Origin of the sequence: Streptomyces sp. NPDC006643 (assembly GCF_042870175.1) — a bacterium.
In the GTDB taxonomy this organism is placed as follows: domain Bacteria; phylum Actinomycetota; class Actinomycetes; order Streptomycetales; family Streptomycetaceae; genus Streptomyces.
Map to the genome: position 1 here is coordinate 1 of NZ_JBIAHA010000017.1, position 57,284 is coordinate 57,284.

Annotated in this window: 48 protein-coding genes, 1 rRNA gene and 1 pseudogene (1 of these 50 running past the window's edge); 38 read left to right on the top strand and 12 right to left on the bottom strand. The window is 72.1% G+C overall.

Features of this window, described 5'->3' with window-relative positions:
* Positions 1–88, top strand: a 5S ribosomal RNA gene (gene rrf / locus ACFYNU_RS22855); the annotation flags it as partial.
* 990 nt (positions 89–1,078) lie between these two features.
* The gene (locus ACFYNU_RS22860; protein WP_356588568.1) at positions 1,079–1,849 is read left to right on the top strand and encodes a tetratricopeptide repeat protein; all 771 of its coding nucleotides are present in this window, start codon (positions 1,079–1,081) and stop codon (positions 1,847–1,849) included.
* 63 nt (positions 1,850–1,912) lie between these two features.
* On the opposite strand, the gene ACFYNU_RS22865 is transcribed toward ACFYNU_RS22860, so the two are convergent.
* Positions 1,913–3,217: a DUF1015 domain-containing protein gene (locus ACFYNU_RS22865; protein WP_356588264.1), complete on the bottom strand. Its 1,305-nt coding sequence runs from the start codon at positions 3,215–3,217 to the stop codon at positions 1,913–1,915.
* An 85-nt stretch (positions 3,218–3,302) separates the two neighbouring features.
* On the opposite strand from ACFYNU_RS22865, the gene ACFYNU_RS22870 reads away from it, so the two are divergent.
* Positions 3,303–4,331: an HAD hydrolase-like protein gene (locus ACFYNU_RS22870; RefSeq protein ID WP_356588266.1), complete on the top strand. Its 1,029-nt coding sequence runs from the start codon at positions 3,303–3,305 to the stop codon at positions 4,329–4,331.
* Between the two features lie 73 nt (positions 4,332–4,404).
* Here the strand turns inward: ACFYNU_RS22870 and ACFYNU_RS22875 are convergent, their stop codons facing one another.
* Positions 4,405–5,241: a siderophore-interacting protein gene (locus ACFYNU_RS22875; RefSeq protein ID WP_356588268.1), complete on the bottom strand. Its 837-nt coding sequence runs from the start codon at positions 5,239–5,241 to the stop codon at positions 4,405–4,407.
* The gene (locus tag ACFYNU_RS22880) at positions 5,238–6,317 is read right to left on the bottom strand and encodes an ABC transporter substrate-binding protein (protein WP_356588270.1); all 1,080 of its coding nucleotides are present in this window, start codon (positions 6,315–6,317) and stop codon (positions 5,238–5,240) included. The genes ACFYNU_RS22875 and ACFYNU_RS22880 overlap by 4 nt, the downstream gene beginning before the upstream one ends.
* 64 nt (positions 6,318–6,381) lie before the next feature.
* Here ACFYNU_RS22880 and ACFYNU_RS22885 point away from each other — a divergent pair, with 64 nt between their 5' ends.
* From ACFYNU_RS22885 to ACFYNU_RS22895, 3 genes are all read left to right on the top strand, one after another.
* Positions 6,382–7,440 carry a FecCD family ABC transporter permease gene (locus ACFYNU_RS22885; protein WP_388767102.1) on the top strand — a complete coding sequence of 353 codons (1,059 nt, stop codon included), beginning with the start codon at positions 6,382–6,384 and terminating at the stop codon, positions 7,438–7,440.
* Positions 7,437–8,525 carry an iron chelate uptake ABC transporter family permease subunit gene (locus tag ACFYNU_RS22890; protein WP_356588272.1) on the top strand — a complete coding sequence of 363 codons (1,089 nt, stop codon included), beginning with the start codon at positions 7,437–7,439 and terminating at the stop codon, positions 8,523–8,525. Before ACFYNU_RS22885 ends, ACFYNU_RS22890 begins: the two co-directional genes overlap by 4 nt.
* A gap of 77 nt (positions 8,526–8,602) precedes the next feature.
* Entirely contained in the window at positions 8,603–9,418 is an 816-nt protein-coding gene (locus ACFYNU_RS22895; protein ID WP_356588274.1) for an ABC transporter ATP-binding protein, read from the top strand.
* An 89-nt stretch (positions 9,419–9,507) separates the two neighbouring features.
* Here ACFYNU_RS22895 and ACFYNU_RS22900 read toward each other — a convergent pair whose 3' ends face one another.
* Positions 9,508–9,855 (bottom strand): SCP2 sterol-binding domain-containing protein, encoded by a 348-nt coding sequence (locus ACFYNU_RS22900; protein WP_356588276.1) that lies wholly within the window; start codon positions 9,853–9,855, stop codon positions 9,508–9,510.
* Positions 9,856–9,897: 42 nt separating this feature from the next.
* Between ACFYNU_RS22900 and ACFYNU_RS22905 the strand changes: the two genes are divergently transcribed.
* The 5 genes from ACFYNU_RS22905 (at position 9,898) to ACFYNU_RS22925 (ending at position 15,230) form a co-directional block, all read left to right on the top strand.
* Complete coding sequence (locus ACFYNU_RS22905) at positions 9,898–10,212, top strand: hypothetical protein (protein ID WP_356588278.1); 315 nt, start codon at positions 9,898–9,900, stop codon at positions 10,210–10,212.
* Between the two features lie 7 nt (positions 10,213–10,219).
* Positions 10,220–11,035, top strand: coding sequence for a TlyA family RNA methyltransferase (locus ACFYNU_RS22910; protein ID WP_356588280.1), 816 nt, complete (start codon positions 10,220–10,222; stop codon positions 11,033–11,035).
* A 14-nt stretch (positions 11,036–11,049) separates the two neighbouring features.
* Entirely contained in the window at positions 11,050–11,985 is a 936-nt protein-coding gene (locus ACFYNU_RS22915) for an NAD kinase (RefSeq protein WP_388767106.1), read from the top strand.
* Between the two features lie 255 nt (positions 11,986–12,240).
* Positions 12,241–13,962: a DNA repair protein RecN gene (gene recN / locus ACFYNU_RS22920; protein WP_356588572.1), complete on the top strand. Its 1,722-nt coding sequence runs from the start codon at positions 12,241–12,243 to the stop codon at positions 13,960–13,962.
* Positions 13,963–14,141: 179 nt separating this feature from the next.
* Entirely contained in the window at positions 14,142–15,230 is a 1,089-nt protein-coding gene (locus tag ACFYNU_RS22925; RefSeq protein WP_356588284.1) for a glycosyltransferase family 4 protein, read from the top strand.
* Positions 15,231–15,345: 115 nt separating this feature from the next.
* On the opposite strand, the gene ACFYNU_RS22930 is transcribed toward ACFYNU_RS22925, so the two are convergent.
* The 3 genes and pseudogenes from ACFYNU_RS22930 to ACFYNU_RS22940 all read right to left on the bottom strand — a co-directional run bounded on the left by ACFYNU_RS22930 (position 15,346) and on the right by ACFYNU_RS22940 (position 19,209).
* A complete protein-coding gene (locus ACFYNU_RS22930; RefSeq protein ID WP_356588286.1) occupies positions 15,346–16,977 on the bottom strand; it encodes a PucR family transcriptional regulator in 1,632 nt (543 codons plus the stop codon).
* An 82-nt stretch (positions 16,978–17,059) separates the two neighbouring features.
* Positions 17,060–17,292 (bottom strand): annotated as a pseudogene (locus tag ACFYNU_RS22935) (peptidoglycan-binding protein); the annotation flags it as partial.
* A 108-nt stretch (positions 17,293–17,400) separates the two neighbouring features.
* Positions 17,401–19,209, bottom strand: a complete 1,809-nt coding sequence (locus ACFYNU_RS22940) for a glycoside hydrolase family 15 protein (protein ID WP_356588574.1) — start codon at positions 19,207–19,209, stop codon at positions 17,401–17,403.
* A 776-nt stretch (positions 19,210–19,985) separates the two neighbouring features.
* Between ACFYNU_RS22940 and ACFYNU_RS22945 the strand changes: the two genes are divergently transcribed.
* The 14 genes from ACFYNU_RS22945 (at position 19,986) to ACFYNU_RS23010 (ending at position 36,745) form a co-directional block, all read left to right on the top strand.
* Positions 19,986–21,644: a CTP synthase gene (locus ACFYNU_RS22945; RefSeq protein WP_356588288.1), complete on the top strand. Its 1,659-nt coding sequence runs from the start codon at positions 19,986–19,988 to the stop codon at positions 21,642–21,644.
* 104 nt (positions 21,645–21,748) lie between these two features.
* Positions 21,749–22,375, top strand: coding sequence for an NUDIX hydrolase (locus ACFYNU_RS22950; RefSeq protein ID WP_356588290.1), 627 nt, complete (start codon positions 21,749–21,751; stop codon positions 22,373–22,375).
* 1,440 nt (positions 22,376–23,815) lie between these two features.
* Positions 23,816–25,816 (top strand): tetratricopeptide repeat protein, encoded by a 2,001-nt coding sequence (locus ACFYNU_RS22955; RefSeq protein ID WP_356588292.1) that lies wholly within the window; start codon positions 23,816–23,818, stop codon positions 25,814–25,816.
* A gap of 142 nt (positions 25,817–25,958) precedes the next feature.
* Positions 25,959–27,074: an alanine dehydrogenase gene (ald, locus tag ACFYNU_RS22960; protein ID WP_356588575.1), complete on the top strand. Its 1,116-nt coding sequence runs from the start codon at positions 25,959–25,961 to the stop codon at positions 27,072–27,074.
* 378 nt (positions 27,075–27,452) lie between these two features.
* Positions 27,453–28,568 (top strand): ParA family protein, encoded by a 1,116-nt coding sequence (locus tag ACFYNU_RS22965; protein ID WP_388767109.1) that lies wholly within the window; start codon positions 27,453–27,455, stop codon positions 28,566–28,568.
* Complete coding sequence (locus tag ACFYNU_RS22970) at positions 28,553–29,149, top strand: hypothetical protein (RefSeq protein WP_356588296.1); 597 nt, start codon at positions 28,553–28,555, stop codon at positions 29,147–29,149. The genes ACFYNU_RS22965 and ACFYNU_RS22970 overlap by 16 nt, the downstream gene beginning before the upstream one ends.
* A 45-nt stretch (positions 29,150–29,194) precedes the next feature.
* Entirely contained in the window at positions 29,195–30,358 is a 1,164-nt protein-coding gene (locus tag ACFYNU_RS22975) for a segregation/condensation protein A (protein ID WP_356588298.1), read from the top strand.
* Positions 30,355–30,990, top strand: a complete 636-nt coding sequence (scpB, locus tag ACFYNU_RS22980; protein ID WP_356588300.1) for an SMC-Scp complex subunit ScpB — start codon at positions 30,355–30,357, stop codon at positions 30,988–30,990. Before ACFYNU_RS22975 ends, scpB begins: the two co-directional genes overlap by 4 nt.
* On the top strand, positions 30,990–32,186 hold the full coding sequence (locus tag ACFYNU_RS22985) for a pseudouridine synthase (protein WP_356588302.1): 1,197 nt from the start codon (positions 30,990–30,992) through the stop codon (positions 32,184–32,186). The genes scpB and ACFYNU_RS22985 overlap by 1 nt, the downstream gene beginning before the upstream one ends.
* 122 nt (positions 32,187–32,308) lie before the next feature.
* Positions 32,309–32,962, top strand: coding sequence for a nicotinamide riboside transporter PnuC (gene pnuC, locus ACFYNU_RS22990; protein WP_356588304.1), 654 nt, complete (start codon positions 32,309–32,311; stop codon positions 32,960–32,962).
* Complete coding sequence (locus ACFYNU_RS22995) at positions 32,959–34,041, top strand: AAA family ATPase (RefSeq protein ID WP_356588306.1); 1,083 nt, start codon at positions 32,959–32,961, stop codon at positions 34,039–34,041. Before pnuC ends, ACFYNU_RS22995 begins: the two co-directional genes overlap by 4 nt.
* Positions 34,038–34,793: an NUDIX domain-containing protein gene (locus tag ACFYNU_RS23000; protein WP_356588308.1), complete on the top strand. Its 756-nt coding sequence runs from the start codon at positions 34,038–34,040 to the stop codon at positions 34,791–34,793. The genes ACFYNU_RS22995 and ACFYNU_RS23000 overlap by 4 nt, the downstream gene beginning before the upstream one ends.
* Positions 34,790–35,821 carry an ADP-ribosylglycohydrolase family protein gene (locus ACFYNU_RS23005; protein WP_356588310.1) on the top strand — a complete coding sequence of 344 codons (1,032 nt, stop codon included), beginning with the start codon at positions 34,790–34,792 and terminating at the stop codon, positions 35,819–35,821. Before ACFYNU_RS23000 ends, ACFYNU_RS23005 begins: the two co-directional genes overlap by 4 nt.
* Before the next feature lie 3 nt (positions 35,822–35,824).
* Complete coding sequence (locus tag ACFYNU_RS23010) at positions 35,825–36,745, top strand: DNA polymerase beta superfamily protein (RefSeq protein WP_356588312.1); 921 nt, start codon at positions 35,825–35,827, stop codon at positions 36,743–36,745.
* Here the strand turns inward: ACFYNU_RS23010 and ACFYNU_RS23015 are convergent.
* Positions 36,677–37,498: a DNA polymerase beta superfamily protein gene (locus ACFYNU_RS23015; RefSeq protein ID WP_356588314.1), complete on the bottom strand. Its 822-nt coding sequence runs from the start codon at positions 37,496–37,498 to the stop codon at positions 36,677–36,679. The genes ACFYNU_RS23010 and ACFYNU_RS23015 overlap by 69 nt on opposite strands.
* Positions 37,499–37,632: 134 nt before the next feature.
* Between ACFYNU_RS23015 and aroH the strand changes: the two genes are divergently transcribed.
* The 5 genes from aroH to der all read left to right on the top strand — a co-directional run bounded on the left by aroH (position 37,633) and on the right by der (position 42,197).
* Positions 37,633–37,995 carry a chorismate mutase gene (aroH, locus tag ACFYNU_RS23020; RefSeq protein ID WP_356588316.1) on the top strand — a complete coding sequence of 121 codons (363 nt, stop codon included), beginning with the start codon at positions 37,633–37,635 and terminating at the stop codon, positions 37,993–37,995.
* Positions 37,992–39,077, top strand: coding sequence for a prephenate dehydrogenase (locus tag ACFYNU_RS23025; protein WP_356588318.1), 1,086 nt, complete (start codon positions 37,992–37,994; stop codon positions 39,075–39,077). The genes aroH and ACFYNU_RS23025 overlap by 4 nt, the downstream gene beginning before the upstream one ends.
* Positions 39,078–39,270: 193 nt before the next feature.
* Positions 39,271–39,996 carry a (d)CMP kinase gene (cmk, locus tag ACFYNU_RS23030; RefSeq protein ID WP_356588320.1) on the top strand — a complete coding sequence of 242 codons (726 nt, stop codon included), beginning with the start codon at positions 39,271–39,273 and terminating at the stop codon, positions 39,994–39,996.
* Complete coding sequence (locus ACFYNU_RS23035) at positions 39,993–40,667, top strand: lysophospholipid acyltransferase family protein (RefSeq protein WP_356588322.1); 675 nt, start codon at positions 39,993–39,995, stop codon at positions 40,665–40,667. The genes cmk and ACFYNU_RS23035 overlap by 4 nt, the downstream gene beginning before the upstream one ends.
* 51 nt (positions 40,668–40,718) lie before the next feature.
* On the top strand, positions 40,719–42,197 hold the full coding sequence (der, locus tag ACFYNU_RS23040) for a ribosome biogenesis GTPase Der (RefSeq protein WP_356588327.1): 1,479 nt from the start codon (positions 40,719–40,721) through the stop codon (positions 42,195–42,197).
* 443 nt (positions 42,198–42,640) lie between these two features.
* Here der and ACFYNU_RS23045 read toward each other — a convergent pair whose 3' ends face one another.
* Positions 42,641–43,417, bottom strand: a complete 777-nt coding sequence (locus ACFYNU_RS23045) for a hypothetical protein (RefSeq protein ID WP_356588329.1) — start codon at positions 43,415–43,417, stop codon at positions 42,641–42,643.
* Positions 43,418–43,919: 502 nt separating this feature from the next.
* On the opposite strand from ACFYNU_RS23045, the gene ACFYNU_RS23050 reads away from it, so the two are divergent.
* From ACFYNU_RS23050 to ACFYNU_RS23060, 3 genes are all read left to right on the top strand, one after another.
* Positions 43,920–45,203, top strand: a complete 1,284-nt coding sequence (locus ACFYNU_RS23050; RefSeq protein WP_356588331.1) for a glycosyltransferase family 4 protein — start codon at positions 43,920–43,922, stop codon at positions 45,201–45,203.
* A gap of 102 nt (positions 45,204–45,305) precedes the next feature.
* The gene (locus ACFYNU_RS23055; protein WP_356588333.1) at positions 45,306–46,274 is read left to right on the top strand and encodes a YafY family protein; all 969 of its coding nucleotides are present in this window, start codon (positions 45,306–45,308) and stop codon (positions 46,272–46,274) included.
* 390 nt (positions 46,275–46,664) lie between these two features.
* On the top strand, positions 46,665–46,880 hold the full coding sequence (locus ACFYNU_RS23060; protein ID WP_356588335.1) for an I78 family peptidase inhibitor: 216 nt from the start codon (positions 46,665–46,667) through the stop codon (positions 46,878–46,880).
* 94 nt (positions 46,881–46,974) lie between these two features.
* Here the strand turns inward: ACFYNU_RS23060 and ACFYNU_RS23065 are convergent, their stop codons facing one another.
* Positions 46,975–47,973, bottom strand: coding sequence for a phosphatase PAP2 family protein (locus tag ACFYNU_RS23065; RefSeq protein WP_356588337.1), 999 nt, complete (start codon positions 47,971–47,973; stop codon positions 46,975–46,977).
* A 468-nt stretch (positions 47,974–48,441) separates the two neighbouring features.
* Here ACFYNU_RS23065 and ACFYNU_RS23070 point away from each other — a divergent pair, with 468 nt between their 5' ends.
* Both ACFYNU_RS23070 and ACFYNU_RS23075 read left to right on the top strand, forming a co-directional pair.
* A complete protein-coding gene (locus ACFYNU_RS23070) occupies positions 48,442–50,136 on the top strand; it encodes an MFS transporter (RefSeq protein WP_356588339.1) in 1,695 nt (564 codons plus the stop codon).
* 44 nt (positions 50,137–50,180) lie between these two features.
* Complete coding sequence (locus ACFYNU_RS23075) at positions 50,181–51,392, top strand: acyl-CoA dehydrogenase family protein (protein ID WP_356588341.1); 1,212 nt, start codon at positions 50,181–50,183, stop codon at positions 51,390–51,392.
* Positions 51,393–51,425: 33 nt separating this feature from the next.
* Here ACFYNU_RS23075 and ACFYNU_RS23080 read toward each other — a convergent pair whose 3' ends face one another.
* Positions 51,426–51,860 (bottom strand): cell division protein SepF, encoded by a 435-nt coding sequence (locus tag ACFYNU_RS23080; RefSeq protein ID WP_356588343.1) that lies wholly within the window; start codon positions 51,858–51,860, stop codon positions 51,426–51,428.
* 276 nt (positions 51,861–52,136) lie between these two features.
* On the opposite strand from ACFYNU_RS23080, the gene ACFYNU_RS23085 reads away from it, so the two are divergent.
* From ACFYNU_RS23085 to ACFYNU_RS23095, 3 genes are all read left to right on the top strand, one after another.
* A complete protein-coding gene (locus ACFYNU_RS23085) occupies positions 52,137–53,378 on the top strand; it encodes a DUF5685 family protein (protein WP_356588345.1) in 1,242 nt (413 codons plus the stop codon).
* 423 nt (positions 53,379–53,801) lie between these two features.
* Entirely contained in the window at positions 53,802–54,701 is a 900-nt protein-coding gene (locus ACFYNU_RS23090; protein ID WP_356588347.1) for a S1 family peptidase, read from the top strand.
* Positions 54,702–55,039: 338 nt separating this feature from the next.
* Complete coding sequence (locus tag ACFYNU_RS23095; RefSeq protein ID WP_356588349.1) at positions 55,040–56,125, top strand: S1 family peptidase; 1,086 nt, start codon at positions 55,040–55,042, stop codon at positions 56,123–56,125.
* Positions 56,126–56,245: 120 nt separating this feature from the next.
* On the opposite strand, the gene ACFYNU_RS23100 is transcribed toward ACFYNU_RS23095, so the two are convergent.
* A protein-coding gene (locus ACFYNU_RS23100; RefSeq protein ID WP_356588351.1) for a DUF3533 domain-containing protein crosses the window boundary here: on the bottom strand, positions 56,246–57,284 show its 3' portion. 104 nt of this gene lie beyond the right edge of the window; only the last 1,039 of its 1,143 coding nucleotides appear in the window; the start codon falls outside the window, past its right edge; it ends in the stop codon at positions 56,246–56,248.

Here is a 57,284-nt window from a genome sequence, read left to right on the forward strand (position 1 = left end):
CGGTTACATTCCGAACCCGGAAGCTAAGCCTTTCAGCGCCGATGGTACTGCAGGGGGGACCCTGTGGGAGAGTAGGACGCCGCCGAACAATCTTTCATGGACCCCTGGTCCAGCGTTCACGCTGGACCAGGGGTCTTTTGTGTTTTCTTGCCTTTTCTGTTGGAAGCGCGGTCGACCGTCGGCTGCGTGAGAATGACTGTGGTACCCGAAGACAGGAGCCGTGCCGATGTCCCCCAACTCTCCCGACGACCGTCCGGAGCGCGAATCACGTCGTAGGGACGGTGGTGGTGACCGGAGCGGTTCCCGTGGCGGTGGTCGTCCCACCGGCAGAAGCGGCGGAGGCGTCGGCGACTACGTGGCCCGGGGCGACAACCGTGGCGGCGACCGGCCCGCGAGCAGTGGTCGGCCTACCGGTGGCGGTCGTCCTGCGGGCGGTGGCCGGCCGACGGGTGGTACCGGTGGTCGTGGGCGTGATGAGCGCCCCTCCTCCCGTCGTGACGACCGGCCGAGCGGCCCGCGTCGTGACCGTGATGACGACCGTGGTGGCAGGCCCACCACCGGTGGCCGTCCTTCGAGCGGTGGCCGTCCGGCCGCCGGTGGCGGCGGGTTCCGTGGGCGGGACGAGCGTCCCAGCGGCCCGCGTCGTAACGACGAGCGTGGCGACCGTGGCGGCCGGCCCTCCAGTGGCGGCAGGCCCACCACCGGTGGCCGCCCCGGTGGTCCGCGTCGTGACCGGGATGACGACCGTGGTGGCAGGCCCACCGGCGGCGGCCGTCCCGTGAGCGGTGGGCGTCCGACCGGCAGCTCAGGCGGCGGCCGTCCCACCAGCGGTGGGCGTCCCAGTGGACCGCGCCGAGACGACCGCCGTGACGACCGCCGCGACGAGCGTCCCTCCTTCCGTCGTGACGACCGGCCGAGCGGCCCGCGTCGTGACAGCGACCGTGGCGGCAGTTACGGCCGGCGGGACGACCGGGAGCGTGGCGGGTTCCGTGGGCGTGACGACCGTGACGACCGCAGCGGCAGTTACGGGCGTCGTGACGACCGTGACCGTGACAGGGACCGGGAGCCCATCAAGCGGCTGCCGATCCCGGAGGATGTCACCGGTGACGAGATCGACAAGGCGGTGCGGCAGGAGTTGATGAGCCTGCCCAAGACGCTCGCCGACGACGTCGCCAAGAACCTCGTTATGGTCGCGAACCTCATCGACGAGGACCCCGACCAGGCCTACGCCTATTCGCGCGTGGCGCTGCGGCTCGCCTCCAGGGTCGCCGCCGTACGGGAGGCCGCCGGCTTCGCCGCGTACGCGACGCAGAAGTACGGCGAGGCGCTCGCCGAGTTCAGGGCGGCGCGGCGGATGACCGGCAATGTCGACCTGTGGCCCGTCATGGCGGACTGCGAGCGTGGTCTGGGCCGTCCCGAACGGGCGTTGACCATGGCCGGTGAGCCCGAGGTGCTGAAGCTGGACAAGGCGGGACAGGTCGAGATGCGGCTGGTCGCCGCAGGCGCGCGCCGGGACATGGGGCAGATCGACGCCGCCATCGTGACCTTGCAGGGTCCCGAGCTGGGCTCCAACTCCGTACAGCCGTGGTCCGCGCGGCTGCGTTACGCGTACGCCGACGCGCTGTTGTCGGCCGGGCGTGAGGACGAGGCGCGCGAGTGGTTCGCCAAGGCCCTGGAGGCCGACAAGGACGGCGCCACGGACGCGTCGGACCGCCTCGCCGCCCTGGACGGCGTCCAGTTCGTGGACGTGGACACGGACACGGACCTGGACGACGACGAGGACCAGGACGAGGACCGGAACGAAGGCCGGGACCAGGACCAGGACGAGGACGACGACGAGAGGTCCTGATCAGTCGGAGAGCGGGCGTGCGGTATCCCCACCGGGGGTGCCGCCCGTCCGCTCTTTCGTTTCTCAGCCGTCCGCGAGACTCCGCAGCACCAGGCCCGTCGCCGGTTTCGGGCCGAACGACGTCGACTTGCGCGGCATCGTGACCGCGTGGCGTGCCAGCTCCCGTACGACCTCCTCGCGTATCGGGTGCAGCAGGACCGCCGTACTGCCGTGCCGTTCCGCCTGTTCCACGACGGCTTCCGTGTCGTGGATGTACGAGATGTGTTCGGGCGCGTCCGGGATCTTCCAGATGTGGTCGAGCAGCGTCGAGTGCAGCACGGTCGCGTCGAGCGCGCGCCACTCCTGCGGGCGGTCGGCCGGCACCGTACGGGCGAGCAGCGCAGGGTCGGGGCGGTCGATCAGATGGAAGCGGCCGTCGCCCGCCAGCAGGAAGGCGTTGGCCGTGCCGTTGTCGGCGGTGGCCGCCTCGGACAGGGCGTCGAGGGCCTGCCGCAGTGTGCCGTCGATCGTGCGGACGCGGAAGGAACCCGGTACGTCCCTCAGCGCCGCCAGCGCGTCCGCGACCGGCAGCCGGTGCAGCAGCCGGTGGATCGCGCGGACCTGGAGAGGATGGCGCGCGGTGTCGACCAGCAGCACCAGGCCGTACGCCCAGGGCCCGGCCTCGCCCGGCGGGTGTTCCTCGCGCAGCCGCAGATAGGTGGCCCACCGGTGGTGGCCGTCGGCGATGAGTGCCTGACGGTCCGCCAGGTCCCGCTCGATCTCGGCCAGTTCGGCGGGATCGGTGACCGACCACAGGCGGTGGGCGAAGCCGTCCTCCGTGGTGGTGGAGAGCAGAGGAGTGCGCCGCACGGTGCGTTCGACGACGGCCGTCGTGCCGGTCGTGTCGCCGTCGCTGCGGTACGTGAGGAGCAGTGGCTCCAGATTGGTGGCGGTCGCCCGCATCAGGGCCGCGCGGTCCTCGACGATGTCCGGCATCACGTCCTCGTGCGGCAGGACGACACCCTCGGCAGGTGTCGACAGGGCGAGGGCCCCGATGACCCCGCGCTGGAGCAGATCGCCCTTGCGCTGCTCGTACACGTACAACGCCGGTTCCGTGTCCGGCGCGAGGACGCCCTCGTCGAGCCAGCGCCTGAGCGTGTTCGCCGCCTGACGGTGCCGGTCGGCGGCGGTCGCGGCCTGGGGCAGGATCAGCCGGACGATGTTGTGCGGGTCGGCCGACTCCAGATGGAGCAGCCCGTCGGGCCGTACGACGACGTCGTACGGCGGTGAGGTGACGGCTGCGAGGCTGCCCACCCGCTCGGGGACGTAGCGCAGTCCGCGGAACGGGATGAGGCGGAGGCCTTTCGCTGCCGGCCCTGTGGTGTTCATCTCCGCATCGTATGCGGGTCCGGGCATGAGCGATGATCGGGGGAGGAGAGCCCGACCATGGGGCGGAAGAGGGAGCGGGAGACTGATGAGTCAGCCGAGCAGGACCAGGCCCGACGGCAGCGCGACGGCGCTGAGCGAGGCGTACGACACGGCTCTGCTGGATCTCGACGGCGTGGTGTACGCGGGCGGCGAGGCCATCGAGTACGCCGTCGACTCGCTGATCACCGCCCGGGACGGCGGGATGCACCTCGCGTACGTGACCAACAACGCCCTGCGGACGCCGGACGCCGTCGCCGCGCATCTGACGGAGCTGGGGGTGCCCGCCGAGCCCGCCGAGGTGATCACCTCCGCGCAGGCGGTGGCCCGGCTGATCGCCGAGCAGGTGCCGGCCGGTGCGCGGGTGCTGGTGATCGGCGGCGAGGGGCTGCGGGTCGCCCTGCGGGAGCGGGGACTTGTGCCGGTCGAGTCGGCCGACGACGACCCGGCGGCCGTGGCGCAGGGCTACGGGGGGCCGGATCTGGCCTGGGGGCGGTTCGCCGAGGCCGGGTACGCGATCGCGCGCGGGGTGCCGTGGTTCGCGTCCAACACCGACCTGACCATTCCGAGCGCGCGGGGGATCGCACCGGGCAACGGGGCGGCCGTGGAGGTCGTACGGATCGCCACGGGCGCCGATCCGCAGGTCGCGGGCAAGCCGCTGCCGCCGATGCACCGGGAGACGGTGCTGCGTACGGGGGCGAAGCGGCCGATCGTCGTGGGGGACCGGCTGGACACCGACATCGAGGGCGCGTTCAACGGTGGTGTGGACTCGCTGCTGGTGCTGACCGGGGTGACGGACGGGGCGGGGCTGCTGGCCGCCGAGCCGAAGCACCGGCCGACGTATGTCGACGCGGATCTGCGGGGGTTGCTGACCGGTCAGCCCGAAGTGGTCGCCGGGAAGGGCGAGTTCGGGTGCGGCGGGTGGACCGCTTCCGTACGGGACGACGTACTGGTCCTCGACGGGGACGGGGCGGCGATGGACGGGTTGCGGGCGCTGTGCGCCGCGGCCTGGACGCACGCGGGGGACGGCGCGTGCGCCCTGGACGCGGGCAAGGTGCTGGCGAAGCTGGGGCTGTAGCGCGTCGATCGCCGGGCGGATTCGGACCGAGCCCGCCCGGCGCCCTGTCGCCCCGTCCTCCCGTGCCCCGGCGCTACGCGTCCTCGCCCGAGCGCAGCAGCTCGTCCTCGGAGGTACCGCGCCGCCAGTAGCCGGTGAACTTGACCGCCTTGCGGTCGATGCCGCGCTCGCCCACGAGGTGTCTGCGTACGGCCTTGACGGTCGCCGACTCGCCCGCGATCCAGGCGTACGGCGTGCCGTCCGGCAGGTCGTCGGCCGCCCGGATCGCGTCCTCGGTGGCGGGCGCCGACTCCTCCCGTACGAGCCAGGTGACGTGCGCGTCGGCCTTGGTGGGGAGTTCCCACCGGTCGGCGCCGTGGTGGAGCGTGAGCCAGACGCGGGCGGGCATGCCGGGCGGCAGGGACTCCAGGATGCCGGCGACCGCCGGGAGCGCCGACTCGTCGCCGGTCAGCAGGATCCAGTCGGTGCCGTCCGGCGGCCGGAAGTCGTAGCCCGCGTTCTCCTCGTGGATCGGGGCGAGAATGCCGACCTGGGCGCCGGGCGCGGCGTTCAGCGCCCACTGGGTGGCCGGACCCTCCTCGGATCCGGGCGGCAGTTCGTGCACGGCGAAGTCGACGTCCAACTCCTGCGGATCGCGGCGCAGTTCGCGCACCGTGTAGGTGCGCATGACGCCCCGTACGGCAGGGTCGAGGGCGCGCCACGCGTCCCACCAGTGCCCGTCGTCGGGACCCGGCAGGACCGGGGCCTCCTGGCCGGGACGTGGCAGGAACAGCTTCACGCGCTGGTCCCGGCCGGCCGTCGCCATGCGGGCCACGTCGTCGCCGCCGAAGGTGACGCGGACGAACGAGGGGGTGGGGCGGGTCGTACGCAGCACCCTCAGGGTGAAGAACTGGAACGGCGCGTCGCTCATCGGGCGAGCCTCCTCGACTTCGTCACGGCTGCGGCGAGTTGTTCGAGCACCGGTGCGTAACCGGCGTAGCTGTAGCGCTCCTCCATCGACCACGGCGTGATCTGGTCGGCCTTGACGGCGGGCAGCCGGCTCCAGGTGGGCCGCTTGGCGAGTTCGGAGACGGGGAGGGCGTTCGAGCGGTTGTCGACCATGATGAGGTCGGCGTGGTACTTGTCGGCGTTCTCCCAGCTGAGGAACTCCCAGAAGCCGAACTCGTCGGACTTCACGCCCTCGACGAACTCGATGCCGAGATCCTTGAAGTAGTTGAGGTCGCAGTACGAGTCGGGTACGGCGACGTACATCTGCTCGGCGTCGCCCGTCATGGCGAGGACCTTGAGGCCGCCGTCCTTCTTCTTCCCGGCCGCCGCCGCGCGCAGGGTCTTCTCCGCCCTGTCGAAGCGGGCCTTGGCGTCGACGACCTTCCGGGCGGACAGGTCGCCGCCGAGGGATTCGGCCAACTCCGTGTAGCGCTTGAGGGGTTGGAGCAGGCTGACCCGGCCGCCGGTGATGCCGACGCTCGGTGCGAGGGCCTCGATCTTCTTGACGCTCTCGGCCGGTACGAACCAGAGGTCCGGCGGCGGGAACATGTTGCTGATCAGCAGGTCGGGCTCCAGGGCGGCGTACTTCTCGATGTTGAACTCGCCCCACGCCTTGCCGAGGCTGGTGAGTTTCGTCAGGTCGAGGTCGCCCGCCTGCGGGTTGGGCTTGCCGCCGACCGGGTCGGTCGGGCCGAAGACTCCCGTGCACTCGACGCCGTAGTCGTGCAGGGCGGCGGCGGAGCTGATGAACGCGACGATCTTCTTGGGCAGTTGGTCGGTCTTCGCCGTTCTGCCGCGGTCGTCCTCGAAGCTCCAGGGGCCGTTCGTACCGGCACCCTTGGCGCTGCCCGCCGCACCGGCCTTCGCCGTCTTGTCCTCGGAGCCGCAGGCGGTGAGGAGCGCTCCGATTCCCAGGGCGCCGGCTCCGGTCAGCAGTCGGCGCCGGGTAAGGGACCCGGTGACGGGGAGCCCGGCCGTAACCGGAGGGGGATTGTTCATTACGGTGTTTCCCTCGCGACTTCCCTCTGAAGGATCATGTATCAGGGTAGGCTAACCTAACCTCGTGTTGGTCGACAGTCCCCCCGAATCCGAACAGAGCGCGGCGCCCGTACCGCCCACCGTGACCCGGAAGCGCCGTACGCTGCGCGCCGCCGGGCTGCTGGTGGCCGTCGGCGTCCTGCTGCTCGTCTGTGCCGTCGGTATCGCCGTCGGCGCCAAGTCGATACCGCTCGGCGATGTGTGGCACGGCTTGTTCCACAACTCCGGCACCGGCAACGACGTGATCGTCCGCGACGTCCGGCTGCCCAGGACGCTGCTCGGGCTGCTCGTCGGCGCGGCGCTCGGCCTCGCCGGCGCGGTGATGCAGGCGCTCACCCGCAACCCGCTGGCCGAACCGGGGCTGTTGGGCGTCAACGCCGGCGCCGCCGCCGCGGTGGTCTCGGCCATCAGCTTCTTCGGCGTCACCTCCATCAGCGGCTACGTGTGGTTCGCGTTCGCCGGCGCGGCGGTCGTCTCGGTGGCCGTGTACGCGCTCGGCGGCAGCCGCGGCGCCACCCCCGTACGGCTCGCCCTCGCCGGCACCGCCGCCACGGCCGCGCTCTTCGGCTACGTCAACGCGGTGCAGCTGCTGGACTCGGCGGCCCTCGACCGGCTGCGCTTCTGGACCGTCGGGTCCCTCGCGTCGGCCGACATGTCGACCGTCGGCAAGGTGTGGCCGTTCATCGCCGTCGGCATCGTGCTCGCGCTGCTGATCGCACGGCCCCTGAACGCGCTGGAGATGGGCGACGACACGGCGAGATCGCTGGGTGCCAATCTGACCCGTACCCGCGTCCTCGCCATGGTCTGCGTCACGCTGCTGTGCGGCGGGGCGACCGCGGCCTGCGGGCCGATCGTCTTCGTCGGACTGATGGTGCCGCATCTCGTACGGGCCATCACCGGGCCCGACATGCGGTGGATCCTGCCGTACGCCGCCGTCCTGTCGCCCGTCCTGCTGCTGGGCGCCGACGTGCTCGGGCGCGTCGTCGCGCGGCCCGCCGAGGTGCAGGTCGGCATCGTCACCGCGATCGTCGGCGGGCCCGTCTTCATCCAGCTCGTACGCCGCAAGAGGATGGCCCAGCTGTGAGCGATGTACGCAAGCGCCCCGACCGCGCCGCCACCCGGACCGCCCCCCGCGCCGCAACCCGCGCGGTCCGTACCCCCGGTGGTCTCTCCCTCCGGCTCGACGTCCGCACCGCCGTCGTCGTCCTGCTTCTCCTGGTCACCCTGGGCGCGACGTCCGTGATCCTCGTCGGACAGGGCGACTACCCGATGTCGCCCGGGGACGTCGTCGCGACCCTGCTCGGAAACGGCACGGCGGCACAGGAGTTCATCGTCCAGGACCTGCGGCTGCCGAGAGTCCTGGTGGGCCTTCTCGTGGGCGCGGCCCTCGGCGTCGGCGGCGCGGTCTTCCAGTCCATCTCCCGCAATCCGCTGGGCAGTCCCGACGTCATCGGCTTCGGCCAGGGCGCGACCGTCGGCGCGCTGACCGCGATCGTCGTCTTCCAGGGCGGCTCGGCAGCCGTCGCGGGCGGCGCCGTCGTCGGCGGGCTGCTGACCGGCGCCGGGATCTATCTGCTCGCCTGGAAGCGCGGCGTGCACGGCTACCGGCTGGTCCTCATCGGCATCGGCGTCGCCGCCGTACTCACCGCGGTCAACCACTACCTGATCACCAAGGCGAGCCTCGTCGACGCCACGCGCGCCGTGCTGTGGATGACGGGATCGCTCGACGGCCGGGACTGGGCCCAGGTCTGGCCGCTGCTCGCCGTCTGCGCCGTACTGATCCCCCTCGCGCTCGGCCACGGACGGCCGCTGCGCATGCTGGAGATGGGCGACGACGCGGCGTACGCGCTCGGGGTACGGGTGGAACGCACCCGCCTCGTCCTGATGGGCGCCGCCGTGCTGCTCGTCTCCGCGGCGACCGCCGCCGCCGGGCCCATCACCTTCGTCGCGCTCAGCGCACCGCAGCTGGCACGCCGACTGACCCGCTCACCGGGCCCCAACCTCGGTCCGGCCGCAGTGATGGGCGCACTGCTGCTGCTGGTCGCCGACTGGGCCGCGACGTCGGCGTTCGGCGACCGCCAGTTGCCGGCCGGTGTGGTGACCGGCGTGCTCGGCGGCTGCTATCTGCTCTGGCTGCTGGTCACCGAGCGCAAGGCGGGCCGGATATGAGCGCCGGAGTCCCCGCGGTCCCGCCCTCCCCGCAGACCTCCGGTCCCGCCCCCGATCCCACCTCCAGGAGTACGGCCATGCAGCGCCTCACAGCCGAAGCGGTGACCCTCGGCTACGACCAGCGGGTCATCGCCCGCGATCTGTCGGTCGAGATCCCCGACAACTCGTTCACCGTCATCGTCGGCCCCAACGCCTGCGGCAAATCAACCCTGTTGCGGGCACTGTCGCGGATGCTCAGGCCCTCCCAGGGGCGCGTCCTGCTCGACGGCGCCGCGATCCACTCCATGCCCGCCAAGAAGGTCGCCCGGACGCTCGGGCTGCTCCCGCAGTCGTCCATCGCGCCGGACGGCATCACGGTCGCCGACCTCGTCGCCCGGGGCCGCTATCCGCACCAGGCGCTGCTGCGCCAGTGGTCCCCGGAGGACGAACGGATTGTCGAGGAGTCGATGGCGTCGACCGGCATCGGCGAACTGGCCGATCGGTATGTCGACGAATTGTCCGGCGGCCAGCGGCAGCGGGTCTGGATCGCCATGGCACTCGCCCAGCAGACCCCGCTGCTGCTCCTGGACGAGCCCACCACCTTCCTGGACATCCAGCACCAGATCGACGTCCTCGACCTCTGCGCCGATCTGCACGAGACCCAGGGCCGTACGCTCGTCGCCGTCCTGCACGACCTCAACCACGCCGCCCGCTACGCCACACACCTCATCGCGATGCGCGAGGGCGAGATCTACGCCGAGGGGCCGCCGGCCGAGGTCGTGACGGCGGAGTTGGTCGAGCGCGTCTTCGGGCTCCGCTGCCAGGTCATCGACGACCCCGAGACGGGCACCCCGCTGGTGGTCCCGGCGGCGCGCAGGGCCCGGCACACGGTGCCGGTGGGGCTGGCGAAGTGAGGCGTGGAGCCGGTCGCCTCCGCGCGCCGAGCCGGCTCAGGACAGCGAACCGACTCGCACGGTGAGCCGACTCGTCACGCCGAGCCGGCTCAGAGCAGCGAGCGCAGCCGCAGCAGATCGCGGAAGCCCGCTTCGAGTCTGACCCGGCCCGAGCCCCACGCCTTGGCGAAGTTCAACTCGCCGTCGACCATGGCGACCAGATCGTCCCCCGCCATGGCGAGCCTGATCTGCGCCTTCTCGCGCGGCGGGCCGTCGTGCGTGTCCAGCACCTCGATCCGGCCGTCGTCGATCCGGCCGGTGAAGGTCGTGTCGAGATCCGTGATGTGGCAGCTCAGCGAGCGGTCGAAACCGCTCGCCCCGCGGATCCCGTCGTCCGCCCGTGCCATGTTGTCCGAGAGCTTGTCGAGTGCGCTGCGGCACTCCTCCTTCGTCGCCATCGTGATCGACGGTACCGCAGGGCTTCGAGGTAGCGTCTGGGCATGAGCGACGAGACGGCGGGCCCGGCCGACCAGGAGCACGCCACCCCTCCACCGGAACCCCCCGCCCCGGTCCACGACCCCGCGGCCCCGGCGCCGCTCGGTATCGAGCGCGTGCCCACCGGCAGTCCCGAGGTGGACGAGAATCTGGCCAGACTCGGTGACGCGGACCACCTCCCGGCGGACGGTCACCTCGACGTGTACGAGGATGTGCACCGGGGCCTGCGCGACGCGCTCACCGCGCTCGACACACGCCCCGGACCTGCCCAGGTCGCCCCCCGACCCGGGCCCTCGCCGTCGTACGACCACAGGAGCTGAACCGACCGTGGCAGGAGTGGCACGCCAACGCCTCGACGCCGAGCTGGTACGCCGCAAACTCGCGCGCTCACGCGAGCACGCGACCCAACTGATCGCCGCGGGACGGGTGACCGTCGGCGGGACCACCGCGACCAAGCCGGCCACCCAGGTCGAGAAAAGCGCCGCCGTCGTCGTCGCCGAGGACGGCGCCGACCCCGGGTACGTCTCGCGCGGTGGCCACAAACTCGCGGGCGCCCTGGCCGCGTTCGTACCCCAGGGCCTGCGGGTCGAGGGGCGCAGGGCGCTGGACGCGGGCGCGTCGACGGGCGGCTTCACCGACGTACTGCTGCGGGCCGGGGTCCGGCAGGTCGTCGCCGTCGACGTCGGCTACGGGCAACTCGCCTGGTCGCTCCAGAGCGATGAACGCGTCACCGTCAAGGACCGTACGAACGTACGTGAGTTGACGCTGGAGATCATCGAAGGAGAGCCGGTGGACCTGATCGTGGGGGATCTGTCGTTCATTCCGCTGGGCCTGGTGCTGCCCGCGCTGGCGCGGTGCGCCGCGCCCGACGCGGACCTGGTGCTCATGGTCAAACCGCAGTTCGAGGTCGGCAAGGAGCGCCTCGGCAGCGGCGGTGTCGTACGCAGCCCCGAGCTGCGGGCCGAGGCCGTACGGACAGTGGCGGGCAAGGCGGCGGAACTCGGCCTCGGGACCCGTGGTGTCACCGCGAGTCCGCTGCCGGGACCCGCCGGGAACGTCGAATACTTCCTGTGGCTCACCGCCGGGGCGCCCGATGTCGACCCGGCCGATGTCGACCGTGCTGTGGCGGAGGGACCCCGTTGACCCCCATGACCCCCATGAACCCGTCTCCGTCGACGACGGACGCGGAACAGGGTGCGGAGCGCCGCACCGTCTTCCTGCTCGCCCACACCGGCAGACCCGCCGCGGTCCGCAGCGCCGAACTGGTCGTGCAGGGGCTGCTGCGCGACGGTCTCGGCGTACGGGTGCTGGCCTCCGAGGCGGCCGATCTGCCGCTCCCGTCGGCCGTCGAGACCGTCCCGGAGGCCACGTCGGGCGCGCTGAACGGCTGTGAACTGCTGATCGTGCTCGGCGGCGACGGGACCCTGCTGCGCGGCGCCGCCTTCGCCCGCGCCTCGGGTGTGCCGATGCTCGGCGTCAACCTGGGGCGCGTCGGCTTCCTCGCGGAGGCGGAGCGCGACGACCTCGACAAGGTCGTGGACCGGGTGGTGACCCGCGCGTACGAGGTCGAGGAACGGATGACCATCGACGTCCTCGTGCACAGCAACGGCGATGTCGTGCACCGCGACTGGGCGCTCAACGAGGCGGCCGTGCAGAAGGTCTCGCCCGAGCGGATGCTGGAGGTCGTCCTGGAGATCGACGGGCGGCCGGTGACGGGCTTCGGCTGCGACGGCATCGTGTGCGCCACGCCGACCGGTTCGACGGCGTACGCCTTCTCGGCAGGCGGCCCCGTGGTGTGGCCGGAGGTGGAGGCGTTGCTGATGGTGCCGATCAGCGCGCACGCGCTGTTCGCGAAGCCGCTGGTCACATCGCCGAAGTCGGTACTCGCGGTGGAGGTGCAGCCGCACACGCCGCACGGGGTGCTGTGGTGCGACGGCCGCAGGACGGTCGAGCTGCCGGCGGGGGCGCGGGTGGAGGTACGGCGCGGGGCGGTGCCGGTACGGCTGGCACGACTGCACCAGGCGTCGTTCACGGACCGGCTGGTGGCGAAGTTCGCCCTTCCGGTGGCGGGATGGCGCGGGGCGCCGCACTAGAGGGCTGTGAAGTCGGTATGTCGACCCGGGCCGTCGGTCAGTGGGCCCGGGTCGACCCCTGTCATGTCACCGATCGCGTCACCGGTCGTGACGGCGTCTTGTCGGTATGTCGTCAAGAGTGCGGGCGCCGGTCGGACGCGGGGACGAAATCACCACAGACGGTGCCGTATCGCTCGGTGCGCCGCCGAACCCGGGGGCGGGGGCCGTCGCACACCGGGCTCCGGACCTCGTAAGGTCGTGTCCGTGTTGGAGGAGATGCGGATACGGTCGCTCGGAGTCATCGACGACGCGGTGGTCGAGCTGTCGCCGGGCTTCACGGCGGTGACCGGCGAGACCGGCGCGGGCAAGACCATGGTCGTCACCAGCCTGGGGCTGCTGCTCGGCGGTCGCGCCGACGCCGCCCTGGTGCGGATCGGCGCGAAGGCCGCGGTGGTGGAGGGGCGGCTCACCATGGCCGCCGACGCCCCGGCGGCCAGGCGCGCGGAAGAGGCGGGCGCCGAACTCGACGACGGCGCGCTGCTGATCAGCCGGACCGTCTCCGCCGAGGGGCGCTCGCGCGCCCATATCGGCGGACGCTCCGTGCCGGTCGGCGTGCTGGCCGAACTGGCGGACGACCTCGTCGCCGTACACGGCCAGACCGACCAGCAGGGACTGCTGCGGCCCGCGCGGCAGCGGCAGGCGCTCGACCGGTACGCGGGGGACGCGGTCGCCGCGCCGCTCGCCAAGTACACGGACGCCTACCGGCGGCTGCGGACGGTCGCCGCCGAGCTGGCGGAGCTGACCACCCGCGCCCGCGAACGGGCGCAGGAGGCCGACCTGCTGCGCTTCGGCCTGAACGAGATCGCCGCCGTCGAGCCCCGGCCCGGCGAGGACACCGAGCTGGCCGCCGAGGCCGAACGGCTCGGCCACGCCGAGGCGCTGGCGTCCGCGGCTTCCCTCGCGCACGCGGCGCTCGCCGGCGACCCCGAGGACCCGACGGAGGGCGGCGACGCGACGACGCTCGTCGGCGGCGCGGGCCGCGCCCTGGAGGCCGTACGGTCCCACGACCCGGCCCTGGCGGCCCTCGCCGACCGGATGGGCGAGATCGCGATCCTGCTGGCGGACGTGGCCGGTGAACTCGCCGGTTACGCCGACAATCTGGACTCCGACCCGCTGCGGCTCGCGGCGGTGGAGGAGCGGCGGGCCTCGCTCACCGGGCTGACGCGCAAGTACGGCCAGGACATCGACGGCGTGCTGGCCTGGGCCCAGGAGAACGCGGCGCGGCTGACGGAACTTGAGGGCGACGACGACAGGATCGGCGAGCTGACCGCCGAGCACACCACTCTGTTGGGTGAACTCTCCGGTCTGGCGCAGGCGTTGACCGACGCCCGCACCGAGGCGGCGGCCCGCTTCGCGGAAGCCGTCACCGGCGAACTGGCGTCCCTGGCGATGCCGCACGCACGGGTCACGTTCAATGTGACGCAGACCGAGGACCCGGAGGGTGTCGAGGTCGACGGCCGCCCGGTGGCGTACGGCTCGTCCGGCGCCGACGAGGTCGAACTGCTGCTGGCCCCGCACCCCGGCGCCCAGCCGAGGCCGATCGCCAAGGGCGCGTCCGGCGGTGAGCTGTCGCGCGTGATGCTCGCCGTCGAGGTGGTCTTCGCCGGGTCCGATCCGGTGCCGACATATCTCTTCGACGAGGTGGACGCGGGCGTCGGCGGCAAGGCGGCGGTCGAGGTCGGCCGGCGGCTCGCGAAGCTCGCCAAGTCCGCGCAGGTGGTGGTCGTGACGCACCTGCCGCAGGTCGCGGCGTTCGCCGACCGGCAGCTGCTGGTGGAGAAGAGGCACGACGGTTCGGTGACCCGGTCCGGTGTCACGGTCCTCGAAGGGGAGGACCGGGTGCGGGAGTTGTCCCGGATGCTGGCGGGCCAGGAGGACTCGGAGACGGCCCGCGCGCATGCCGAGGAACTGCTGGCGACGGCCCGCGCCGACGCGTAGGAGCGGGCGCCGCGGCGGCGGTACCGTGGTGGTGCGCGTCGCGAGGTCACTCGTGTGAGTGATCCTGCGCGGGGAGCCGGGACGACCGACACACCCGCGACGTCCCTCGGTGCCGGAAGGTCCGTACCGGCTGGCATCCTTGGCGCAGCACACACCACCGGAACAGGAGCCTCGGGCACGTGACACAGCTGCGTACGGTCCAGGTGCTCGGCGGTGGCAGCGCCGGCAGCAGCGCGCACGTCAGATCGCTGGCGGCGGGCCTCGTCGCCCGGGGCGTACGGGTCACGGTCTGCGCGCCGGGCCCGCTGGAGCGGATCTACGACTTCCGGGGCTGCGGCGCCGACCATGTACCGGTGGCCCGGCGCGGCGACCCCCTCTCGCTCGGGGCGCTGCGGGCCGCCTGCGCCACCGCCGACGTGGTGCACGCACACGGACTGCACGCCGCCGTACGCGCGGCGGTCGCCCTCGGCGGGCAGCGCGTACCGCTCGTCGTCACCTGGCACACCCGCGTACACGCGGACGGGCCGCGCGGTCATCTGCTGCGGCTGCTGGAGCGAAGAGCCGTCAGATCGGCGGCCGTTGTGCTCGGCGCCTCGTCGGAACTGGTCGACCGCGCCCGCCGGCGCGGCGCCCGCGACGCACGCCTCGCGCCCGTCGCCGTCCCGGGGCCGCGCCGGGCCCCGGCACCGGACGAGAACGGCAAGGCCCGCGCCGAACTGGGCGTGGTGGGGCGGCCGTTGCTGATGGCGGTCGGCAGTCTCGTACCGGACCGGGGATACGACACCCTGCTGGACGCCGCGCGGGCGTGGCGCGGACTCGATCCCCTGCCGCTGCTCGTCATCGCGGGTGAGGGCCGCGAACGGGCCGCCCTCCAGGCGCGGATCGACACCGAGGATCTGCCCGTCAGTCTCGTCGGCCGCCGCGACGACGTGAGCGATCTCCTCGCCGCCGCCGACATCGCGCTCCTGCCCAGCCGTTGGGAGGCCCGGTCACTGCTGGCCCAGGAGGCGCTACGACTCGGCGTGCCCCTGGTCGCCACGTCGGTCGGCGCCGTACCCGAACTGGTCGGCGAGGCGGCGGAGTTGATCCCGTACGGCGACGCCGCGGCCCTCGCGGACACGGTGACGCGCCTGCTGGCCGACCCCGACCGGCGGGCCGCACTCGCGGCGGCGGGCCCGGTCCGCGCGGCGACGTGGCCGACGGAGGACCACACCATCGCCCAAGTGCTCAGCGTCTACGACGAACTGACGCAGTCTCCCCTGAGGTGACCGCGACGCGCCTCGCGGGCGGGCGCGGACAGCGAGGAGCGCCGGGGCCCAGCCCCCGTCGGACAACGCGACGAAGCATCTGACCCGCCCCGGCGCGCAGCCTCGGCGCACGGCCTCAGCGCACATGCCGCCGTGCCCGCAGGGCCAGGCTCAGGGCCAGTACCGTCTGCGGGTCGTCCAGGTCCGTGCCGAGCAGTTCGGAGATACGGGCCAGCCGGTTGTAGAGCGTCTGGCGGTTCAGATGCAGTTCGCGTGCCGTCTCCGCCTTACGGCCCGCGTGGTCCAGGAACGTCGTCAGCGTCGGCAGCAACGGGGCGCGTGACGTGCGGTCGTGGGCGAGCAGGGGGCCGATCGCGCGGTCCACGAACGCCGACAGGTCCGGGTGGTCCCGCAGCCGCCACAGCAGCAGGTCGATGTCCAGGCGCCTGGCGTCGTGCCAGGGGCGTTCCGGCAGGCCGCCCGCCGCCGTGGCGGTCTCCGCCGCGTGGCGCAGGCCCGCGCTCGCCGCCGCCCAGCCGCCCGGGACGCCGACGACCACCACGGGCCGCCGGCCGCCCGGCCGTTCCAGTCCGGCCCGCTCCACGCCCGCCCGCAGCGCCGCCGCCACCCGGTCGGCCACCGCCGCGCGTTCGGACTCCGCGCGCAGCCCCAGCAGCAACGGGATCCGGCCCTCCACAGGCCGTACGCCCAGCAGCACCGGCACTCCCACCGACGCCAGTTCCTCCAGCACGGCCCGTGCCAGCGGTGCCCAGTCGGCCGACGGGGCGGGCTCGGGGCCCAGCCGCATCACCACCGGCAGCAGAGGGCCGTCGCCCGGCCGGAAGCCCAGCACCGCCGCCTGCGCGGGCGCGTCGTCCGCCGCGACGCGGCCCTCCGCGAGATCGGTGAGGAAGTCGCCCCGGCCCCGCGCCGCCAGCTCGTCCTCCTGGCGCGCCTGCATCAGGACGACCGCCAGGATGCCCGCCGCCCGCTCGGCCGCCATCCGGTGCACCGGCAGCAGCGGGGTGGCGACCGGAGGCAGCACGAGCCGGGCGCGCACGGAACCGGCCCCGTGCCCGCCACCCGGTACGTCCACCAGCACCGTGCCCGTCGGCGGACCGGCCTCGCGGTCGGCCCGCTGTGCCCGTAGCCCCTCCCACACCTGGAGCGGTTCGGCGGCCGTCGGCGCGCCCGCGGCGCCGGCCGCCGCGTACAGCAACTGTCCGTCGGCGGTCTCCAGGAAGACCGGGTTGCCCGCGAAGTCGGCGAGGATACGCAGCACCTGGGGCACGCCGCCGCCGTCGAGCAGCGCGTCCGTGCACCGCCGGTGGACCTCCTCGGCGTGGCGCAGCAGCGCGTAGTGCCCGTTGACGATCTCGGTGTGGACCTCCTCGGTCACCGAGACGAACGGCACCTCCCGGTGCAACTGCACCAGCGGCAGCCCGGCCGCCCGCGCCGCCTCCACGACGGCGGCGGGCAGCCGCCCGAACCGCGGCCCCAGCTCCACCACCAGCGCGGCGATCCCGCGATCGGCCAGCCTCTGTACGAAGGCGCGCTGCTCGGCGGGGCGGGTGCCCAGACCGATGCCGGTGGTGAGCAGCAGCTCGCCGCCCTTGAGGAGGGAGGCGATGTTCGGCACCTCGCCCGCGTGCACCCAGCGCACGGTGCGGTGCAGCCGGTCGGCCCCGGCGACGACCTCCGGGAGCCCGCCGCGCAGTCCCGGCAGCTCAAGGGCCCGTCGTACGGTGATCCCGGCCTGTTCGTCCATGCCTCCGGACGCTACCCGGCCCGCGCCCCGGTGTCCGTATTCGGGTCGTGCGGGCCGCCGGGCGTCATACCGTCGAGGGCGGTCAGGACGCCGGGACCTTCAGTTTGTCCCAGCTCGTCCTGCCCGGAATGCCGTCCGCGTCCTTGCCACTGAAGCCGAGCTTCCGCTGCCACGCCTGGTAGGACTTTCGGTCGGCGTCCGTCCACTCGGGGCCGGGCCCCACTTCGTATCGGTCGCAGGGGCGGGACCCGGAGGCTTTCCGGCGAGCCTGTCGGCTATCCGCCTGCGCATGCCGTCCATCGTGAACCCACGCGGGGGCCGGCTCCAGTGAGAGGAGTGCGGGAGAGGGATTCCCGGCTGCCCTGTCGGACCGGACAGGCAGCCGGGAATCCCGGAAGCGGTCAACCTCCGTACGCGGGGCGGTCAGCCCCCGTACGCGCCCGACGCCGTCAGCCGCAGCGCCGTGTCGATCAGCGGCACATGGCTGAACGCCTGCGGGAAGTTGCCGACCTGCCGCTGGAGCCGGGAGTCCCACTCCTCGGCGAGCAGCCCCAGGTCGTTGCGGAGCGCCAGCAGCTTCTCGAAGAGCTTGCGGGCCTCGTCGACCCGGCCGATCATCGCGAGATCGTCCGCCAGCCAGAACGAGCAGGCCAGGAACGCCCCTTCGTCACCCTCAAGACCGTCCACACCGGCGTCGTCGCCCGACGTCGGGTAGCGCAGGACGAAGCCGTCCTCCGTGGACAGCTCGCGCTGGATCGCCTCGATGGTGCCGATGACGCGCTTGTCGTCCGGCGGCAGGAAGCCCATCTGCGGGATCAGCAGCAGCGACGCGTCCAGCTCCTTGGAGCCGTACGACTGCGTGAAGGTGTTGCGCTCCTTGTCGTAACCCTTCTCGCACACGTCGTGGTGGATGTCGTCGCGCATCTCGCGCCAGCGCTCCAGCGGGCCGTCCGCGTCGCCGGACTCGATCAGCTTGATCGTCCGGTCGACCGCGACCCACGCCATCACCTTCGAGTGCACGAAGTGGCGGCGCGGGCCGCGCACCTCCCAGATGCCCTCGTCCGGCTGGTCCCAGTGGGTCTCCAGATACTCGATCAGCTTGAGCTGGAGCAGCGAGGCGTAGTCGTTGCGCGCCAGGCCCGTCATGTGCGCCAGATGCAGGGCCTCGGTGACCTCGCCGTACACATCCAGCTGGAGTTGGTGCGCCGCGCCGTTGCCGACCCGGACCGGGCCCGACTGCTCGTATCCCGGCAGCCAGTCCAGCTCCGCCTCGCCCAGCTCTCGCTCGCCCGCGATCCCGTACATGATCTGGAGGTTCTCGGGGTCGCCGGCGACGGCCCGCAGCAGCCACTCACGCCAGGCGCGGGCCTCCTCGCGGTAGCCGGTGCGCAGCAGGGAGGACAGGGTGATGGCGGCGTCGCGCAGCCAGGTGTAGCGGTAGTCCCAGTTCCGTACGCCCCCGATCTCCTCGGGCAGCGACGTGGTGGGCGCGGCGACGATGCCGCCGGTCGGCGCGTACGTCAGGGCCTTGAGCGTGATCAGCGAGCGGACGACGGCCTCGCGGTAGGGGCCGTGGTACGTGCAGTGCTCGACCCACTCGCGCCAGAAGTCCGACGTGAGCGCGAGCGACCCCTCGGGATCCGGCAGCGCGGGCGGCTGCCGGTGGGAGGGCTGCCAGCTGATGGTGAACGCGACGCGGTCGCCGGGCGCCACGGTGAAGTCGGAGTACGTCGTGAGGTTCTTGCCGTACGTGTCCGCCTCGGTGTCGAGCCAGATCGAGTCCGGCCCGGCGACGGCGACGGTGCGGTTGTCCACCTGGTGCACCCAGGGCACCACCCGGCCGTAGCTGAAACGCATCCGCAGCGCGGAGCGCATCGGCACCCGGCCGCTGACACCTTCCACGATCCGGATCAGCTGCGGCGCGCCGTCACGCGGGGGCATGAAATCGGTCACTCTGACCGTGCCGCGCGGCGTGTCCCATTCCGATTCCAGGATCAGGGAGTCGCCCACGTAGCGGCGCCGGTCGGCCCGCGGGGGTTCGGCTCCCGCGGGGGAGGCCGGTCCGAGCCGCCAGAAACCGTGTTCGTCGGTCCCCAGCAGCGCCGCGAACACGGCGTGCGAGTCGAAGCGGGGCAGGCACAGCCAGTCGACTGTGCCGTCCCGGCAGACCAGGGCGGCGGTCTGCATGTCTCCGATGAGTGCGTAATCCTCGATGCGCCCGGCCACGTGCATCTCCAGTCGAACGGCCACGTTCGCCCCTCGGGGCGCTTACTGCGGTCAAGGGTCGTTGACGAGCTCTTTTTCCGGGAACACGGGCGGGGATAGTGCCGTTTGCCGGCCGGACTCGGCAGCGAATGTCCGAGCAGGATACGACGCACCTCGGAGATCCGCGCAGGTGTCCAGGCAACACAAATGAGCCGAACGAGTGGGCCGGGGGCGGCGGAGCCCGTGCCGTCGCAGGTCCGATGACGTGCGGTGACGGAGCGGCGACTGAGCGCGGGCGGTTCGATGACCCCCGGGTGACCGGGCGGTGACCGTCCGCTGATCATGAAGGCTTGTGAGGTGATCAATTTGTGATCTTGGGCGAGGGTCGCGAGGCCGCTTCCGTGCGTGTTCCGTGTGCTTTTCGTGCGTGTTCGGCGTGAGTCCGACGTACGTCCGAAGCGCCTCCGGCAAGCGTCCGGCGCACGGGACGGGTGGCCGGAAATCGCCCCCGATGCGGCCTCGGTACCGGTGTGTTCGGGCGGCCGGCAGCGGGTGGACCCGGGGGCATCGCGAGCGGCGTCGCCGCCCCGTCGGCGAAGGTCCGGGGCACGGCCGAGGGGAACGTCGCGCCGCCGTCGCTGTTACCCTGGTGGCCCGTGGACGGATGGCCCCCCAGCGCTTCTCAGGGGCCCCGAACCGCAGCGACGGCACCCCTCCAGATCCTCCGGCTCGCACCGGTGATCCACCGGGCGGGAGCGCCGGTACGCACCTCAGACCGCGACCACGGGAGCCCCCTCTTGGCCATGCCGAACCGATCCACGACCTCCTCGACGACCAAGCACATCTTCGTCACCGGGGGCGTCGCCTCCTCCCTCGGCAAGGGCCTGACCGCCTCCAGCCTGGGGGCTCTCCTCAAAGCGCGGGGCCTGCGGGTCACCATGCAGAAGCTCGACCCGTATCTGAACGTCGACCCCGGCACGATGAACCCCTTCCAGCACGGTGAGGTGTTCGTCACCAACGACGGCGCCGAGACCGACCTGGACATCGGGCACTACGAGCGCTTCCTCGACGTCGACCTCGACGGCTCGGCCAACGTCACCACCGGCCAGGTCTACTCCACGGTCATCGCCAAGGAACGGCGCGGCGAATACCTCGGCGACACCGTCCAGGTCATCCCGCACATCACCAACGAGATCAAGCACCGCATCCGGCGCGCGGCGACCGACGACGTCGACGTCGTCATCACGGAGGTCGGCGGCACGGTCGGCGACATCGAGTCGCAGCCGTTCCTGGAGACCGTCCGCCAGGTCCGCCACGAGGTGGGCCGCGACAACGTCTTCGTCGTGCACATCTCGCTGCTCCCGTACATCGGCCCCTCCGGCGAGCTGAAGACCAAGCCCACGCAGCACTCGGTGGCCGCGCTGCGCAGCATCGGTATCCAGCCGGACGCGATCGTGCTGCGCGCCGACCGCGAGGTGCCGCTGTCGATCAAGCGCAAGATCTCGCTGATGTGCGACGTGGACGAGGCGGCCGTGGTCGCCGCGATCGACGCGAAGTCCATCTACGACATCCCGAAGGTGCTGCACACCGAGGGCCTGGACGCGTACGTCGTACGGAAGCTGGACCTGCCGTTCCGCGACGTCGACTGGACCGTCTGGGACGACCTGCTGGACCGCGTCCACAACCCCGACCACGAGGTCACCGTCGCGCTCGTCGGCAAGTACATCGACCTGCCCGACGCGTATCTGTCGGTGACGGAGGCGCTGCGGGCCGGCGGCTTCGCCAACAAGGCGCGGGTCAAGGTCAAGTGGGTCACCTCCGACGACTGCAAGACGCCCGCGGGCGCGGCGCGGCAGCTCGGGGACGTCGACGGGATCCTGATCCCCGGCGGATTCGGCGAGCGCGGGGTGACCGGCAAGGTCGGGGCCATCCAGTACGCACGCGAACAGAAGATCCCATTGCTCGGGATCTGTCTCGGTCTCCAGTGCATCATCATCGAGGCCGCGCGCAACCTGCTGGAGAACCCGGACGCCAACTCCACGGAGTTCGACGCCGCGACCGCGCACCCGGTGATCTCCACGATGGAGGAGCAGCTCGCGTACGTGGAGGGCGCCGGCGACCTCGGCGGCACGATGCGGCTCGGGCTGTACCCGGCGAAGCTCGCGGACGGCTCGATCGTGCGGGAGGTCTACGACGACCAGCCGTACGTGGAGGAGCGCCACCGGCACCGCTACGAGGTGAACAACACCTACCGCGCCGAGCTGGAGAAGAAGGCGGGCCTCGTCTTCTCGGGCACGTCGCCCGACAACAAGCTCGTCGAGTACGTGGAGTACCCGCGTACGGCGCACCCCTATCTGGTCGCCACGCAGGCGCACCCGGAGCTGCGGTCACGCCCGACGAGGCCGCACCCGCTGTTCGCGGGCCTGGTCAAGGCGGCGGTGGAGCGTCAGCAGGGCGCGTAGGGCGCGGACCTGAGGCGATAACGTGGACCGAGGTACGGGCTCCCGGACACCGGGATCCGTACCTCGGTCTTTCACTGTCCGGGCGTGTGCGGAGGTAGGTTTCGATGACGATCAAGGACACCCCCGAGGAGTGGCGGATCACTGCCACGACGACGCCGTTCCGGGGCAACAAGACCAGCGTCCGTACGGACGACGTGGTCATGCCCGACGGATCCGTCGTGCGCCGCGACTACCAGGTGCACCCTGGTTCGGTCGCGATCCTCGCCCTGGACGACTCGGACCGTGTGCTGGTCCTGCGTCAGTACCGGCACCCCGTACGCCAGAAGCTGTGGGAGATCCCGGCGGGCCTGCTCGACATCCCCGGTGAGAACCCGCTGCACGCGGCGCAGCGGGAGCTGTACGAGGAGGCCCACGTCAAGGCGGAGGACTGGCGGGTGCTGACGGACGTCTACACGACGCCGGGCGGCTGCGACGAGTCCGTACGGATCTTCCTGGCGCGCGACCTGTCGGAGGCGGAGGGCGAGCGCTTCGACGTCTCCGAGGAGGAGGCGGACATGGAGCAGGCGCGGGTGCCGCTGACGGAGCTGGTACGGGGCGTACTCGCGGGCGAGCTGCACAACAACGCGCTCGTTGTGGGCGCGATGTCGCTGACGGCGGCGCTGGCGGGGGACGGGCTGGACGCGCTGCGTCCGGCGGACGCGGAGTGGCCGGCGCGGCCGTTTGTGGCGTGACGCCGTACGGCCGTGCGGTGGTGCGGGCGTGTGGTGGTGCGGTGGTCCGGTAGGACGAACTGCTGATCCGATTGGGGGATTTGCGGCCGCGCCCCACCAGGTCCGTCGCGGAGCGTGAACTAGGCTCGAATCACCCGCGCGGACACCCGCCGGGCTCGACTCGTGCGCACCCCGCCGACGGGCAGGGGAAGGAGCGTGGCCGTGACGGACCAGGCGGTGGACTTGGACGGCGGCCCTGCGAGGTCGCACGGCGCGGAGGAGCCGTCTGACGCTCCGTCAGCCGCCGCTCCGGAAGCTCCTGAGCCGCCCCGTCGCCGGGGCACCCGCGCCCGCCCGGCGGCGGACTCGGCCGCGGCCGACGCCGACGCCGACGTCAAGAAACCTGCGTCGCGCCGTGGCACGGCCGCCGCCGGCGGGGCGAGTACGGCACGCAAGAAGCCGGCCTCGCGCGCCGCCGCGAAGCGGGAGAACACCGAAACGTCGACGGGTGCCCGCAGGTCGCGCGCTGATGGCGAGGAGCCCGCCGCGCGCAAGAAGTCCGCCCCGCGCACCACGAGGACGCGCGCCGCGCGAGAGGGCGCTGAGGTGCCTGCGAGCCCGTCGGACGCACCAACTGCCGCCCAGGTCTCGGCGGCAGTGGCGCCGGGCGGGGACGGTGCGGCTGTCGCTGACGGGGAACCTGGACGGGAGGCCGACGGAGCGTCAGCAAGCCTGCCGGACACCGTCCGTGCGTCGGTGAAACGCCGCCGTCCGGTCGCGGAGCGCCCGGAGGCCGACGCGCCGACCACTGCCCGCAGGACGCGAGGTGAGAGCGATGAGCCCGCTCCACCCGGCGACACGATGTACGCGGGCTCGCCGGGTGGGGGTGTGGACGAGGTGGCTGAGGTCCGGTCGGATGTTGACGCCGGGGGCGAGGAGTCCGGCTCGCGCCGTGGCGGGGTTGTCGCTGACGGGGCATCCGAGGGGGAGAGGGGTGAAGGGCAGGTGGGTTCGCGCCCGGTCCCGGAGCCGTCGGAGTCCGGCTCGCGCCCTGGGCCGGTTGTCGCTGACGGGGCGAGCACTTTAAGTAGGGATTCTGCGTCGCGTAGCCCCTGGCGGCGGGCCGCTGATGTGGCGCCCGAGCACGAGGGGGGCGAAGGGCAGGCAGGCCCGCGCCCGGCCCCGGAGCCGCCAAGGTCCGGCTCGCGCCGTGGCCCGGTTGTCGCCGACGGGGCGTCCGAGCGCGAGGGGGGCGAAGAGCAGGCGGGTCCGCGCCCGGCCCCGGAGCCGGCCAGGTCCGGCTCGCGCCGTGGCCCGGTTGTCGCCGACGAGGTGGGTCCTTCGAGTAAGGATTCCGGCTCGCGCCCTGACCCCGTTGCCGCCCGCAGGAGTACGGCTTCGCGCGGTGCCGGGGCGTCGGGTGGTGGCGAAGGGCGGGGCGCGGCGGCGGTCGCCGCCCCGATGCGGGTGGGGCCCCCCGAGCCCGCCCGGTGGTTCTTCGGGCGGCAGCGGGAGTTGAAGGCCCTGCACGGGGACATCGAGCGGGTCGGGCTCAACACCATGGCCGGGCGTGGCGCCGCGCACACCCGGGTGCTGCTCATCGCCGGGCAGAGCGGTTCCGGGCGGACCGCGCTGGCGCGGGAGTTGGCGCGGCAGGTGGCGCGGCGGTATCCCGACGGCGTGCTGCACATCCGGCTCACGGAGCCCGGCGGGGAGCCCGTACCCGTCGAGCGGACCGCGCGTGATCTCCTCGGCGGGTTCGGCATCGACGTGCCGCCCGGCGCCGGTGAGGACGAGCTGTCCGACATGGTGCGTGAGGCGCTGGCCGTACGACGTGTCCTGCTGCTCCTCGACGACGCCCACGACGCCGAGCAGGTCGACCTTCTGCTCCCCGAGAACCCGGACTGCCTCGTCGTCGCCGTGGCGCGCGGCCCCCTCACCGGCATCCCCGACATCCGCCCGTGCACCATCGGCGGCCTGGACGCCAAGGCCGCGATGGAACTGCTCGGCACCTTCACCGGATCCGTACGGATCACCGTCGACCCGCAGGCCGCCGAGTCCCTCGCCGAGGAGTGCGGCGGGCAGCCCGCCGCGATCGCCCTCGTCGGCGGCTGGCTCGCCACCCACCCCAGGGTCTCGGTCGCCGACGTCGCCAAGCGGCTGCGCACCGTCCCCGAGGACCTCGGACAACCGCAGGGGGCCCGCCCGTTGGCCCGCGCCTTCCGGTTCGTGTACGAGGACCTGCCGCCGTCCACCGCCGGGATGCTGCGCCTGCTGTCCCTCGCCCCGGCCGGGCTCGCCGACGCCCACACCGCCTCCGCGCTGGCCGGCTGTTCCGTCTCCGCCGCCGGGGCCGCCCTGGACGACCTCGCCGCGCTGAGCCTGCTCCGTCAGACGGGGGAGCAGTACGAGATCCCCGGCGCCCTCGCCCCCCTGACGCGCGCGCTGATGGCGGCGAAGGACCGGCCCTCCGAGGTGCAGCTCGCCAGGGCCCGGATGCTGGAGCGGACCGTGCGGCTGCTCCAGTCCTGCCGCGCCGTGACCGAGCCCGACGGTTCCCCGGCCCGTAAGAAGCTCGCCGCGCTGCCCCGCGCCGTGCGTTTCGAGACCGCGCGGGCCGCCGCCGACTGGCTGGCCTCCCGCAGGCCCGCCCTTCTCGCGTCGGCCCGGCTCGCCGTGGCGGACGGCGGGCTGGACACCCTCGCCCGCAGGCTTGTCTCGGCCCTGGTCCGGGCGCTGGCCGCGCACCAGGGCACGGACGCCGCCGCGCCGGACCTGTACGGGCTCCACCAGCTGGTCCTCGGTGTCGCCGAGCGCCAGGGCCTGCACCGGGAGGAGGCCGCCGCGCTGCTCAACATCGGCGATCTGGACGCCCGGTCGGGCCGTACGTACGACGCGCTGGCCCGCTACCGGTCCGCGCTGGACGCCGGACGGGCCGCGAACGACCACTACGCCACCGGCCGCGCGATGGAATCCGTGGGCGGCGCCTACCAGGAGCTTCAGGACTGGCACCGCGCCGCCGACTGGTACGGCCGCGCCCTCGGGCAGCGGCTGAGCCGGGGCGAGCGGGCCGACGAGGCGAGGCTGTACGGACGGCTGGGCACCGTGCACACCTACGCGGGCCGCTACGGCGAGGCGCTGCGCCACTGGCGCGCCGCCGCGGCCGGTTTCCGCAGGCTCCAGGACCTCCCCGGCCAGGCGCGCGCGCTCAGCGAGGCGGCCAGGGTCCAGGAGTACGCGGGCCGTCCCGAGGAGTCGCTGCACACCTGCCAGGAGGCCGTGGAGTACGCCCGGCTGGCCGGCGACACCCGGCTCCAGGCCGCGCTGGAGCTGCGGCTCGCGGACACTCTGGACCGCCTCGGCGACCCGACGGCGGCCCGGCTGCACCGCCACGCCTCCGATCGACTGCTCGGAACGGACTCCTCCACCTACGAAATCCGTAGCACCTCGGCTGAAGGTTGATGCTTTGCAAGGCTAGACAGCTGGAAGTCCTTCATTAGACTGGCTCTGTCGTAACCGGCAACGATGCCTTCCGATGCGCCGTGCGCGTATGGGTTTGGGGGGCATTGCCCGAGTAACCCCTGAGCCAAGGACCGTGATCACCGTGCTCGTCGGCATCCCCCGCGAGGTCAAGAACAACGAGTTCCGGGTGGCCATCACCCCCGCCGGAGTGCACGAGCTCGTGCGCCACGGTCATCAGGTCGTCATCGAGCGGGACGCCGGCGCCGGCTCCTCGATCACGGACACCGAGTTCATCGCCGCCGGCGCCCGGATCCTGCCCACCGCCGACGAGGTCTGGGCCACGGCCGACCTCGTGCTGAAGGTCAAGGAGCCCATCGCCGAGGAGTACCACCGCCTCCGCAAGGACCAGACCCTCTTCACGTATCTGCATCTCGCCGCCTCCCGCGAGTGCACCGACGCCCTGCTGAAGTCCCGCACCACCGCCATCGCGTACGAGACCGTCGAGACCGCGAACCGCCGTCTCCCGCTGCTCGCCCCGATGTCCGAGGTCGCGGGCCGGCTGGCCCCCCAGGTCGGCGCGTACCACCTGATGCGCTCGGTCGGCGGCCGTGGTGTGCTGCCCGGCGGCGTGCCCGGTACGGCTCCGGGCCGCGCCGTCGTCATCGGCGGCGGCGTCTCCGGCTGGAGCGCCACCCAGATCGCCGTCGGCATGGGCTTCCATGTGACCCTGCTCGACCGGGACATCGACAAGCTGCGCGAGGCCGACAAGATCTTCGGCACGAAGGTGCAGACCATCGTCTCCAACGCGTACGAACTGGAGCGCGCGGTCGTCGAGGCGGACCTCGTCGTCGGAGCCGTACTGATCCCCGGAGCGAAGGCGCCGAAGTTGGTCACCAACGCGCTCGTGGCCAAGATGAAGCCCGGAAGTGTACTTGTCGACATTGCAATCGATCAGGGTGGTTGCTTCGAGGATTCGCACCCCACCACCCACGCCGAGCCGACCTTCCGGATCCACGACTCGGTCTTCTACTGCGTCGCCAACATGCCGGGCGCCGTGCCGAACACCTCGACCTACGCCCTGACCAACGCCACGCTTCCCTACATCGTGGCGCTGGCCAACCTCGGCTGGACCGAGGCGCTGCGCCGTGACCCGGCGCTCGCCAAGGGCCTCAACACCCATGACGGGCAGGTCACTTACGGTTCCGTGGCCGAGGCCCACGGCCTTCCGCACACCGAACTGGCCACCGTTCTGGCCTGACCCGTCAACGGCGTCCGTCAACCTCGCGCCCCCGGCCGGATCTTGCTCGGCAAGGTCCGGCCGGCTGTGTGTCCCACCACTTCCGGGCCCGCGCTCAACTCGCCTCGAACGTAACCCTTTAACCCTTATCGACCCGTGTGGAATGCCTCGACGGAGGGCCGCGCGCCCTTGACACAAGGGTGTTCGGTTGCCGACACATCGGGCCGGGTCCGGCGGATTGTGTTGCTGCGGAGTGGTGACACGCCATAGAGTCGCCAACCGTCGGCATGGTGCCACGCTGACCTATCGATAAGTTTCCTGGTCACGTCCAAGGAGGTAAGACGACTTGTGAATGAGTCGACATTTACTCCCGGGGGTGGTCAACCAGGAATGCCTGCGATGAGCCACCAGAGCCCGTCGTCCGGGCTAGAGGCCGTCGGCTCCGTCGCTGTCCGCACCTTCACGACCCACCAGCACATGACGACAGCCCACCAGACGATGGACGGCCAACACGTGAACGCCATGGCCGGCAACGAGAGTGGCCGAGAGTCCACCCACTTCGCCGACTTCGACGAGGTGCCCGAGGGGCACTTCTACGACCCCGACGCCGAGTACGAGCCCGACCCCGAGTACGCGGCCACCCTCGCCCCCGACGCCGCCCGCCAGCGCCGCGAGCGAATCGGCCCGACCGGGCGTCCCCTGCCGTACTTCCCGATCCCCGGCCCGGTCACCGACCACGGCCCCGCGAAGATCATCGCGATGTGCAACCAGAAGGGCGGCGTCGGCAAGACCACGTCGACCATCAACCTGGGCGCCGCGCTCGCGGAGTACGGACGGCGGGTGCTGCTCGTCGACTTCGACCCGCAGGGCGCACTGTCCGTCGGTCTCGGCGTCAACCCGATGGAGCTCGACCTCACGGTCTACAACCTGCTCATGGAGCGGGGCATGTCGGCCGACGAGGTGCTCCTGAAGACCGCCGTGCCCAACATGGACCTGCTCCCGAGCAACATCGACCTCTCGGCCGCCGAGGTGCAGCTGGTGAGCGAGGTGGCGCGGGAGTCCACGCTCCAGCGGGCGCTCAAGCCGCTGATGCAGGACTACGACTACATCGTGATCGACTGCCAGCCGTCGCTCGGTCTGCTGACCGTCAACGCGCTGACCGCCGCGCACAAGGTGATCGTCCCGCTGGAGTGCGAGTTCTTCGCGCTGCGCGGCGTGGCCCTGCTCACCGAGACCATCGAGAAGGTCCAGGAGCGGCTCAACCCGGAGCTGGAACTCGACGGCATCCTCGCCACGATGTACGACTCCCGCACGGTGCACAGCCGCGAGGTCCTGGCGCGGGTCGTCGAGGCCTTCGACGACCACGTCTACCACACGGTGATCGGCCGGACCGTGCGCTTCCCGGAGACCACGGTCGCCGGTGAGCCCATCACCACCTACGCCTCCAACTCCGTCGGCGCCGCCGCCTACCGCCAGCTCGCCAGGGAGGTGCTCGCCCGGTGTCACGCCGAGTGAGTCTGCCCGGGGCCGACGAGCTGTTCCGTACGACCGGGGGCATGGCGCTCCAGGCTTCCTCACCGGGCGACCGGCGGCGTACCGCGAACGGCGAGCCGCGGGTCCCGGCACCGGCAGGGGAGAGCGACCAGGGCGCCGAACAGCCGGCAGCCGCGAAGTCGGCGGCACCGGCATCGGCCCAGGAGCACTCGGCGACCGACGCGGACTCGTCGGCGACGTCCCGCAGCCGTACGCCCGAGAAGGAGCAGCAGCGCCGCCCGCAGGGGTCGCAGGACGGCGGCGGCAGCGGCGGTGGCGGTGGCACGCCCACCGTCGGCCAGCAGGGCGGCCAGCGCCGCCGGGGGGGCCGCGGGGCCAACCGCCGTCCCAGCGGCCGCGAACGGCACGACGAGAAGATCACGGTCTACGTCTCCGCCGAGGAGCTGATGGACCTGGAGCACGCGCGTCTGGTGCTGCGCGGCGAGCACGGGCTGGCCGTGGACCGTGGACGGATCGTCCGCGAGGCGGTCGCCGTGGTCCTCGCCGACCTGGAGTCGCGCGGCGACGCGAGCATCCTCGTACGGCGCCTGCGCGGGCGCTGAAGGTAGCCTCGGCGGACCCGTCCCCTCCGCCCGCCAGGACCCGCCATGCCGCCGACCGACGACTCCACAGCCCGCTCGCCCCGCCGCGCGCTGGGGCGCGGGCCGGGGACGGGCGGCGCGGCGGCGGAGCCGGTGGTGCCGGTCGCGGTGGAGCCCGTGGCCGTGGAGCCCGTCGAGCCGCCGCCGGTGGAGCCCGAGCCTGAGGCCGTCCGCGTACCGGGGCCCGCAGTCGAGCCGGAGCCCGGACCCGTACCCCTACCCGACGCGGAGTCCGCGCCCGAGCCGGAGCCCGGACCCGTACCCGAGACGGAGCCCGCAGCTGAGCCGGACCCCGAAGCCGAACCCGCCCCGGACCCCGAACCCGCGCCCGACGACGGGCGGTTCACCGTTCGGCTCGCGAACTTCGAGGGGCCGTTCGATCTGCTTCTCCAGCTCATCTCGAAGCACAAGATGGACGTCACCGAGGTCGCGCTCTCCAAGGTCACCGACGAGTTCATGGTGCACATCCGCGCCATGGGCCCCGACTGGGATCTCGACCAGACCACCGAGTTCCTGGTCGTCGCGGCGACGCTCCTCGATCTGAAGGCCGCGCGCCTGCTGCCGTCCGCCGAGGTGGAGGACGAGGGCGACCTGGCGCTGCTGGAGGCCAGGGACCTGCTCTTCGCCCGGCTGCTCCAGTACCGCGCGTACAAGCAGATCGCCGAGATCTTCAGCGCCCGGCTGGACTCCGAGTCGCGGCGCTACCCCCGTACCGTCGGCCTGGAACCGCACCACGCCGCGCTGCTCCCCGAGGTCGTCATCAGCATCGGCGCCGAGGGTTTCGCCAGACTCGCGGTCAAGGCGATGCAGCCCAAGCCCAAGCCGCAGGTGTACATCGACCACATCCACGCGCCGCTCGTCTCCGTCCAGGAGCAGGCGGGGATCGTCGTGGCGATGTTGCGCGCGGCCGGCGAGGTGAGTTTCGCGACACTCGCCGAGGACGCCCCGGACACGCTCACCGTCGTGGCGCGCTTCCTCGCGCTGCTGGAGCTCTATCGGGAGAAGGCCGTCGCCCTGGACCAGGACGAGGCCCTGGGGCCGCTCACGGTGCGCTGGACGGGCGGGGAGGACGACGAGGCGCCGCGGGTGACGGACGAGTTCGACCGTCCGCCGGAGCCCGTGACGGACGACAAGCACAACAGCCGGGACAGCGGCGAGGAGAAGGCGTGAGCGAGCAGCGTACGGTCGCCGACCTCGATCTGAAGCCCGCCCTGGAGGCGGTCCTCATGGTCGTCGACGAGCCCGCGACCGAGGAACACCTGGCCAAGGTGCTGGACCGGCCGCGCCGGGCCGTCGCCGACGCGCTGCGGGCGCTGGCCGACGAGTACACCGTCGCGGGGCGCGGATTCGAACTGCGGCTCGTCGCGGGCGGCTGGCGTTTCTACTCGCGGGCCGAGTACGCGGAGGCCGTCGAGGGCTTCGTGCTCGACGGCCAGCAGGCCCGGCTCACCCAGGCCGCCCTGGAGACCCTGGCGGTCGTGGCGTACCGCCAGCCGGTCAGCCGTTCGCGGGTCTCGGCCGTACGCGGAGTGAACTGTGACGGGGTCATGCGGACCCTCCTCCAGCGCGGTCTGGTCGAGGAGGCGGGAGCGGAACCCGAAACAGGTGCGATCCTGTACAGGACGACGAACTATTTCCTGGAGCGGATGGGCCTGCGCGGTCTGGACGAGCTTCCGGAACTCGCGCCCTTCCTTCCGGAGGCGGACGCGATCGAGGCCGACACCCTGGAAGGCGTTCCGTCGTTCGATCCGGACGCACCGTACGCCCCGGACACTCACGCAGACGACAAGACGGACATTTGATGCGAAGCAACGGCAGGAACAGCGGAAGCGGCAGCGGCAACCGGAGCGGCGGTGGCGGCGGCCGGGGAGCCGCGGGCGGCAAACCCCAGTCGAGGACCGGCGGCGGTCGCGGCGGCAACGGGGGGAGCGCCGGGAGCCGGGGAAGCGGCGGTGGCGGCGCGCGGGACGACAAGCAGCCGAAGCGTGAGAGCAAGCCCCGTCCCGAGGAGCGCCGTTACGACGTCGGGCGCTCCGGCGGTCCCGGCGGTCCCGGTGGCGGCCAGGGCGGCTCCGCCGGCGGCGGCAGCCGTGGCGCCGCCGCACGCGGCGGTGCCAAGGGCGGCCCGAAGGCGCCGAGCGCGGCGGCCCAGCGCCGGATCCAGGGCAAGCCCGCGCGTCCGCGCGAGCTGGACGCGAAGATCGAGCAGCGCAATCGCGACCGGTACGCGGACAAGCCGGAGATCAGGACCCCCAGGACCAACCCGGGCGCCGAGCAGGAGGGCGAGCGGCTCCAGAAGATCCTCGCGCGGGCCGGCATGGGTTCGCGCCGGGCGTGCGAGGAGCTGATCGAGCAGGCGCGCGTCGAGGTCAACGGCGAGATCGTCATGGAGCAGGGCATGCGGGTCGACCCGCACCGCGACGAGATCAAGGTCGACGGTCTGACCGTCGCCACGCAGTCGCATCTCTTCTTCGCGCTGAACAAGCCCGCCGGTGTCGTCTCCACGATGGGCGACCCGGACGGCCGGCAGAATCTGGGCGACTACGTCACCAACCGCGAGACCCGGCTCTTCCATGTGGGCCGGCTGGACACCGAGACCGAGGGCATCATCCTCCTCACCAACCACGGTGAGCTGGCCCACCGCCTCACCCACCCGCGGTACGGCGTGAAGAAGACGTATCTCGCCGCCGTCCAGGGCCCGTTGCCGCGCGATCTGGGCAAGCGGCTCAAGGACGGGATCCAGTTGGAGGACGGCTACGCCCGCGCCGACCACTTCCGCGTCGTGGAGAACACCGGGAAGAACTACCTGGTCGAGGTGGTCCTCCACGAGGGCCGCAAGCACATCGTGCGCCGGATGCTCTCCGAGGCGGGCTTCCCGGTCGAGCGGCTGGTCCGGACGGCGTTCGGGCCGATCCCGCTGGGCGACCAGAAGTCCGGCTGGCTGCGGCGTCTCACCAACACGGAGGTCGGCATGCTGATGAAGGAAGTCGGTCTGTAGGAAGTCCCGCGGACCCCTGGTCCCGTTCGAAGAAAGCCCGTGGCCCGAAGGCCGCGGGCTTTTCTGCTTGTGGCGCGGCCCCGTTCGCCTTTATAGTCAGTATGACCATTAAGGAGGCGGGCGTGAGTCTCGCGGATTTTCTCGACCCGTTGCAGCAGCCGCTGGTGACCGTTCTCGACACCCCGGTGAGCTGGACCGAGGTGCTCGGCTTCGGCAGCGGCGCGCTCTGTGTCTGGCTCGTCGCCCGCCAGCACCTCGCCAACTGGCCCATCGGCATCGCCAACAACCTCTTCTTCATCCTGCTGTTCACCCAGGCCGGCCTGTACGCCGACGCCGGGTTGCAGGTCGTCTTCATCGCCCTCGCCGTGTACGGCTGGTGGACCTGGACCCACGGGGGTGGACCAGGCTCGCCGTCTCTGCCGGTGCGACGCACCACGCGCACCGAGTGGGGCTGGCTGCTCGCGGCGGGGGCGGTGGGAACTCTCGGACTGACGCTGCTCCTCGACCACCAGACCTCATCGACGGTCCCGTTCTGGGACGCCGTCACCACCGCCCTGTCGCTGATGGCGACGTACGGGCAGTGCCGGAAGCGGCTGGAGTCGTGGTGGCTGTGGATCGCGGCGGACATCGTCTACATCCCGCTGTACGCGCACAAGGAGCTGTATCTGACATCGATCCTGTACGTGGGCTTCCTGACTCTGTGCGTCATCGGACTGCGCAACTGGTCGCGCGACCTCGACGGCCGGCCCGCCACGCCGCTGGGGGTCGCGGCATGAGCGCGGCGTACGGACACGGCCTGGTCCTCGGCAAGTTCTATCCGCCGCACACGGGCCACCACCACCTCGTACGGACCGCACGCGCCCGCTGCGAACGGCTCACCGTCCTCGTCTGCGCCGCCTCCGTCGAATCGGTGCCGCTCGCCGACCGCGTCGCCTGGATGCGCGAGGTCCACCCGGACGTCCGGGTCGTGGGCGCCGTCGACGACACCCGGATGGATCTGCGCGACCCCGCCATCTGGGACGCGCACATGGCGGTCTTCCGCGCGGCCGTCCCCGAGCCCGTGGACGCCGTCTTCACCTCGGAGTCGTACGGGGACGAACTCGCCCGCCGCTTCGGCGCCGTGTCCGTCCTCGTGGACCCGGACCGCACGCTCCACCCCGTGTCGGGGACCGAGGTCCGCAAGGACCCGGCCCGCTGCTGGGACTTCCTCGCCCCGCCCGTCCGGGCCGCGCTCACCCGCCGTGTCGTGGTGCTCGGCGCCGAGTCCACCGGCACCACCACCCTCGCGCTGGCGCTCGCCGAGCACTACCGGGCGCGCGGCGGTGTGTGGGCCCGTACGCGCTACGTCCCCGAGTACGGACGGGAGTTCAGCGAGCACAAGCTCGCCGCGCTGCGCGAGAGATGGCCCGGCGCGCAGTGGGAGGACGTCGAATTCACCACCGAGGACTTCCCGTTGATCGCCCGGCGGCAGAACGCGTCGGAGGAGGAGGCCGCCCGCGCCGGCTCGCCGGTCCTCATCTGCGACACCGACTCCTTCGCCACCACCGTCTGGCACGAGCGGTACGTCGGCGGCCGTAACCCGGAGGTCGAGGAGGTCGCCGACCGGGCGCCGCACCATCTGTGGCTGCTCACCGGCCACGAGGGCGTCGCCTTCGAGGACGACGGGCTGCGCGACGGCGAGGAGCTGCGGCCCTGGATGACCGGCCGCTTCAAGGACGAACTGGCGCGCACGGGGCGGAAGTACCTCACGCTCGAAGGACCGCCCGAGAGACGGCTCACCGACGCGGTGGCCGCCGTGGACGGACTGCTCGACCAGGGCTGGTACTTCGCCGCACCCCTGCCGGAGAACAGATGAGCCACGCCCGGCAGCCCCGTGTGCCCGAGGACTACGACCCCGCCGACTTCGCGCCGTTCGCCGTCACCGTCGACCTCGCCGTCTTCACGGTCCGCGAGAACCAGCTCCATGTCCTGCTCGTCGAACGCGGCGAGGAGCCGTACCTGGGCCACTGGGCGCTCCCCGGCGGCTTCGTACGGCCCCGGGAGTCCGCCGGGCAGGCGGCGCGGCGTGAACTCGCCGAGGAGACCGGCCTGTCGCCGGACACCGTCGCCGGACTGCGGCCCGAGCAACTGCGTACGTACAGCGACCCGGACCGCGACCCCCGGATGCGGGTCGTCTCCGTCGCGTACACCGCGCTCCTGCCCGACCTTCCCGAACCGCGTGGCGGCGGCGATGCCACGCAGGCCCGCTGGACCCGCTACGACGAAGGCGGACTCGGCCGGCTCGCCTTCGACCACGGCCGGATCCTCGCCGACGGCCGGCGCCGGATCGGTGCCAAGCTCGAATACACCTGCCTCGCCACGGCGTTCTGCCCGCACGAGTTCACCCTCGGCGAGCTTCAGCAGGTGTACGAGACGGTCTGGGGCGTGACCCTGGACCGGCCCAACTTCCGCCGCAAGGTGCTCACTTCACCCGGCTTCGTCGAACCGGTCGAAGGCCCGCCGCGCCGCACCGGGGGCCGGGGCAAACCGGCCGCCCTCTACCGCGCGGGCACCGCCACCGCGCTCCACCCGCCGCTGCTCCGACCGGAAGGACGCACCACCTCATGACCTCATCGGCCTCCTCGCGGACCACCGTCAAAAGTGCCGCCACCGGCGCCCTGACCGGGCTCGCGCTCGGTGACGCCCTCGGCTTTCCCACCGAGTTCAACGACGTGCCGTCGATCCTCGCCAAGTTCGGCCCCTGGCGGGAGATCCCCCTGCTGAAGCCCGCGACCGTCAGCGACGACACCCAGATGACGCTCGCGCTCGGCCGGGGCCTGCGCACCGCCATGGCGGCGGGCCCGCTCGGAGCGCGGACCCTGGAGCCGCCGGTGCGCGAGGAGTTCGTGGCCTGGTACCACGACCCGCAGAACAACCGCGCCCCCGGCAACACCTGTCTGACGGCCTGTCGGCTCCTCGACGGCGACCGGCCCTGGCAGCAGGCGAGCCAGGTCGGCTCCAAGGGCTGCGGCGCCAACATGCGCGTCGCCCCCGTCGGACTCGCCCCCGGCCTCAGCGCCGAACAGCGGTCGGGCGCCGCCCAGTTGCAGTCCGCCCTCACCCACGGCCACCCCACCGCCCTCGCCGCCTCCGACCTCACGGCCCACGCGGTGCATCTGCTGGCCCGGGGGACCGAGCCGACGGGCCTCGTCGGGCTGCTGCGCAGCTACGCGTACGAGAACCGCTCCCGCTACCACCACAGCTGGCTCGGCGACCTGTGGACCCACAGCCAGGACCCGACACCCGAGCACTTCGTCGAGCGGGGCTGGGACGAGTGCCTGGCCGTGCTCGAACGGCTCGGGCAGGCTCTGCGTACACCGTCGCCCGAGACCGACCCGTGCCTGGCGACCGGCGACGGCTGGATCGCCGAGGAGGCGTTCGCCACCGGGCTGCTCTGCTTCCTGCTCTTTCCCGAGGAGCCGGTCACGGCGCTGCGCCGGGCCGCCTGTACCAAGGGCGACTCGGACTCGATAGCCTGCCTGACAGGCGCGTTCGCGGGCGCGCACCTCGGTGCGGGCGCCTGGCCGAAGGAGTGGGCGGACCGGATCGAGTACCGCGAGGACCTGCTGGAACTGGGGGCACTCTGGGACGCTTGATCCATGCGTATGGATGACGAACACGCGGCCGACGAAGGCCCCTTCGACCACGCCCTCGCCCAACAGGCCGCCGCGCCCGCCGCCGAACCGGCCCTCGCGCCCGCCGCCGAGATCGCCGAGGATGCCGAGACCTCCGACTCCCTCGCCACCGAGCGCGCCCGGCGTCTGCACCGCGCCGGGCTGCCCCTGACCGACCTCGGCACCGTCCTCGCCGAGGAGTCCGGTCCGCTGCTGTTCGCCACCGTCTCCGGCGCCCACCTGTACGGATTCCCCTCCACCGACTCGGACGTCGACCTGCGCGGTGCCCACCTGCTGCCGGTGGCCGAACTCATCGGACTCCACGAGCCGGACGAGACCCGGTCCCGGACGTGGGACCACGACGGCGTGGAGATGGACCTGGTCAGCCATGATCTGCGGAAGTTCGTCCGCATGATGATGCGGCGCAACGGCTACGTGCTGGAACAACTGCACTCGCCGCTGGTCGTGCACTCGACCGAGGCGCACCGCGAACTGCTCTCGCTCGCCCCCGGCGTGCTCACCGGCCACCACGCCCATCACTACCGGGGATTCGCCGCCACCCAGTGGCGGCTCTTCGAGAAGACCGGCGAACTCAAGCCGCTGCTCTACACGTTCAGGGCGCTGCTCACCGGCGTCCATCTGATGCGCAGCGGCGAGGTGCAGGCCCATCTGCCCACGCTGCTCGGCGAGGTGAGCGCGCCCGACTATCTGCCCGAACTGATCGAGGCGAAGGCGGAGGCCGAACACGGCGCGGCGACCGGACTCGCCCCGACCCGCCTCCAGAGCGACGTCGACGCGCTCCACGAGGTGCTGGCGGAGGCCAGGGCCGAGACCCGGCTACCCGACGCCCCGGCCGGGTACGAGGCGCTCCACGACCTGGTCGTCCGCACCCGACTGGAGCGCTGACGCCTGGGGCGGCGAGGTCTGGAGCGCACCCGCCTGGAGTGCATCCGCCTGGAGCGCCGACGCGCGCCGTGTGCGGATCACGAAGTCCTCGACCCTGGCGCGGTCCGGCCCGGCGGGCAGCGGGGTGCCGGCGAGCGCGGCGTCCGCCTCCTCGCCGAGACGGTTCATCCGCCGCTCCACCTCCGTCCACGGCACCTCGCCGCGCTTGACCTCCAGCAGCGGCTCGCGGTGCTCACCCGCGTCGATGACCAGCCGTCCCGTACGGAGCAGGTCACGGCAGCTGCCCAGCAGCCGCAGCAGATGCATGGCGTGCTTCCAGCGGGGCGCGCCGTGCTGCCGGACGTCCGCCTCCAGCTTCCTGCGCTGGCCGATCGCGTAACGGACGAACGTCTCGTGGGCCTGCCGGGAGAGGAACGCCTCGCGCAGGGCGAGGAGTTCACGGCCCGTGCCGTCGACGTACTCGACCAGCGGGGAGTGCAGACACTCCAGCACATTGGGATTGCTCCGCAGCGCGAGCAGACAGAACCGCTCCAGCTCCCAGGAGAACTGCTCCTCGGCCGGCCCGTCGACATGCGTCGGGGGCTTCTCGAAGCCCCAGTAGAGCGGCGTCGGCGCCAGGAAGACCCCGCGCCGGTCGGTGTCGCTGCCCTCGGTCGCCAGACCGAAGGCGCGGGAGCCCATGACGCACGCGTAGATCGTGTGGTCGCGTACGAGGTCCTCGGGTCGTATACGGGGAGATCCCTCTGGTCGCATACGCGGAGATTACGGGAGCCCCGCGCGTGCCGCGCCCCCGCCGTCTCGCGGGACGGTCGCCCCGGGCCGTACCGCCACCCGTCTGTCTAACCTGGACACAGCACACGATCACTGAGCGGGACGAGGAGCACGACGTGCCGGTACGAGCAGTCCGAGGGGCCGTCCAGCTGGAGCGGGACGAGCCGGGGCACATGGACGAGCAGGTCGCCCAGCTGCTCTCCACCATCCTGGAGCGCAACGCCCTCGGCGCGGACGACCTGATCAGCATCTGGTTCACGGCCACCCCCGACCTGCACAGCGACTTCCCCGCCGCGGCGGCGCGCGGCATCGGCATCGTGGACGTACCGCTGATCTGCGCGCAGGAACTGGACATCGAGGGCGCCATGCCACGCGTGGTCCGTATCCTCGCCCATGTCGAGTCCGACCGCCCCCGTTCCGAGATCGCGCACGTCTACCTCGGCGCCGCGGCAGCCCTCCGCAAGGACATCGCCCAGTGAGAACCGCCCTCGTCATCGGTACCGGCCTGATCGGCACCTCGGCCGCACTGACCCTCACCGGGCGCGGCGTCGCCGTGCATCTCGTGGACCACGACCCGGCCAGGGCGCGGACGGCGGCGGCGCTCGGCGCCGGCACCGAGGAGCCGCCGGCCGGCCCCGTCGACCTCGCGATCGTCGCCGTACCGCCCGCGCACACAGCCACCGTGCTCGCCGCCGCGATGCGCGCAGGCAGCGCGCGCGGCTACCTGGACGTCGCGAGCGTCAAGGGCGGCCCCCGGCGCGAGCTGGAGGCGCTGGGCCTCGACCTGGGCACGTACATCGGTACGCATCCGATGGCCGGCAAGGAGAGCTCGGGGCCGCTCGCCGCGACAGCCGACCTCTTCGAGGGCCGCCCCTGGGTGCTGACACCGATGCCCGGCACCGACACCGAGGTGCTGAACCTGGCCCTCGAACTGGTCGCGCTCTGCCGCGCCGTGCCGGTGGTCATGGACGCCGACGCCCACGACCGGGCCGTCGCCCTCGTCTCCCACACCCCGCAGCTGATCTCCTCGATGGTCGCCGCCCGCCTCCAGGACGCCGACGAGGCGGCCGTACGGCTCTGTGGCCAGGGCATCCGCGACGTCACCCGGATCGCCGCCTCCGACCCCCGGATGTGGGTCGAGATCCTGACCGCGAACCCGGGGCCGGTCGCCGACGTCCTCGCGGGCGTCGCCGCCGACCTGGACGAGACCGTCGAGGCGCTGCGGGCGCTCCAGTCCGCCGACGAGGACAAGCGGCGCGGCGGCGCCGACGGCATCGAGGACGTACTGCGGCGCGGCAACGCCGGCCGGGTACGGGTACCGGGCAAGCACGGCGCCGCCCCGGCGTCGTACGAGACGGTGGCCGTCCTGATCAGCGACCGGCCGGGCGAGCTGGCCCGTATCTTCGCGGACGCCGGAAGCGCGGGGGTCAACATCGAGGACGTCCGGATCGAGCACGCGACCGGGCAGGAAGCGGGTCTGGTGCAGCTGATGGTGGAGCCCGCCGCGGCGCCCGTCCTCAGCGCGGCGCTGCGCGAGCGCGGCTGGTCGATCCGCCGCTGAGGGCGGCGCGAAGCCCGCCCCAAGGCCGGTCCGGGGGCGGGCTTACGCGGGGGTGTAAGGGACACGCCCAGCACTCGGTAACCTTGTGCGGGGGCGCGACGACGTCTGGGCGTCCGGAAACGACCCCCCGAACGTCCCGAGAGAGTCGCGCGAACGACCTCGCGCACGACTCCGCGCCCCGTGAACCAGGAAGGTGTCCGCCCCCGTGGAAACCGCTGCAACCGACGCCAGGACCGCCCCGGCCGCCGTGATCGTCGCCATCGACGGGCCCGCGGGCACCGGCAAGTCGAGCACGTCCCGGTCCGTGGCCACCCAGCTCGGACTGAGCTACCTGGACACGGGCGCGCAGTACCGGGCGATCACCTGGTGGATGATCAGCAACGGCGTCGACGTCCAGGACGCCTCGGCCGTCGCGACGGCGGCCGGCAAGCCGGTCATCGTCTCCGGCACCGACGCGGCGAACCCGACGATCACCGTCGACGGCGTGGACGCCTCCGGCCCCATCCGCACCCAGGAGGTCACGGCCAAGGTCAGCGCGGTCAGCGCCGTCCCCGAGGTACGGGCCGTCATCACCGCGCTCCAGCGCTCCATCGCGGCCGGCGCCCCCAACGGCATCGTCGTCGAGGGCCGCGACATCGGCACGACCGTGCTGCCCGACGCGGACCTGAAGGTCTTCCTCACCGCGACGCCCGAGGCGCGCGCCGCGCGCCGCAGCGGCGAACTCAAGGGCAAGGAGGCCACGGACCTCACCGCCACCAGGGAAGCGCTGGTCAAGCGGGACGCGATCGACTCCAGCCGTAAGACGTCACCGCTGGCCAAGGCGGCCGACGCGGTCGAGGTGGACACCACCGACCTCACGCTCCAGCAGGTCATCGAGTGCGTCGTCACCCTTGTCGAGGAGAAGCGGGCGGCCCGATGACCGGACCCTCCCGGAAGGGCGCGCCGTCCCCGAGGGGCGCGGCGGTGGGCCGCCGCATCGGCATCGGACTGATGTACGGCCTGTGGCGGCCACGGGTGCTCGGCGCCTGGCGGGTCCCCGCGAGCGGCCCGGTGATCCTGGCCGTCAACCACTCGCACAACATCGACGGGCCGATGCTCATGGGCACCGCGCCCAGGCCCGTGCACTTCCTGATCAAGAAAGAGGCGTTCATCGGTCCGCTCGACCCGTTCCTGCTGTCCATCGGACAGCTGAAGGTGGACCGTACGATCACCGATCGCGCCGCCGTCACCGACGCGCTCGGGGTGCTCCAGGGCGGCGGAGTCCTGGGGATCTTCCCCGAGGGCAGCAGGGGAGAGGGCGACTTCGCCTCCCTGCGGTCCGGACTCGCGTACTTCGCGGTACGCACCGGGGCGCCGATCGTCCCGGTGGCGGTGCTGGGGAGCACGGAGCGGCGCGGGCGGCTGATAGGCGCGCTGCCGCCGCTGCGCGACCGTATCGACGTCGTCTTCGGGGACGCGTTCGAGGCCGGGGGCAGCGGCCGGCGCACGCGGCAGGCGATGGACGACGCCACGCTGCGGATCCAGAAGCGGCTGACCGCCCATCTGGACAACGCCAGACGCCTCACCGGGCGCCGGGCAGGACTTGAGTAGTGCACCGCGCAGTCGCGGCGCACCGATCACGATGAACGAGGTACGGACTTCATGAACGACCACATTCACTCCGGCGACGCCGGGACGCCCGGCGATGAGCACGGAGCGCTCGGCGACGCCGAGTACTCGGAGTTCATGGAGCTCGCGGCCCAGGAGGGCTTCGACCCCGAGGAGGTCGAGGGCGCGATCGGCGAGGCCGGTCACGGCCCGCTGCCCGTACTCGCCGTCGTCGGCCGCCCCAATGTCGGCAAGTCGACCCTCGTGAACCGCATCATCGGCCGCCGTGAGGCGGTCGTGCAGGACAAGCCCGGCGTCACACGCGACCGCGTCACCTACGAGGCCGAGTGGGCCGGGCGCCGCTTCAAGCTCGTCGACACCGGCGGCTGGGAGCAGGACGTCCTCGGACTCGACGCGTCCGTCGCCGCGCAGGCCGAGTACGCGATCGAGACCGCCGACGCGGTGGTCTTCGTCGTGGACTCCACGGTCGGCGCCACCGACACCGACGAGGCCGTCGTCAGACTGCTGCGCAAGGCGGGCAAGCCCGTCGTGCTCTGCGCCAACAAGGTCGACGGCCAGAGCGGCGAGGCGGACGCGACGGCGCTGTGGTCGCTCGGTCTCGGCCAGCCGCACCCCGTCTCCTCGCTGCACGGACGCGGTACGGGCGACATGCTCGACGCCGTCCTGGAGGCGCTGCCCGAGGCCCCCGAGCAGACCTTCGGCACCACGATCGGTGGCCCGCGCCGGATCGCGCTCATCGGCCGCCCGAACGTCGGCAAGTCCTCGCTGCTGAACAAGGTCGCGGGTGAGGAGCGCGTCGTCGTCAACGAGATCGCGGGCACCACCCGCGACCCGGTGGACGAGCTGATCGAACTCGGCGGCACCGTCTGGAAGTTCGTGGACACGGCGGGCATCAGGCGCCGCGTGCACCTCCAGGAGGGCGCCGACTACTACGCCTCGCTCCGTACGGCAGCCGCCGTGGAGAAGGCGGAGGTCGCCGTCGTCCTCATCGACACCAGCGAGTCCATCAGCGTCCAGGACCAGCGCATCATCACGATGGCCGTCGACGCGGGCCGCGCGCTCGTCGTCGCGTTCAACAAGTGGGACACCCTCGACGAGGAGCGCCGCTACTACCTGGAGCGCGAGATCGAGACCGAGCTGGCGCAGATCGCGTGGGCGCCCCGCGTCAACGTCTCCGCGCGCACCGGCCGCCACATGGAGCGGCTGGTCCCGGCGATCGAGACGGCGCTCGCGGGCTGGGAGACGCGGGTGCCGACCGGCAGGCTCAACGCCTTCCTCGGCGAACTCGTCGCCGGTCACCCGCACCCGATCCGCGGCGGCAAGCAGCCGCGCATCCTGTTCGGTACGCAGGCGGGCACCCGCCCGCCCCGGTTCGTGCTCTTCGCCTCCGGCTTCATCGAGGCGGGCTACCGGCGCTTCGTGGAGCGCAGGCTCCGCGAGGAGTTCGGCTTCGAGGGCACCCCGATCCACATCTCGGTGCGGGTGCGGGAGAAGCGCGGCCGTAAGAAGTGACACGGAAGAAGCCGGTGGCAGCGCCATCTGCGGCCGGCCGTACTGCCGGCCGCTCTGCCACGTACTCGTGAACGAGGACGGCCGGCTCTCGGAGGAGCCGTGCATCCCCGTACCGAAGGCGGTGAAGCCGAGGCTCTCCTCACCGCTCCGGTCGCCCGGCAGGGTCCTGAACGACCGCAGGTACTCGGAGTACAGCGCGTCGTAGATCGGCGTGGCCGAGTAGCCGGACGAGTATCCGGCCGGGGGGTCCTGGGCCGGACGCATGGCGGGGACCTGGGGCTGGTACTGCTGACGTGAACGGTCGTATGAGTGCACGTAGGTGCCAACGACCCCGTCGTCCGACGGATGCGGCCTGACCGGCGAAAATGCTGGTCGCGAGGGGTGGGAGGGCGATTCGGCGGGAGTACGGGCCCGGTCCTGGCCGGGAACGTGTCCCTCGTCCGTCACGTGCCGGCCAGCGGCATCGCCGCGGCCACCAGACGCCCGTCGGCCGCCGCCTTGTCCAGCGCGTCGCGCAGCAGGTCCTCACGCGGCTGCTGGCCGATGGAGCCGACCGGTGCGGCGAAGACCAGCACCGTCCGCGACTTGTTGGCGGCGGCCCGCCAGTCGCTGGTCACCTGGAGCGGCTGGTGCGCCTGCCACCAGGCGACCGGGGTGCCACCGCCCGTACCGGGCTGGAGGACCGCGTGCAGCTGACCCATGGCGAGCAGCACGGACCAGCCGGTCAGCGTGCCCGGGGGCCGGCTGAGATCGCTGACCGGCTGGAAGCCCTGCTCCGCGAGAAGCGGCAGGAACTCGTCCTCGTCACCGGCCGAACCGGGCCGGGCGATGGGACCGGTCGGCTCGACGACGAGAGCCGGGTGCAGCTGGTTGTCGATCAGCACGAGACCGCTGGTGACCCCGAGGACGGCCTGCTCACCGCCGGTGGCCGCGGGCCGCGGGTCCGCGCCGGTGATGCTGCGGACGGCGCCCTGGAGCTGGTCCTCGGCGACCTTGACGACCTGGGAGGGGATGCAGGAGGCGTGGGCGAAGGCGAGGACGGCGGTCTCCTCGCCGATGAACAGCACGGTGCTGGTGCGTTCGGTTTCGGAGTCGCCCGGGGTACGGCAGGAGGTGCAGTCGTAGCTGCCCGGGGAGTTCTCGCCGACGAGCAGGCGATCGGCTTCTTCGTCGCCGATCTCGGCGCGTACGTCTTCGCTGACGTCGAGCATGCGCGGCACGGGTGGCTCCTCGAACTCGGTGCGTGGGCCGGGCTGTTCCCGGCTCGTAAAGAGACAACGGGCGAGCTGTCACCGGGGTCACGCACGAAGCCGGACGAATCGAACCGCCGGGGTGCGGGCTCCCCCGGGGGACGTCCGGGGGCGGGCCCGTCGCCCGTCCGGCCCGGCGCCGCCCCGGGTGAAGTCCCGGCCGCGGGGCGGTGGTTGGACGCCGCCGTACCCCGTGGCGAGGTCCGGAAGGCGCCCCGCCCGACCCATCGTGGCCGGCGTCGCCGCACGGGCGCCCACGCGGGGCGCCGCGTCGCCCGGCGCCCCGAACACGCCTCGCACGTACGGGTGAAGCTTCCCGGCGCCCCCGCCCGGTCGGCCGTCGGGCGGCCGGGTGCCGCGCGAAGGTGCGACGGGCGGCGGTCCCGGCGCGGCTCACGGGCCCGGCCCGACAGTCGCGGCAGCGGGACCGGCCCACACTCGCGGCAGGTTGAACAGGGAGACAGCGCAGTCCATGCACATCTCGTTTCTGCTTCACAACGCCTTCGGCGTCGGCGGCACGATCCGCACCACGTTCAATCTCTCGCGGGCGCTCGCGGAGCGGCACGACGTCGAGATCGTCTCGGTCTTCCGGCACCGTGACGAACCGACGCTCGGCGCGCCCGAGGGCGTCCTGCTGCGCCATCTCGTCGATCTGCGCAAGAACAGCGCCGGTTACGACGGCGGGCATCCCGACATCGAACGGCCCGCCAGGGTCTTTCCGCGCGGCGACGGACGGCACCGGCAGTACAGCCGGCTCACCGACGCCCGTATCGCCGAGCATCTGCGGACGCTGACGGCCGACGTCGTCGTCGGCACCCGGCCGGGGCTCAACTGCCATATCGCCCGGCAGACCCGGCGCGGCCCGGTCCGGGTCGGCCAGGAGCACCTCACGCTGGACAGCCACAGCAACCGGCTGCGCCGCGAGATCGCCCACCGGTATCTGCTGCTCGACGCCGTCACCACCGTCACCGAGGCCGACGCGCGGGCCTACCGCTCCCGGCTGCGGCTGCCCGGCGTACGGATCGACGCGGTGCCGGGCAGCGTGCCCGCACCCACCGTCGCCCCCGCCGACTCCACCGGCAGATGGGTCGTCGCGGCGGGCCGGCTCACCTCCGTCAAGCGGTACGACCTGCTGATCACGGCCTTCGCCGAGGTGGTGGCCGCCCGGCCCGACTGGCGGCTGCGGATCTACGGCGCGGGCGACGCCACCGGCGACGAACGCGCCGCGCTGCGCGCCCTGATCGAGGAGCGCGGGCTCCACGACCACGTCCATCTCATGGGCACGGTCAACCCGCTGGAACCGGAGTGGGTCAAGGGGTCGATCGCCGCGTCCACGTCGAGCCACGAGTCCTTCGGCATGACGATCGTCGAGGCGATGCGCTGCGGGCTGCCCGTCGTCTCCACCGACTGCCCGCACGGGCCCCGCGAGATCATCGAGGACGGGGTGGACGGGCGGCTGGTGCCGGTCGGCGACGTGGACGCCGTCGCGGGCGCGCTCCTCGCACTGATCGAGGACGACGAACTGCGGCGGCGTACCGGACTTGCGGCCGTCGAGTCGTCCGCCCGGTTCGACCCGGCGCGGATCGCGGAGCGCCATGAGGCGCTGTACGCCGATCTGGTCGCACGCGGCCGGAGCGCGGGACCGCGCCGGGCGGTGCTCGGCACCGTACGGCGCGGCCGGGGCCTCCTCATGGGCGGTACGCGGACGGTGCGCGAACTGGCGGCGACCGCGGTCCGCAGGGCGAGGACCACCTGAGCGCCCCCGTCGCGCACCGCGCCGCCGACGCGGCGGACTGACACCGTCCACGGCCCCGTCTTGCGGACAGAACCTGTCCGCGACGGCTGGCAGAATCGGCGCATGCTGGAAACCTCGGCCCGTCTGCTCCGTCTGCTCTCCCTCCTCCAGGCCCACCGCGAATGGTCCGGCTCCGATCTGGCCGAACGTCTCGGGGTGACGCCCCGCACCGTACGGCGCGACGTCGACCGGCTGCGCGAGCTGGGCTACCCGGTCAACGCCAGCCCCGGCACCGGCGGCGGCTACCAGCTCGGCGCCGGTGCCCAGCTGCCGCCGCTCCTGCTGGACGACGAGGAGGCCGTCGCCGTCGCCGTCGGGCTGCGTACGGCGGCGGGCAACGGCATCGAGGGCATCGGCGAGACATCCGTCCGCGCGCTCGCCAAGCTGGAACAGGTTCTGCCGAGCCGGCTGCGCCGCCGGGTCGGCGCGCTCAACGCCTTCACCGTCCCGATGCTCCGGGGCACCGGCGGCCCCACCGTCGACGCGAGCGTCCTCACCGAACTGGCGAACCTCTGCCGGGACGGCGAGCGGCTGCGCTTCGACTATCTCGACCATGCCGGTGCCGCCAGCCGCCGCACCGTGGAGCCGCACCGGCTGGTGTGCACCGAACGCCGCTGGTATCTGGTCGCCTGGGACCTGGACCGCGCCGACTGGCGTACGTTCCGGGCCGACCGTGTGACCCCCAGGCCCCCGCACGGCCCCCGCTTCCCGCCCCGCGAACCGCCCGCCGAGGATCTGGCCGCCTATGTCTCCGAGGGCGTCTCCACCCGCGCCTACGCCGAGTCGGCGGTGATCAGGCTGCACGCGTCCGCCACGGAGGCGGCGCGACTGGTGTCACCGTCCGCCGGTGTGCTGGAGCCGGTCGACGAGCGGAGCTGTCTGCTGCGGACCGGGGCGGGCGGTCTGGACGTGATGGTGGTCCATGTGATGCTCCTCGGCATCGACTTCGAGGTGGTCGAGCCGGTGGAGCTGACCGAGCACATGAGGACGGCGCGGGATCGTCTTTCGCGAGCGCTGGGGGACGTCCCGTAACCCCGGAGCCGCCGTGTCCGGCGCCATCCGGAAGGTGTCGTACCGCCCATGATTGTGCGTGGGCGAGGTGAATTCCGTACGGCCTGTCAAATACTGGCGGCCCGTCGAACGGGGGAATTCCGGGACCGGAAAATACGGTGATCTTCGAGTCTGCCGAATTGCTTATCGCTTACTTACGGCCGATGTGTGAACAGTGCTCGGAAGGCGAGTGGGAGTCGCCGAACACATGTCGTGATCCTGTGACACAAGTGTGACCGCGATCGTACGTAAGTGCGTGGGGAAGGTGACCGGACGACCGCCGGGCACGGCCCTTCCGTCACCGTCCGCCGTCGCTGTCCGCTCCCGTCACCGACCGGGCCGACGCGGCCCACAAGCCCTACGCTGGGCCGTATGGCATCGATACCGACACCTCCGGCCCAGCCCGACGACGTGCCCGACTCCTATGTGGGCCTCGCCGCCCCCGAGGCCGAGCGGACCGCGCGCGAACGCGGCTGGACCACCGTCAGGGCCCTGCCGCCGGGCGCCATCATCACCATGGAGTTCCTGCAAGGGCGGCTGAACTTCGAGGTCGAGAACGGCACCGTCATCCGCTGCTGGCTGGGCTGACCGCGCAGTTGACCGTGAACAGGAAGAAGACCCCGGCGGACGCGCCGGGGTCTTCGCCGTCCTGACTGGTTCCGTGACCGGCCCTGACCGGGCCTCAGCCGCCCGTCACCGGCCGCGAACGCGGTGGCCGGCGGCTGCCCGCCGGGGTGGTCGGGGTCCGCTCCGAACGCGCCGTGGCGTGTGGCCGCGGCTGGGTGAGCTGCGCGGTCGTGTTCCGGCCGGCCGGACCCCGCCCCGTGTGGGCCGTACCGACCGTCGAGCGGCCGGCGTCCTCGTCCTCCTGCGCCGGGAGCTGAGGGACTATCACGGGCCAGGGCCCGTCGGCCGGTGCCTGCCCGGACACCGTCCCGCGCCGCTCACGCCACCGTGCGCGCACCTGCTCACGCACCCCGAGAACCGCGGTCTCGGTACGGGCGATCGTCGGCTCGAACCACGGCAGGGCGAGCAGGATCAGCAGCCCCGCGACCCAGCCGAGCAGAACGTCGCTCAGCCAGTGCGTGCCCAGATAGACGGTCGTCGCGCCGACGCCGAGCGCCACCACGGACGACCCGATCGACAGATAGCGCCTGGCCCGCGGGGTGGTGGCCAGATAGGCCAGGATTCCCCAGGTCACCACGGCGTTCGCGGTGTGTCCCGAGGGGAATATGTCGCCGCCCGCGAAGAGTTCGGCCGAACCGATCTGTGTCGCGTAGTGCGGGCCGAGCCGGCCGAGGCCGAGCTTCACCGCCCCCACGGTCACGTTGAGCAGCAGCAGTGACGCGCCGAGGACCAGCAGCGGTCGCAGCGTGTGCTGGCGCCAGGACCGCCAGCCCAGCCAGGCGGCGATCATCACGGCCGTGGGGCCGCGCTGGCCGAGCACCACGAAGTAGTCCAGGAACGCGTGCAGTTGCTGCCACTGCTGGTACGGCCGGAAGAGCATGATCTTCCAGTCCAGCGTCACCAGCCAGGACGAGGCGAGAACGGCGATGACGATGGCGAGATAGAACGCCAAAGTCCCGCCGAAGAGAGTCACGCGGGTACGGCTCATCCGCGGGATCTCTATCTTCGGCGGCTCCGGCTCCCGGTCCAGTCGGGCGAAGATGTCGGTACGCACCCAATCGACGTTACAGCGAGTGAACGGCCGTCTCGGTCGTTCCAGTCTCTTTGTGATGACGATGTGATGTGGAGTAGGTCTCGGATGGCTGTTTATCAGAGGCCGTCCCGCAATTGCGAGTGACGTTCCGGCCTATTGTCCGCTGCGAGGGGCCCGGGTAACCGTCTTTGTGCCCATCAGAATTAGTTCACCGTGACGTCGCACGGAATTTTCCGACCGCTTGACCGGCGCTTGACCGCGCCGGGGTGACCCCCGGCCGTCCGCCGCCCGTCGGCGTACGCCACACTTCGACGTCCGGCGGGGGCCCGCGCACCCGGCGGACTGCGGGTGAGCTGGGCCACGTTCCGTATCGGGGGACTCGCGTACGCTGTCGGCGCACTCGCCCGTCGATGCCGGGCCGCCTTGGGGGACCGCCACCGTCCCCGGCTGGTCCGCCGAGCGCGAGGGACTTCACTGGGAGGTACGCGGATGTCAGGGACCACCACGGCCGGAGCGCGGCTGCGTGCCGCCGTCGGCGGCGGTGCCCCCGGCGGCGGCGTCAACCGCTGGGCCGTCCTGGTCGTCCTCTGCGTCAGTCTGCTTCTCGTGGCGCTCGACGCGACCGTGCTGCACGTCGCCGTCCCCGCCGTCACCGAGGACCTGCGGCCCAGCGGTGTCGAGCTGCTGTGGATCGTGGACGCCTACCCGCTGGTCTGCGCCGCGCTGCTGATCCTCTTCGGCACGCTCGGCGACCGGATCGGCCGGCGCCGGGTCCTGCTCATCGGTTACGGGATCTTCGGTCTGGCATCGGTCCTGGCGGCCTTCGCCGGATCGCCCGGCATGCTGATCGCCGCCCGCGCCCTGCTGGGCATCGGCGGCGCGATGATCATGCCCGCGACGCTCTCCATCCTCCGTACCGTCTTCCCCGACCGGCGTGAGCGCGCCATGGCGATCGGCATCTGGACGGCGGTGGCCGCCGTCGGCGCCGCGACGGGACCGGTGCTCGGGGGATTCCTCGTCGAGCACTTCTGGTGGGGCTCCGTCTTCCTGATCAACGTGCCGCTGATGGCGCTGATCCTCCCCGTCGGCCGCTTCCTGCTGCCCGAGTCGAAGGGCGGCTGCGACGGCCCGTGGGACGTGGTCGGCGCGCTCATGGCCGCGACCGGGGTGCTCGGCACCGTCCTCGGGGTGAAGCGGCTCGGCGTGGGCGCCTCCATGCTCGACGTCAGGACCTTCGGGCCGCTGCTGCTGGGCGCGGTCCTGCTCTTCCTCTTCGTACGGAGGCAGCGGCGCCGGAAGCATCCGCTCATAGACGTGACGATGTTCGCCCGGCCCGCCTTCTCGACCTCCGTCGGCTGCATCGTCCTCGCGATGCTCGCCCTGGTCGGCCTGGAGCTGATCGCCGTCCAGTACCTCCAGCTGGTGCTGGGGCTCAGCCCGCTGGAGACCGGGCTGCGGCTGCTGCCGCTCACCTTCGCCGCCATGGCGGCGGGCGCCACCGGCTCGTACACCCTGCGCCGCGTCGGCCCGCGCCGGATGGTCGCCTGCGGGTTCGTCCTCACGGCGGGCGCCGTGCTGCTGCTGGTGATGATGGCTCACCACGACCGGCCGGCGCTGCTGACCACGGCCTTCGTACTGCTCGGCTTCGGCCTCCAGTCCACGCTCTTCGGCGCGTACGAGTCGATGCTCAGCGAGGCACCACCGGAGCAGGCGGGCGGCGCCGCGGCCATCGGCGAGACGGCGTACCAGCTCGGCGCGGGCATGGGCATCGCGCTGCTCGGCAGTGTCATGAACGCGGCCTACGCGCCCGGTCTGTCGTCGGGCGCGGTCGACGGGGTGCCCGCGGCGGCGGGGTCGGCCGCCGCCAACTCGCTGGGCCAGGCGTACCAGGTGGCCGCCCAGCTGGGCGGGCCGGCGGGGGAGGCCCTGCGTATCGCGGCGCGGCACTCCTTCGTGCACGGTCTGCATGTCACGCTCCTGGTCAGCGCGGCCCTGCTGCTGCTCGGCGCGGCGGCGGCGCTGCGGCTGCCCCGGGTGATGGACTGCGGGGCGCCGCCCCGGGACCGGGCCGAGGGCGTGGCGGGCGCCGGGGCGGACGGACCGGCACTCCGGCACCCCGCGCGGGGCGGTGGGTCTGGACGGGCCCCGGCCTTGCGCCGTAATCTCGGCGCCGAGCGTAACTAGCACTGCTAGTTTACTGACATCCGCGAGCCGCCGGAGGCAGCCCCATGTCCGCACCCTCAGCCTCGAAGCCGTCCCCCTCGAAACGTCCGCCCTTCGACCCGCGCGACCCCCTCGGCATCGACGACCTGCTGGAGCCCGAGGACCTGGCCGTCCGCGACACCGTGCGCTCCTGGGCCGCCGACCGGGTCATGCCGCACATCGCCGAGTGGTACGAGCGCGGCGAGCTGCCCGGCATCCGTGAGCTGAGCCGGGAACTCGGCTCCCTCGGCGCGCTCGGCATGTCGCTCCAGGGCTACGGCTGCGCGGGCGCCAGCTCCGTCCAGTACGGGCTCGCCTGTCTGGAGCTGGAGGCCGCCGACTCCGGAATCCGCTCGCTGGTCTCCGTGCAGGGCTCCCTCGCCATGTACGCGATCCACCGGTTCGGCTCCGAGGAGCAGAAGCAGCGGTGGCTGCCCGGCATGGCGGCCGGCGAGACCATCGGCTGCTTCGGTCTCACCGAGCCCGACCACGGCTCGGACCCGTCCGGGATGCGTACGTACGCCAAGCGTGAGGGCACCGACTGGGTGCTCACCGGCCGCAAGATGTGGATCACCAACGGCTCGGTCGCGGGTGTCGCCGTGGTCTGGGCGCAGACGGACGAGGGCATCCGCGGCTTTCTCGTCCCGGCCGGCAGCCCCGGCTTCTCGGCGCCCGAGATCAAGCACAAGTGGTCGCTGCGCGCCTCGGTCACCAGCGAACTGGTCATGGACGAGGTACGGCTCCCCGCCGACGCCGTACTCCCGGAGGTCACCGGTCTGCGCGGTCCGCTCAGCTGTCTGAGCCACGCCCGGTACGGGATCGTCTGGGGCTCGATGGGGGCGGCGCGCGCCAGTTTCGAGTCGGCGCTCGACTACGCGAAGACCCGCGAACAGTTCGGCAGGCCGATCGGCGGCTTCCAGCTCACCCAGGCCAAGCTCGCCGACATGGCGCTCGAACTGCACAAGGGAATCCTGCTCGCGCACCATCTCGGCCGGCGTCTGGACGCCGGGCGACTGCTTCCCGAGCAGGTCAGCTTCGGCAAGCTCAACAATGTGCGGGAGGCGATCGAGATCTGCCGTACCTCGCGCACGATTCTCGGGGCCAACGGGATCTCGCTCGAATATCCCGTGATGCGGCACGCGACGAATCTGGAGTCGGTGCTCACCTACGAGGGCACCGTCGAGATGCATCAGCTGGTGCTGGGCAAGGCACTCACCGGTCTGGACGCCTTCCGGTGACGACGCGACCGGGCGATCCGGTGAGCGCCTCGCTCAGCTCTGGTTGAAGAAGCCGTCCCGCCCGTGGGCCTTCGACTCCCCGCTGACGATCTCGGTGTCGGCGGGGGTCAGCAGGAACACCCGGGTGGCGACCCGGTCGATCGAGCCGCGGAGACCGAAGATCAGTCCGGCGGCGAAGTCGACCACGCGCTTGGCGTCGGCGGGCTCCATGGCGGTGAGGTTCAGGATGACCGGGACACCCTCCCGGAACATCTCGCCGATGCCACGCGCGTCCCGGAAGCTCTCCGGCGAGACGGTGGCGATCCTGCGCTCCTGTTCGGGAGCGGCCTCGGCGGCGATCCGCACCCGCGGATCGGTCTTCCAGGTGTCGTTGCTCTCGGCACCCTCGGAGTACTCGTCGTCGTAGTAACGCTCGTCGTTGTCCTCAACGAGGCCCAGCCAGGCACTCGCCTTGCGCACCGATCCCATGGACGCCTCCTTTCACCGCGGTCGCTTGTGGTTCCGCATCCCTATGGTTGTCCATGATGCGGATTGCGCGCCAAGTGGATTGTCGCCACGCAGGGGATTCGTGACGGTACTGGTGCAGAAGATATGGCGATTCGTCAGGTTTCTTCCTGTGTACGGGGCCTGACGTAATGAAAATATGAACGTCCAGCCAGACGGGTGACGGTGGGGACGTACGGGTGAACCGGACCGCTCGCCACGACGCCCGGCGCACCGCCCGACGACACCTGGGGGACCGTCGTGTTCGGAATTGTGAGGCCATGCAGCCATCGACTCTCGGAAGGACTCAGAACGGAGTGGATGGCTCATCTGTGCGGGCTGTGCCTGGCACTTCGCTCGGACCACGGACAGTTCTCCCGCATCGTCACCAACTATGACGGCCTGATCGTCTCCGTTCTGACGGAGGCTCAGGCCGAGCGCAGCACCGGATGGCGCCGTACAGCTGGCCCCTGCCCACTTCGCGGGATGCGAACCGCTCCGGTCGCGAAAGGCGAAGGAGCACGCCTTGCCGCGGCCGTGTCGCTGGTGCTCGCCTCCGCGAAGGTACGGGACCACGTCGCCGACGGGGACGGGGTGTTGAAGCGGCGGCCGGTGGCGCTCGCCGCCCGCCGGATCGCCGGCGGCTGGGACCGCGCGGGGGCGCGTACCGGCGCGGAGCTGGGTTTCGACACGGCGGTGCTCGTCGACGCGGTCGACCGGCAGACCGGCATCGAGGCCGTCGCCGGGCCGGGCACCTCGCTGCTCACCGTCACCGAGCCGACCGAGACGGCGACGGCCGCCGCGTTCGCGCACACCGCCGTACTCGCGGGCCGGCCGGGCAACATGGCGCCGCTCGCCGAGGCGGGCCGGCTCTTCGGGCGTCTCGCGCATCTGCTGGACGCCGTGGAGGACCGGGGAACTGACGCCGCGTCGGGCGCCTGGAACCCGCTCACGGCGACCGGCACCTCGCTCGCCGAGGCGCGCCGGCTCGCGGACGACGCGCTGCACGGCATCCGGCTGGCGCTGCGCGACGCGGAGTTCGTCGACGACAAGCTGGCGCACGTGCTGCTGGCGCACGAGCTGAGCACCTCCGTCGACCGCGCCTTCGGGACGTCCTCCTGCTCGCACCAGGGGCAGGCGAGCGCGGGGGAGGGGAATCCGTACGCAGGGCAGGGCGGGAGCCCGTACGGGGCGAACAATCCGTACGGGGGCGGGAATCCGTACGGCGGCCAGGGCGGCGGCAATCCCTACGGCGGCGGGGACCCCGGCGGGCCCGGTGGCCCTCGCGGCCCCCGCGACCTCGGCCCCAACCCCTCGCACGAGCCGCCCCCGCCGCCGAAGCGGCGCGGCTTCTGGGCCGGCTGCGCGGTGGCGATCGGTCTCTGCTGCACCTGCCGGCTCTGCTGTGCCAAGGAGTACGAGGGTCCGTGGTCGCGCAAGAAGCGTGAGGGCTGCTGCCGGGACTGCGACTGCGACTGCTGCGACTGCGGCTGCGACTGCTGAGTCCACTTCCGGCCGCCGGGCCCCGTCCGGCCGCCGAGTTCCTTCCGGCTACCCGGAAGGGCGAATTCCGGCCGTCTCCGCTCCTCCGCCCCGGCGGAGGAGCGGATTCTCGGTCTCCACCGGGTCTCCGTGGCCCGGGAGCGGCCCCGGACCGGGTCGCGCGGACCGGGTTTGTCCCACCATGTGGGCAACGCGGAAGCCGTGTCGACGGGGCGATTTCAAGGCACTTCAGCGGTATTCCGGCTGGTGCGACGGTCCGGTGCTGGCCGAAAGGCGCCCTTGCGTGGCCAGTTGGCTCATCCAATACTCCCCTCACAGCGCTTGTCAGGGGCACGGCATATCCGGAATCCGGACGTGTCCCCGACTGCGCCTCACGGGCCGGACCACCCCAATTCGGCCCCAGATTCCTTCGGAGGAACCAACGTGAGGATCAAGCGCACCACCCCCCGCAGTGGTATCGCGAGACGTACGCGTCTGCTCGCCATCACCACTGGTCTCGTGGCCGCAGCAGCGCTCGCCGCCCCGACGGCGATCGCCGACACGCCCCAGACCTTCAGTGCGACCCAGCTCACGGCGGCGAGCGACGCCATCCTGGGTGCCGACGTGGCGGGCACCGCCTGGTACGTCGACAAGACGACGAACGCCCTCGTCGTCGAGGCGGACTCCACCGTCAGCAAGGCGGAGATCGCCGAGATCAAGCGCGAGGCGGGTGCCAACGCCGGCGCCGTGCAGATCAAGCGGACGCCCGGCAAGCTCTCCAAGCTCCTCTCCGGCGGCGACGCGATCTACTCGCCCACCGGACGCTGCTCGGCCGGGTTCAACGTACGCAGCGGCAGCACCGACTACTTCCTGACCGCCGGTCACTGCACCGAGGGCAACCCGAACTGGTACACCAACTCGGCGCGCACCACCCTCATCGGTCCGACGGCGGGCTCCAGCTTCCCGGGCAACGACTACGGCATCGTGCGCTACTCCAACGCCTCGGTCCCGCGCCCCGGCACCGTCGGCAGCATCGACATCACCAGCGCGGCCAACGCCACCGTGGGCATGTCGGTCACCCGTCGCGGCTCCACGACCGGTACCCACAGCGGTAGCGTCCAGGGCCTCAACGCCACGGTCAACTACGGCGGCGGCGACGTCGTCTCCGGTCTGATCCGGACCAACGTCTGCGCCGAGCCCGGCGACAGCGGCGGCCCGCTCTACTCGGGCAGCCGCGCGATCGGCCTCACCTCGGGCGGCAGCGGCAACTGCTCCTCCGGCGGTACGACGTACTTCCAGCCGGTCGTCGAAGCGCTGAACGCGTACGGCGTCAGCATCACCTGAGCACCACCCCCGCACTGAGCTGAGACGAGTCCCCGCCCGAGAGCTCCGGGCGGGGACTCGACGCGTTTCCGGGACGAACTCCCGCACTAGGGGGTCGATTTCAAGACAGGACTAGTCCTCACCCGCTGCCGAACCGTTGATTGCACCGAGTGTTTACGAATGGAACGGCCCGGCTCTGACCTCCGCACGTGAACGGGGCGGGAGGGAAATGAACCCGTCATGTGCACGTCCTGAAGTCGACCTTGTGTGCTACTGGCGAGTTTAGGAATAGTGGGCGCCTCGTCCTCCGTGTCACCGCACCCCACATGCGATGACGCGGCCCCCACAGGAGGTACCAGTTGAAGCACCGACGCATTTCCAGGAAGCGCGCGGCGATAGCCGGTAGCGCCGTCGCGGCCATGGCAGTGGCCGGGATTTCCTTCCAGACTGCGAACGCCAGTGAGGACACCGGCACGACAACGGTGAAGACACTGTCGGCGCCGGCGGCCGGAAAGCTCGCATCGACCCTCGTCGGCGACCTCGGCGGCGACACGGCCGGTTCGTACTACGACAGCAAGACCAAGGCCCTGGTCGTCAACGTCGTCGACGGCAAGGCCGCCGAGACCGTGCGCGAGGCGGGTGCCAAGGCGAAGGTCGTGGCGCACTCCCTCGTCGAGCTGAAGGACGCCCGCGGCTCCCTCACGGGCAAGGCGAGCACTCCCGGCACGGCCGTGGCCGTCGACCCGGTGTCGAACAAGGTCGTCGTCACGGCGGACAGCACGGTCAAGGGTGCCGCGCTGACCAAGCTCACCAAGGCCGTGGAGAAGCTGGGCGCCAAGGCCGAACTGAAGAAGACCGCCGGGGAGTTCAAGAAGTTCATCGCCGGCGGCGAGGCCATCCACTCCGGTGGTGGCCGCTGCTCCCTCGGCTTCAACGTGACGGTGGGCGGCGCGCCGCACTTCATCACGGCCGGCCACTGCGGCACGGCGGGCAGCTCGTGGTCCGACTCCGCCGGCGGCGCCGAGATCGGCTCCATGGTCGACTCGCAGTTCCCGGGCAACGACTTCGCCCTTGTCGAGTACACCGGTTCGACGGACGCCCCGAGCGCCGTCGACCTGTACGACGGCAGCACGCAGGAGATCACGGAGGCCGGTGACGCCACCGTCGGCCAGGCGGTCTCGCGCAGCGGCTCCACCACCCAGGTGCACGACGGTGAGGTCACCGCGCTCGACGCCACCGTGGACTACGGAGGCGGCGACGTCGTCGAGGGCCTCATCCAGACCACGGTCTGCGCCGAGCCCGGCGACAGCGGCGGCTCGCTCTTCGCGGGTACCACCGCGCTGGGTCTGACCTCGGGCGGCAGCGGCGACTGCTCCTCGGGCGGTGAGACGTTCTTCCAGCCGGTGCCGGAGGCGCTCGCGGCATTCGGTGCCACGATCGGCTGACGGAAGCCGACGGCCGGTTGACAACCGGTTGACGGTCGGCTGACCGTACGGAATCACAGAGCCCGGCCCGCCGTGATCGGCGGGCCGGGCTTTCCGCTGCCCCGAGGCTCCTCGGTGCCGTTACGGCGCCACCGAGGACCCTCCCGGGGACCCCGGGGCGGCCGGCTCGTCCGGGGTGTTCGGGGTGTCCGGGGTGTCCGGGGTGTCCGGGGTGTCCGGCCGGGTGTCCTCGTGCGGGGCCAACCCCGGCCCCCTGCCCTTGCCGCGCAGCACCGCCATCGCCAGCGTGAGGGCCGTCCCCACCACGGCCCACGCGGAGAGCACCAGCAGCGGCCCGGTGACCGCGTTGCCGTGGAAGTACGCGATCGAGCGGGCCACCCAGGTGCCCGCGCCCGGTGGCAGGGCGGGGCCGATCGACCGCCAGAAGTCCGGCAGCAGCGGGAGCGGGAAGGCGCCGCCCGCGCTCGGATTGCCCGCGACGACGATCAGCAGGATCGCCAGGCCGATGCCGACGATCCCGAAGACGGCCTGAAGCGCCAGGGTGGCCGCGCCGACCGCGAAGACGGTGAGCGCGCCGAGCCCCCACAGCCCCAGGACGCTGCCCGGCAGCGCGCCAAGGATCGGGCCGGCGACGACCGCGCCGAGGAGCCCGGAGAGCACGGCGTACAGACCCGTGACCACCAGCCGGATCACCGCCCGGCGGCCGTTGGCGGGCCGGGAGCCGGCGCTGATCGCGAGGATCGCCGCGCACAGATAGCCGCCGACGCACCAGCCGACGACCAGATAGAAGGAGGAGAGGCCGTCGGCGTCGCTCCCGGAGGCGGGCGCGACGTCGTCGACCGCGAGGGACCGCTGCTGCTGTCTCTCGACCTCTCCGAAGATCCTCAGCAGCAGCTGGGTCTCGGTCGACCCCTGACCGGAGGCGACCAGCAGTGTGTCCTGGGCCGACCGGGGGTCGACCACGAGGGCGGCGTCGATGTCCCGGTTCAGCATCTGCCGGCGCGCGGTCGTCTCGTCGGTGAGCGTGCGCGGGTCGAGGGGGCCGCCCGGCAGCCTCCGCAGTTCGGCGGCCAGCCGGTCCGCGATCTGCTGGGGCGCGACCACGGCGACCTTCACGTCCTTCGCCCTGGGGCTGTGCAGCGCTCCGACGTAGGAGGCG

What these genes read in the sequence shown, in the direction of transcription:
- ACFYNU_RS22865 (WP_356588264.1), bottom strand. Translation starts at nt 3,217, where the DNA reads ATGAACACCACAGGGCCGGCAGCGAAAGGCCTCCGCCTCATCCCGTTC.
- ACFYNU_RS22870 (WP_356588266.1), top strand. Translation starts at nt 3,303, where the DNA reads ATGAGTCAGCCGAGCAGGACCAGGCCCGACGGCAGCGCGACGGCGCTG.
- ACFYNU_RS22875 (WP_356588268.1), bottom strand. Translation starts at nt 5,241, where the DNA reads ATGAGCGACGCGCCGTTCCAGTTCTTCACCCTGAGGGTGCTGCGTACG.
- ACFYNU_RS22880 (WP_356588270.1), bottom strand. Translation starts at nt 6,317, where the DNA reads ATGAACAATCCCCCTCCGGTTACGGCCGGGCTCCCCGTCACCGGGTCC.
- ACFYNU_RS22895 (WP_356588274.1), top strand. Translation starts at nt 8,603, where the DNA reads ATGCAGCGCCTCACAGCCGAAGCGGTGACCCTCGGCTACGACCAGCGG.
- ACFYNU_RS22900 (WP_356588276.1), bottom strand. Translation starts at nt 9,855, where the DNA reads ATGGCGACGAAGGAGGAGTGCCGCAGCGCACTCGACAAGCTCTCGGAC.
- ACFYNU_RS22905 (WP_356588278.1), top strand. Translation starts at nt 9,898, where the DNA reads ATGAGCGACGAGACGGCGGGCCCGGCCGACCAGGAGCACGCCACCCCT.
- ACFYNU_RS22915 (WP_388767106.1), top strand. Translation starts at nt 11,050, where the DNA reads ATGAACCCGTCTCCGTCGACGACGGACGCGGAACAGGGTGCGGAGCGC.
- recN (WP_356588572.1), top strand. Translation starts at nt 12,241, where the DNA reads ATGCGGATACGGTCGCTCGGAGTCATCGACGACGCGGTGGTCGAGCTG.
- ACFYNU_RS22930 (WP_356588286.1), bottom strand. Translation starts at nt 16,977, where the DNA reads ATGGACGAACAGGCCGGGATCACCGTACGACGGGCCCTTGAGCTGCCG.
- ACFYNU_RS22940 (WP_356588574.1), bottom strand. Translation starts at nt 19,209, where the DNA reads ATGCACGTGGCCGGGCGCATCGAGGATTACGCACTCATCGGAGACATG.
- ACFYNU_RS22945 (WP_356588288.1), top strand. Translation starts at nt 19,986, where the DNA reads ATGCCGAACCGATCCACGACCTCCTCGACGACCAAGCACATCTTCGTC.
- ACFYNU_RS22950 (WP_356588290.1), top strand. Translation starts at nt 21,749, where the DNA reads ATGACGATCAAGGACACCCCCGAGGAGTGGCGGATCACTGCCACGACG.
- ACFYNU_RS22955 (WP_356588292.1), top strand. Translation starts at nt 23,816, where the DNA reads ATGCGGGTGGGGCCCCCCGAGCCCGCCCGGTGGTTCTTCGGGCGGCAG.
- ACFYNU_RS22965 (WP_388767109.1), top strand. Translation starts at nt 27,453, where the DNA reads ATGAGCCACCAGAGCCCGTCGTCCGGGCTAGAGGCCGTCGGCTCCGTC.
- ACFYNU_RS22975 (WP_356588298.1), top strand. Translation starts at nt 29,195, where the DNA reads ATGCCGCCGACCGACGACTCCACAGCCCGCTCGCCCCGCCGCGCGCTG.
- ACFYNU_RS22985 (WP_356588302.1), top strand. Translation starts at nt 30,990, where the DNA reads ATGCGAAGCAACGGCAGGAACAGCGGAAGCGGCAGCGGCAACCGGAGC.
- ACFYNU_RS22995 (WP_356588306.1), top strand. Translation starts at nt 32,959, where the DNA reads ATGAGCGCGGCGTACGGACACGGCCTGGTCCTCGGCAAGTTCTATCCG.
- ACFYNU_RS23000 (WP_356588308.1), top strand. Translation starts at nt 34,038, where the DNA reads ATGAGCCACGCCCGGCAGCCCCGTGTGCCCGAGGACTACGACCCCGCC.
- ACFYNU_RS23005 (WP_356588310.1), top strand. Translation starts at nt 34,790, where the DNA reads ATGACCTCATCGGCCTCCTCGCGGACCACCGTCAAAAGTGCCGCCACC.
- ACFYNU_RS23010 (WP_356588312.1), top strand. Translation starts at nt 35,825, where the DNA reads ATGCGTATGGATGACGAACACGCGGCCGACGAAGGCCCCTTCGACCAC.
- ACFYNU_RS23015 (WP_356588314.1), bottom strand. Translation starts at nt 37,498, where the DNA reads ATGCGACCAGAGGGATCTCCCCGTATACGACCCGAGGACCTCGTACGC.
- ACFYNU_RS23035 (WP_356588322.1), top strand. Translation starts at nt 39,993, where the DNA reads ATGACCGGACCCTCCCGGAAGGGCGCGCCGTCCCCGAGGGGCGCGGCG.
- der (WP_356588327.1), top strand. Translation starts at nt 40,719, where the DNA reads ATGAACGACCACATTCACTCCGGCGACGCCGGGACGCCCGGCGATGAG.
- ACFYNU_RS23050 (WP_356588331.1), top strand. Translation starts at nt 43,920, where the DNA reads ATGCACATCTCGTTTCTGCTTCACAACGCCTTCGGCGTCGGCGGCACG.
- ACFYNU_RS23055 (WP_356588333.1), top strand. Translation starts at nt 45,306, where the DNA reads ATGCTGGAAACCTCGGCCCGTCTGCTCCGTCTGCTCTCCCTCCTCCAG.
- ACFYNU_RS23060 (WP_356588335.1), top strand. Translation starts at nt 46,665, where the DNA reads ATGGCATCGATACCGACACCTCCGGCCCAGCCCGACGACGTGCCCGAC.
- ACFYNU_RS23070 (WP_356588339.1), top strand. Translation starts at nt 48,442, where the DNA reads ATGTCAGGGACCACCACGGCCGGAGCGCGGCTGCGTGCCGCCGTCGGC.
- ACFYNU_RS23075 (WP_356588341.1), top strand. Translation starts at nt 50,181, where the DNA reads ATGTCCGCACCCTCAGCCTCGAAGCCGTCCCCCTCGAAACGTCCGCCC.
- ACFYNU_RS23080 (WP_356588343.1), bottom strand. Translation starts at nt 51,860, where the DNA reads ATGGGATCGGTGCGCAAGGCGAGTGCCTGGCTGGGCCTCGTTGAGGAC.